This is a genomic window from Methylobacterium symbioticum, assembly GCF_902141845.1.
Lineage (GTDB): Bacteria > Pseudomonadota > Alphaproteobacteria > Rhizobiales > Beijerinckiaceae > Methylobacterium > Methylobacterium symbioticum.
On record NZ_CABFPH010000037.1, the window covers coordinates 1 to 51,249 of the forward strand.

Genomic DNA, 51,249 nt, shown 5'->3' on the forward strand with positions numbered 1-51,249 from the left:
CGCCCGGCCCGGCTGTGCACGGCGCGCGCCGCGACCGACCTCGTCGCCGCCGCCCGCACCATCGCCCGCCACCGGCGCTTCCTGCGCCGGCTCGGCGTCGCGCCGTTCTGAAGGGGCAACCGATGCACCGGGACATCGCCATCGGCGGCGTGATGATCTCGCCCTTCGTGGCCTACGCGCTGGGCGCCTTCGCGATCCTCGTGGTCCTGCGGCGGCTGTTCAGCCGGATCCGGCTCGGCCGCTACCTCGCCAACCCGCCGCTCGCGGAGGCCGGGCTCTATGTCTGCCTCCTCGCCCTCCTGATCGCGACGCTGTGATGGCCGACGCGGACGATCCCCACGCCCCGAACGAGGCGACGGAGCAGGCCTCGAACCCGGCGCCCCACCGCCTCGGCCGCCGCGCGCGGCGGGCCCTGCGCCTCGCCGCGACCGCCCTGGTCCTGCTCGTCGCGCTGGCGGCGGCGGCCACGGTCTGGCGCTTCTACGTCGCCGCGCCCTGGACCCGCGACGGGCGTGTGCGCGTGCAGGTGGCGGGCGTCGCGCCCCAGGTCTCCGGCCAGATCGTGGACCTCAAGATCGCGGACAACCAGACGGTCAAGCGGGGCGACATCCTCTACGTCATCGAGGCGTTCGACTTCGAGGTGGCGGTGACCCAGGCCGAGGCCGAGGTGAAGAACCGCGAGGCCGACCTGCAGGTGAAGCAGGCCCAGTCGGTGCGGCGGCAGGAGCTCTCCACCGTCTCGACCTCGGTGGAGGAGAAGCAGCAATTCGCCGGCACCGCCAAGATCGCCGAGGCGGCGCTGGAGACGGCCAAGGCCCAGCTCGCCCAGGCCCGGGTCAACCTGCAGCGCACCACGGTGCGCGCGCCGGTGAACGGGCGCGTCACCAACCTGCTCCTGCGCGTCGGGGACTACGCCAGCCAGGGCAGCGTCAACGTCCGGGTGATCGACACCGATTCCTTCTGGATCGACGGCTATTTCGAGGAGACCAAGATGGCCGCGATCCGGGTGGGCGACCCGGCCGAGATGGCCCTGATGGGCTACGACGCGCCCCTGCGCGGCACGGTGGAGAGCATCACCCTCGGCATCGCGACCGCGAATGCCGCGCCGAGCACGCAGGGGCTGCCCAATGTCGACCCGGTCTATACCTGGGTGCGCCTCGCCCAGCGCGTGCCCGTGCGCATCCGCATCGACCACGTGCCGGACGGCGTGCCGCTGGTGGCCGGCATGACCGCCACCGTGGTGGTGAACCGGGGCACCACGGCGGGTCCGGGCTGGTTCGCGGACCTGCGCCGCAGCGTCACCGGCGCGCCCTGAGCGGATCCAGGCGCTATTCCGCGCTGCAACCTGAGCGGGTGTAAATTTAGGAATGCAATCGTCCGCGCGGCGGCCAAGCTCTCGAATTTCGAATACTCCGCCAGGGGGCGCATTTTTCGGGTTGACGGCAAAACAATACGGACGCAGTCTCTCTGCGTGCTTCGCGAAGGGAGGCACAAACGGCCCAGAGGCAGCGTGCGGAGCGCGATAATCTGGCACGATGACTTATGGTCGAAGCTGAGGAGACAGGCATGACTCCACCCCAGCAGCACGCCGTAACGACCACTTCCGGAACAGCCCGGCCGGAAGCCTAGCGGCACTTCACGCGGACAACCCGACGGAGACGACTCCAGGGGCGCAGAAGCGGCCTGAACGGCGCGACTTCGAACACGCGAAATGCCCCACCTCAAGCCGTCTCCGGCGCGGTTCTTTGGCCGCCACGCGCGGCGCCCATACCCTCGGACGGTCCAGCCCGCCGACGGCCTCGGGAGAGGTCGCGCGCGGGATGAACCCATGTCTGCTTCCCTCACAGCGCGACGATTCATCCCGCGCCCGGATCCCGATTCCGGGGCGCGTGGCAGCGCGTGTCCGGGGGGCGGGTTTGCGCACCGCGATATGAAGTCCACTTTTATATCGTGCACGAGGTAATCACGAAAAATTTGGGAGGATCCGGCAATTTAGTGCTTGAAGCGCATCCCGGAATGGCCGATATCTGCGCGGCGCCCGAAAACAGGTGCGCCATCAACGTCTTAGGGTTCCCTTATGGTTACCCGGACGGGGATGACCCGAAGTCTAGGAGAAACACCATGAAGTGGGCTGCCCCGGTCGTGTCCGAGATCTGCGTCGGCATGGAAGTCACCTCGTACGAGTCCGCCGAGATCGACACCTTCAACTGAGGTGTTGCGCCGAGCCGGGGGTTGCAGGCTGCCAGGGGCGAACCCATGCGCGTCGTGATCCTCGGTTCGGCTGCCGGCGGCGGCCTTCCCCAGTGGAATTGCCGCTGCCCCATCTGCGAGACCGCCCGGCGCGAGCCGGGCCGCGTCCGGCCCCGCACCCAGTCGAGCATCGCCGTCTCCGCGAACGGGGCGGACTGGCTCCTGGTGAACGCCTCGCCGGATATCCGCCAGCAGCTCTTCGACACGCCCGCCCTGCACCCGCGCGAGGGCCTGCGCCACTCGCCGATCAAGGCCGTGCTGCTCACCAACGGCGACGTGGACCACGTCGCCGGCCTGCTGACCCTGCGCGAGGGCCAGCCCTTCACCCTCTACGGGACCAGCGGCATCCTCGATTCGGTCAACGCCAACCGCGTCTTCGACGTGATGGCCGCCGACGTGGTGGCGCGCGAGCCCATCGCTCTGGAGCGCCGCTTCGAGCCGCTGCCCGGCCTCGCCGTCACCCTGTTCCCCGTGCCCGGCAAGGTGCCGCTCTGGCTCGAGGACGAGACGATGCAGATCGGCGCCGAGACCGAGACCACGGTCGGCGCGATGATCGAGGCCGGCGGGCGCCGCCTCGCCTACGTGCCGGGCTGCGCGCAGGTCACCGACAAGCTGAAGGGGCAGCTCGCGGGCGCCGACGCGCTGCTCTTCGACGGCACGGTCTATTACGACGACGACATGATCCGCGCCGGCGTCGGGGTGAAGACCGGCTGGCGCATGGGCCACGTGCCGATGCGCGGCGAGAACGGCTCGGTGGACGCCCTCCGCGACGTGGCCGTCGGCCGCCGGGTCTTCGTCCACATCAACAACACCAACCCGGTCCTGATCGAGGATTCGCCCGAGCGCGCCGAGATCGAGGCGGCGGGCTGGACCGTCGGCCATGACGGGCTGGCGCTGAGCCTCTAGGGCGCGGGGCCATGCGCTGGATCAAGGATACGAGACCGGCCGCCGGCCTATCGTGATCCGGCACCGGTGCGGGAGCCGGCCTGCGGCCCTGGGCCCGGGTGGCATTCGGCCCGGGGCGAACCTATCTCAGTCGGATCCGCTGGCCGTGCCCGGCACGCGTTCCGGCCAAGACCGACCCGACACAACGCGAACCGGACAACGGACGCACGGAAACGCCATGAACGCAGCCTTCCCCACGCCCGGAACCGATGCCAGCCAGCGCCTTCTGAGCCCGGAGGAGCTGGAGGCGGCGCTCCGCGACATCGGCGCCCGCCGCTACCACAACCTGCACCCGTTCCACCGCCTCCTGCACGACGGCAAGCTGAGCAAGGACCAGGTCCGCGCCTGGGCGCTCAACCGCTACTATTACCAGGCCATGATCCCGGTGAAGGACGCGGCGCTGCTCGCCCGCCTGCCGGATGCGGCGCTCCGCCGGATCTGGCGCCAGCGCATCGTCGACCATGACGGCGATCACGAGGGCGACGGCGGCATCGAGCGCTGGCTGAAGCTCGCCGAGGGGGTCGGCTTCGCGCGCGACTACGTGCTCTCGACCAAGGGCATCCTGTCGGCGACACGCTTCTCGGTGGATGCCTACGTGCATTTCGTCTCGGAGCGCAGCCTGCTCGAGGCGATCGCCTCCTCGCTGACCGAGATGTTCTCGCCGACCATCATCTCCGAGCGCGTCGCCGGGATGCTGAAGAACTACGACTTCATCACCAAGGAGACGCTGGCCTATTTCGACAAGCGCCTGACCCAGGCCCCGCGCGACGCCGATTTCGCCCTCGACTACGTCAAGCGCCACGCCACCACGCCGGAGTTGCAGCGGGCGGCGATGGACGCCCTGACCTTCAAGTGCACCGTGCTGTGGACTCAGCTCGACGCGCTGTATTTCGCCTATGTCGCCCCCGGCATGATCCCGCCGGACGCGTGGCAGCCGGGCGAGGGCCTGGTGGCCGAGCCGGCCGCGCCGACGACCGGGCCTGCCGGCGCGCTCCAGGCGAGCGACGTGCCGCGCCTGCCCCGGGGCGTGCGCATGCGCTTCGACCAGGCCCGCGACAAGCACGTGCTGCTCGCCCCCGAGCGCACCTTCGACCTCGACGACAATGCGGTGGCGGTGCTCTCGCTGGTCGATGGCGCCCGCAGCGTCGCGCAGATCGCGCAGGCGCTCGCCGAGACCTACGCGGCCGACGCCGCGGTGATCGAGGCCGATATCCTGGTGATGCTCACCGATCTCGCACAGAAGAGGGTCCTGGAGCGATGAACGCCGTCACGCCGCAGCGGACGGCCGCCCCGGCCCCCGTCGGGCTGCTGGCGGAACTGACGCACCGCTGCCCCCTGCGCTGCCCCTACTGCTCGAACCCGCTGGAACTCGACCGGCGCTCGAAGGAACTCGACACGGCGACCTGGCAACGGGTCCTGACCGAGGCCGCCGAACTCGGCGTGCTGCACGTCCACCTCTCGGGCGGCGAGCCGACCGCGCGCCAGGACATCGTCGAGATCACGGAGACCTGCGCCAAGCTCGGGCTCTACTCGAACCTGATCACCTCCGGCGTCGGCGGCGCGCTCGACAAGCTCCAGGCGCTCTACGATGTCGGGCTCGACCACGTGCAGCTCTCGGTGCAGGGGGTCGACGCGCAGAACGCCGAGAAGATCGGCGGCCTGAAGAACGCCCAGCCGCAGAAGATGGCCTTCGCCGAGAAGGTGGTCGCGCTCGGCCTGCCCCTGACCCTGAACTCGGTGATCCACCGCGGCAACATCCACGAGGTCGAGGGCTTCATCGACCTCGCCGTGACGATGGGCGCCAAGCGGCTGGAGGTGGCCCATACGCAGTATTACGGCTGGGCCTACGTCAACCGCGCCGCCCTGATGCCGAACAAGGCCGAGGTCGACCGCTCGATCCGCATCGTGGAGGCCGCGCGCGAGCGCCTGAAGGGTCAGCTCGTCATCGACCTCGTGGTGCCCGACTACTACGCCAAGTATCCGAAGGCCTGCGCCGGCGGCTGGGGCCGCAAGCTGATGAACGTCACGCCCCAGGGCAAGGTGCTGCCCTGCCACGCGGCCGAGACGATCCCGAACCTGGAATTCTGGTACGTCACCGAGCATTCGCTGAGCGACATCTGGACGAACGCGCCGGCCTTCACCGCCTATCGCGGCACCGACTGGATGCAGGAGCCCTGCCGCTCCTGCGACCGGCGCGAGAAGGATTGGGGCGGCTGCCGCTGCCAGGCGCTGGCGCTGGCGGGCGACGCGGCGGCCACCGACCCGGCCTGTTCGCTCTCCCCGCTCCATGCCAAGGTGCGCGCGCTCGCCGCCGAGGAGGCGGCCGAGAACCCGCCCGACTACGTCTACCGGACGATCGGCAGCAACGTCCGGTCGCCGCTCAAGGAGGAAATCCCGCTGTGAAGTTTCTTGTGACGACGGCCCTCGCGCTCGGTCTCGTCGCGGTGCCGGTGCTCGGGATGGCCCAGGACGCGCCCGCCCCCACGAAGGTGAACGCCGCCGCGCCGAACGCCTCGGACCTGCTGTTCGAGGCGCCGCAGATGAAGAACGTGACGCCGGGCTCGACCATCACCTACGATTATCTGCGCCGCTCGGGGATCGCCAAGGGCCCCTACGGGCCGCCGATGACCGACACCATCGTGTTCACCGTGGACGCGGCCAAGGTGCCGGATGCGCGCAACATCCGCGTCACCATGTTCTCCGGCTTCAACCGCGTGCCCGCCGGCCCCTTCGAGGACATGCCGGGCAACCCCGTGATCTCGCTCTTCCTCGAGAACCATCTGCGCGGCCTCGCCAAGCTGCTCGAGGCGAACCCGCGCTACCTGAAGAACGCCATCCGCAAGGGCCTGCGCGACAAGGCCGTGGTGACGCCGATCAAGGTGACCTTCCAGGGCCGCGAGGTCGATGGCTGGCGCGTCGAGACCAAGCCCTTCGAGGGCGACGCCATGACCGAGCGCATGCGCGGCATGGCCAACATGACCTACACCTTCGTCACCGCGCCGGACGTGCCCGGCGAGATCGTCTCGATCGAGGCGCAGTCCAAGACGCCGGACGGCGGCGAACTCCTGGAGGAGAAGCTGAGCTATGAGCAGAAGGCGGGTTGAGGCGGCGGCGCTCGCCGCCCTGGCGCTGGCGGGGCTGACGTTCGGAGCCCGGGCCGCCGAGGAGAACGACTACCCGACCGACGCGCGCGTGGACTACGTCTTCGCCTGCATGGCGGCCAACGGCCAGACTCGCGAGAACATGCAGAAATGCGCGTGCTCGCTCGATCAGCTCGCCGCGATCCTGCCTTACGACAAATACGTCCAGGCGAGCACGATCCTGTCCATGCGCCAGGGCATCGGCCAGCGCTCGAACGAGTTCCGACAGACCAAGATCTTCGACGACAAGGTCGCGGATTTGCGCCGCGCCCAGGCCGAGGCGGAGATCCGCTGCTACCGGGGCTGACTTGGCACTTCGCTGACTTGGCACTTCGCGGCCGGCCCTCCCATTCGCTGACCTCATCCTGAGGCGGCGATGCGTCAGCATCGCCCTCGAAGGATGAGGCGGAGGATGAGATGCGCGACGCAGACAGGCTCCGGATCCGTGCCGGCTGTCTCTGCCGCTTCCGCACCCAGAACCGCCGAGCGGGGGCTGTTGCGCGGGCTAACGGATTCGGCCAAACCCGAGCCGTCGACAGCCAGAGATCTCCCGCGCGTGAGCCCGTCTCCGTCCTCCCTCGCCCGCCTGCTGCCCGATCTCGGGCGGCGCACGCTGGTGATGGGCATCCTCAACGTCACCCCCGATTCCTTCTCGGATGGCGGCCTGTTCCGGGGCGAGGCGGAGGCCCGCGCCCAGGCCGGGACGCTGGTGGCCGAGGGCGCCGCGATCCTCGACATCGGCGGGGAATCGACGCGGCCCGGGCACACGCCCGTGCCGGCCGAGGAGGAGCAGGCCCGCGTCCTGCCCGTCATCCGGGCGCTGGCGCCCCAGCTCGCGGTGCCGATCTCGATCGACACCTACAAGGCCTCGACCGCGAAGGTCGCGCTGGAGGCGGGCGCGCGCATCGTCAACGATGTCTGGGGTCTGCAGCGCGAGCCCGACATCGCCCGGGTCGCCGCGGCGCACGGGGCGCCGGTGATCGTCATGCACAACCGCGAGACGATCGACCCGGCGATCGACATCGTCGCGGACATGCTGCGCTTCTTCGAACGCTCCCTCGCCATCGCCCGCGCCGCCGGCATCCCGGATGCCGACATCGTGCTCGATCCGGGCGTCGGCTTCGGCAAGAGCTGGGAGCAGCATCTCGACGCGCTCCGCCGCATCCCCGAGATCAAGGCCCTCGGCTTCCCGCTGCTCGTCGGCGTCTCGCGCAAATCCCTGCTCGGGCGCCTGCACGACCGCGAGACCAAGCCCGCCGACCGGCTCTACGGCTCGCTTTCGGCCCACGCGCTCGCCGCGACGCTCGGCGCCGATATCGTGCGCGTCCACGACGTCGGCGCCCATGTGGACGCCATGCGCGTGGTCGATGCGGTGATGCGGCCGGAGACGCGCGCGTGAGCGACCATATCCGCGTCCACCGCATCGCGGTCTTCGCCCGGCACGGCCTGCTGGAGGAGGAGGCGCGGCTCGGCCAGCGCTTCTACATCTCGCTGGACGCCGTGCTCGACCTCGCCGCGGCCGGCCGCGCCGACGACGTCGCCGAGACGGTGAGCTATGCCGACCTCACCGAGATCGCGGTCGGCATCGCCACGGAGCGCCGCTTCAAGCTGATCGAGGCGCTGGCCGAGGCGATCGCCGCCGAGATCCTGGCGCGGTTCGCACGCATCCGCACGATCACGGTCGCGGTGGACAAGCCGAGCGCGCCGGTCCCCGCCATCCTCGACGGTGTCACCGTCGCGATCACCCGGGGACGCGCGTGACCCAGGCCTATCTCGGGCTCGGCAGCAATATCGGCGACAAGGCCGCGATGCTCGACGCGGCGGTGGCGGGGCTCGGCGCCCGGCCCGGAATCCGCATCACGGCGCGCTCGCGCAACTATCGCACGCCGCCCTGGGGCGACACCGACCAGGACTGGTTCCTGAACGGGGCGCTCGCCGTCGAGACCGACCTCGACCCGCACGGGCTCCTCGACGCCTGCCTCGCCGTCGAGACCGATCTCGGCCGGGTGCGCGAGCGCCGCTGGGGCCCGCGCGTCATCGACATCGACGTGCTGTCCTATGCGGGCGCGACGGTGGAGGACGAGCGCCTGATCCTGCCGCACCGCTTCGTGCGCCAGCGCGCCTTCGTGCTGGTGCCGCTCGCCGAGATCGCCCCGGACCTCGCGATCGGCGGCGAGACGGTGACCGCAGCGCTGGCCAAGCTCGACGCCGGCGGCATCGAGCCGGTGTAACGGGGATCCCGAAGGGACTCAGCCCCTTCGGTGGGGTGTCGGGGCGAAGCCCTGACGGGACGTGCCCGGGCTTTGCCCTGGACCCGCCGAAGGCCCGAGGCCTTTGGAAACCCGGAATCAGTTCTGGAGGAGCTTGTTCTCGGTCTCGTCGAGAAGAGGCACGTCGAAGTCGCGCAGAACCGTCTCGATATCGGCGCGGCGCTTGCGCAGGATCGTGTTGAGCTGGCGCTTCCAGTCCTCCTCGCCGAGGCGCACGCCCATGCCGATGCGGTAGGTCATGGCCGGGCGGTCGGGCTCCTTGAGGAGGGGCACCACGTCCAGCGGCTTGCCGGACTGCTTGGCGAGCCAGCCGGCGGCCGGACCCCAGAGCACGGCGGCGTCGATCGCACCCTCGGCGAGATCCGCGATCACCTCGGCCGAGACCGTCTGGTGCTTGCGGGCCGGATCGAGCTGGTACGGCGCGTAGGCCTTCATCCCCGAGATCAGGCCGAGATCGCCCATCCGGTTGACGGGCGGCGTGCCGGCGATGACGCCGATGCGCTTGCCCTTGAGGCGCTGGTCGTCGAGCCCGGTCACGTCCGTGAACTCGCCCTTCCGGGTCACCAGCGTGTAGGTCGAGCGGTAATAGGGATTTGTGCTCTGGACGAGGTCGCTGCCGAAGGCCGAGCCGATGATGATGTCGCACAGGCCGGTGCCGAGGGTGTTGCGGACGAAGCCCGGCCCCTGCGTCAGCCAGTAATAGCGGACCTTCACCTTCAGTTCGTCGGCGACGATGGCCGCGATCTTGTTCTCGAAGCCGTCCTCCTTCCGCTCGGAGAAGGGCATGTTGCCCGGATCGCCGCACACGCGGAGCGTGTCCGTGGTGACGAGATCGGGGAGGTGCTGCGCGGAGGCGTCACGCGCCCCTGCTGCAAGCAGCAGGAGCGCGCAGGCCGCGGTGACCCGCGTCTTGGTGCCGGGGGTCATCAACCGCCCAGGCACTCCTTCTCGTTCTTCTTCGCCGCCTCCGGCTTGTCTTCCTTGTCGCCCGGACGGACGCGGCCCATGGCGCCGGCGGCGCGGGCCTTCAGGTAGACGTAGAGGTCGTCGGCATAGCACATGACGTTCTTGTTATCGCCGAAGGCCGGCATGACCTTCTGCTCGGAGCTCGAGACGTCCTGCTTGCCGCCGGCCAGGATACCGATGAACTCCTCGTAGGAGAGGTGCTTCAGCGAATCCTTGAGGGCGGGCGCGTAGGTCGAGCCCATGCCGTCCGGGCCGTGGCAGACGTGGCACTCGGCGTGATAGCGGCGGTAGCCGGAATAGGCATACCAGTCGACCTTCTTGCCCTGGTCGGTGACGTGGAAGGTCGGATGGCCCTCGGCATCGAAATACTTGCCGTCCTCGACCTTCACGGCAACGTCCTTCTTGAGGAGCTTCTCGTCGGGCTCCGCAGACTTGTCGTTCGGGTTCAGAGAATTGGCGAGGGCGGGATCGGCAGGCTTGGCATCCTCAGCATGTACGGCAACCAGACCAACGGTTGCTAGGGCGAGGGCAGCCACGAGCGGCCGCGTAACGAAGGTGCTGAGGTGGTGCAACGGACGTTTCTCCCTGGAAGGCTCGTCGAGACCCCCATGGCCTGACCGGCCTTCTTGCAAGTCACTCTAATCATAAGAGTGCCGGCGCGGAAACCCGCGCCGGCACCCTCATTCACCTCTTCAGCTGCGACCGATTAGTTCGGCAGCGTGAAGACGGTCAGCTGACCGCCGAGGTTGGTGTAGTTGGACAGGGCCGCGTAGCCGCCGACCGCGCCGAGACCGGCATTCGGATCGGTGAGGCCGGCCGCGAGGCCGATGCCCGCCCAGCCGCCGACGCCCGACAGGACGCCCACGTACTGCTTGCCCTTGTGGCTGTAGGTCATCACGTTGCCGATGATGCCCGACGGGGTCTTGAACTTGTACAGCTCCTTACCCGTCTTCGAGTCGACCGCCTTCAGGTAACCCTCGAGGGTGCCGTAGAAGACGACGTCGCCAGCGGTGGCCAGAGCGCCCGACCACACCGAGAACTGCTCGGCGTTCGACCACTTGATCTTACCGTTCACGCCGTCCCAGGCGATGAAGTTACCCATGCCGCCGTGCGAGTTCGGGGCGGGGTACATCGACAGGGTCGCGCCGACATAGGGCTGGCCCGGGGTGTAGGACACCTTGAAGGGCTCGTAGTCCATGCAGACGTGGTTGGTGGGAACGTAGAACAGGCTGGTCTTGGGCGAGTAGGCCGCCGGCTGCTGGTCCTTGGTGCCCAGAGCCGCCGGGCAGATGCCCTTCGAGTTCACGTCCTCGCCGTTCTGCTCGGTCGAGTACTTCGACACGACCAGCGGACGGCCGTAGGTCTTCGAACCCTTGTCCATGTCGACCTTGGTGGCCCAGTTCACCACCGGATCGTACTTCTCGGCGACGAGAAGCTCGCCGGTCGCGCGATCGAGGGTGTAGCCGAAGCCGTTACGGTCGAAGTGGGTCAGCAGCGGACGCTCCTTACCATCGACCTTCTGGTCGGTGAGGATCATCTCGTTGATGCCGTCGTAATCCCACTCGTCGTGGGGGGTCATCTGGTAGACCCACTTGGTCATGCCGGTGTCCGGGTTACGCGCCCAGATCGTCATGGACCACTTGTTGTCGCCCGGACGCTGCTTCGGGTTCCAGGTCGAGGGGTTGCCGGAACCGTAGTACATCAGGTCGAGCTTGGGATCGTAGGAGAACCAGCCCCAGGTGCAGCCGCCGCCGGTCTTCCACTGATCGCCTTCCCAGGTCTTCAGCGAGGAGTCCTTGCCGATCGGCTTGCCGAGCGCGGTGGTCTTCTCGGGATCGACGATCAGCTGATCGTCCGGGCCCATCGAGTAGCCGCGCCACACCTTCTTGCCGGACTTCAGGTCGTAGGCGGTGACGTGGCACTGCACGCCGAACTCGCCGCCCGAGATGCCGACGATGACCTTGTCCTTGACCGGCAGAACGGTCGCGGTGTTGGTCTCGCCCTTCTTCGGGTCGCCGTTCACGACCGACCAGTTGACCTTGCCGGTCTTGGCGTCGAGCGACACGACGGTGGTGTCGGCCTGGTGCAGGATGATGGCGCCGTCGGCATAGGCCAGGCCACGGTTGACCGTGTCACAGCACATGACCGGGATCACGGACGGATCCTGCTTCGGCTCGTACTTCCAGATGATCTTCGCCTCGTTGTTCAGGTCGAGGGCGTAGACGATGTTCGGGAAGGGCGTGTGGACGTACATGACGTCGCCGACGACGAGAGGCGAGCCCTCGTGGCCACGCAGAACGCCGGTCGAGAAGGTCCAGGCGACCTGGAGGTTCTTGACGTTCGAGGCGTTGATCTGGTCGAGCTTGGAATAGCGGGTGTTGGCGTAATCGACCGTCTGGAGCACCTGCTCCGCCGGGTTGGCGATGCCCTTCATGACGCTGTCATTGGCGAAGGCCGGCGCGGCGATGGCCGCGACGCCTGCGCCGAGGGCGAGGAGATGAACCGCTCTCATGGATTCCTCCGACAAGTCTTTGAGGTCTTAGGCCACGGGTGTTCAGTCCGCGGCTGCGGGACCCGACCTGCTGTTTGCGACAGGGATTTGGTACGCCTCGGTAGCGGGTCGCTTGACGGTGCCGAACGAGCACCGAACCAGAGCCGACCATCCCTCGGGCCGGCTCCTCGAAACCGAGGCTTGAGGGAACTCTAAGAGAAATTTGAGCGCCGTCAATCCGCCCAGGAGCGGTGAAACGCGCCAGAAAGGCGCATATCCCGGATGCTCAGCAATGTTGCTTTGCACAATTCAACGCTGCGACGCACATCAACAAGGTGAAAAGCGGTATCTCGGCACCGGTCTGTCCACATGATCCATGCGGAATGCGCAGCTTCGAGCGTTTCTTAGCCGGTGCGCATGCACCTTGCGCACAACCAAGGCGGCTTTCAGCGGGAATGACTTTGTCATTCCCGCGTAGCGTTGGACGCAGTGCAAAACGGGGATGGTTCGAAGGGCGGTCCGCAGCGGCCGCGACAATTGCGCAATTATCCCGGATGTGCGCCCTCACGCCGCAGCCGGCTCTGCCGGCCTCAGGTCGAACGGGTGCTCGCAGGGGGTGGTGGGCCGCAGGCCGGCCCGGGTTTCCTGCGGACGCAACCGCACGCTCTGAGGGAATCAGAGAAGGCCGACGCTTCCGGTGCTCTCGAACTCGGCCATGTCGCCGACGAGATCCGTCACCGCGATGTCGAGGCGCCGGCCGTTCCTGAGGCGGAGCTGGGAATCCGGCTCCAGCCAGATCGGCCGCAGGCCGGCATGGCTGCCGCGCAGGGTGCCGTAGGCGATCAGTGCCTCGGCACGGCGTTCGATCACGAGGCGGTAGCGCACACGGGCGGGCTGGCAGCCCTCGGCCGTGACGATCCCGAGACCCGTCAGCGTCTTCAGGACTTCATTGGGTTCGGCCATCGGACGCGACGCGGTGCGGACAGGACAAAACGGCAAGGACATTGCCATTTAATCCCGGCCTGCCCCGCTGTCACGCCGGCTCGCCCGCGAGGGCGACGACAAATCCGGCCGGATGCAGCCCGTCCTGCCGGAGCGGCCCGCGCCTCAGACGAGGTCGCGCACCACGATGCGCCCGCCCTCCGCCGAGAGGGCGAGGCGGCCGTGCTTCAGCGCCAGCGCCTTCTCGCCGAACAGGGACCGGCGCCAGCCATGCAGCACGGCCACGTCCGCCGCGTCGTCCTCGGCCACCGCCTCCAGATCGTCCACGGTGGCGATGATCTTCGGTGCGACGCCCTCGGTCTCGCACACCGCCTTCAGCAGCACCTTGAGCAATTCGACCAGGGCGCCGTTGCCGCCGCTGCGGCCGCGGACGCGCTCGGGCATGCTGATCGCGGCGAGGTCGCGCGCGAAGCCCCGCTCCACCGCGGCGAGGATGTCGGCGCCGGTGCGCGAGCGCTCGAAACCCGCCGGGATGGTGCGCAGGCGGCCGAGGGCCTCGACGCTGCGGGGGGCGCTCGTCGCCACGTCGATCACCGCCTCGTCCTTCAGGATGCGCCCGCGCGGCACGTTCCGGCTCTGCGCCTCGCGCTCGCGCCAGGCGGCGACCTCGGCCAGCACCGCGATCTCGCGGGGCTTGCGCATCCGCCCGGAGAGCCGGCGCCAGGCGAGCTCCGGATCGGCCCGGTAGGTCTCGGGAGAGGTGAGCACAGCCATCTCCTCGTCGAGCCAGGCGCCGCGGTCGGTGCGCAGAAGCTCGCCCGCCAGCACCTCGTAGATCTTCACGAGATGCGTCACGTCGGACAGCGCATAGGCGAGCTGCGCCTCGGAGAGCGGCCGGCGCGACCAATCGGTGAAGCGCGAGGACTTGTCGATCTTGGCCTTGGCGAGGTCGTTGACGAGCTGCTCGTAGGAGACGGAATCGCCGTAGCCGCAGACCATCGCGGCGACCTGCGTATCGAAGAAGGGCTGCGGCAGGAGGCTGCCCATCAGCCAGATGATCTCCAGATCCTGCCGGGCGGAGTGGAACACCTTCACCACGCCCTCGTCGGCCATCAGGTCGAGGAAGGGCCGGAGGTCGATGTCCTTGGCCAAGGGGTCGACCAGCACCGCCGTCCCGTCCGGGCCCGCCATCTGGATGAGGCAGAGCTTCGGATAATAGGTGGTCTCGCGCATGAACTCCGTGTCGACGGTCACGAAGGGCTGCGTGGCCAGCTTTGCGCAGGCGTCGCGCAGTGCCGGGGTCGTGCTGATCAGATCCATCACTCGGCTATACCGGAGGTTTCCCGGCTTGGGGAGCGGCGGCCCGCGCCCTCCCCAGCGAAGCCGAGGGGTTTCCAGTCCTTAATCAGGCGACCTCGGCCAGCGCCGCGCGGCGGCGGGCCCGGGCGGTCCGGCGGATGCGCGCCGCATCCGCGCGGCGCTGCGCCTCGGCACGGGCCATCAGCCAGTCGAGGATGCCGCCCTCCAGCCGCTCGCCGGTCGCGGCGTCGGTGAGGCGGCGGATGCGGTCGGTCCGGAAGCCGCGATAGCCGCCGCGACCGGGATCGATGCCGCCGAGCAGGGTGCGGCCAGGGCCGAGCTTCAGCTCGCGCGCCTCGACGGTGCGGCGGCTCCAGACCCCCTGGCCGTCCTCGTAGACGAGGTCGAACCGGCCGGAGAGGGGCCTCAGGCTCCAGCCGGGGGCAGGGGCCGGGGCCGGGGCGGAGGCCTCGCCGAGGGGCTCGGACCGCACCCCGTGGAAGCGGGAAAAGGCATGCGCGTTCATGGAGATCATATGGGGATCCGACCCCGATTCCGGTAGGCGCGCGAGGGATTTGCGCGCCCCGTCTGCGCTGGGGACCGGCCGGTCCGCAACGCTGCCTGACAGGGACCGGTCGGGCCTCTTCGCCGGGGCCGAGACCGACCGCGCGCTTGAGCCGCGCGCTTGACTTGGGGGGCCTCCCGTGAATGGTGCCCGGCTCGTTCCCGAGAGCCTGCCCGAAGAGCCTGCCGTGCACCGTTACCGTTCCCACACCTGCGGCGCGCTCCGCCCGTCCGATGTCGGCGGGACCACCCGCCTCTCCGGCTGGTGCCACCGCATCCGCGACCATGGCGGCGTGCTGTTCATCGACCTGCGCGACCATTACGGCCTGACGCAGTGCGTGGTGGATTCCGATTCCAAGGCCTTCAAGGCGGCCGAGGGCGTGCGCTCCGAATGGGTGATCCGCATCGACGGGCGCGTGCGCCAGCGCCCGGCCGGGACCGAGAACCCCGAGCTGCCGACCGGCGCGATCGAGGTCTATATCGACGATCTGGAGGTGCTGGGCGCGGCAGCCGAATTGCCGATGCCGGTCTTCGGCGACGTCGAGTATCCGGAGGAGACGCGGCTGCGCTACCGCTTCCTCGACCTCCGCCGCGAGAAGCTCCACGCCAACATCATGAAGCGCGGCGCGATCATCGACGCGCTCCGCCGCCGCATGCGGGACGGCGGCTTCTTTGAGTTCCAGACGCCCATCCTGACGGCGTCCTCTCCGGAAGGCGCGCGCGACTTCCTGGTGCCGTCGCGCCTGCATCCCGGCAAGTTCTACGCGCTGCCGCAGGCGCCGCAGCAGTTCAAGCAGCTCACGATGATCGCGGGCTTCGACCGCTACTTCCAGATCGCGCCCTGCTTCCGCGACGAGGATGCGCGGGCGGACCGCTCGCCGGGCGAGTTCTACCAGCTCGACATCGAGATGAGCTTCGTCACCCAGGAGGACGTGTTCCAGTCGGTGGAGCCGGTCCTGCGTGGCGTGTTCGAGGACTTCGCCGAGGGCAAGCGCGTGACGCCGGTCTTCCCGCGCATCACCTATGCCGACGCGATGCTGAAATACGGCGTCGACAAGCCGGACCTGCGCAACCCCCTGATCATCGCCGACGTGACGGACGAGTTCGCCGAGGAGGCGGTCGAGTTCAAGGCGTTCAAGGGCGTGATCAAGTCGGGCGGCGTGGTCCGCGCCATCCCCGCCACGGGCGCCGGCGCCCAGCCCCGCTCCTTCTTCGACAAGCTGAACGACTGGGCCCGCTCGGAGGGCGCCCCCGGCCTCGGCTACATCGTGTTCGAGGAGGAGGGCGGCCAGCTCACGGGCCGCGGCCCCATCGCCAAGTTCATCCCGGCCGAGATCCAGGCGCGGATCGCGCAGAAGGCCGGCGCCAAGGCGGGCGACGCGGTGTTCTTCGCCGCCGGCCCCGAGGCCAAGGCGGCCGCGCTCGCCGGCAAGGCCCGCATCCGCATCGGCGACGACCTCGGCCTGTCGGACAAGGACCAGTACGCCTTCTGCTGGATCACCGACTTCCCGATGTTCGAGTGGAACGAGGACGAGAAGAAGATCGACTTCTCCCACAACCCGTTCTCGATGCCGAACTTCGACCACGAGGCCTTCCTGAACCTCGGCGAAGCGGATGCGGAGACGATCCTCGGCATCAAGGCCTTCCAGTACGACATCGTCTGCAACGGCATCGAGCTGTCCTCCGGTGCCATCCGGAACCACAAGCCGGAGATCATGGAGAAGGCCTTCGGGCTGGCCGGCTACGGGAAGGATGTGCTCGAGGCGAAGTTCGGCGGCATGCTCTCGGCGCTGCGCCTCGGCGCCCCGCCGCACGGCGGCATCGCGCCGGGCGTCGACCGCATCGTGATGCTGCTCTGCAACGAGCCGAACATCCGCGAGGTGGTGCTGTTCCCGATGAACCAGCGCGCCGAGGATCTGATGATGAGCGCCCCCTCCGAGGCGACGCCCAAGCAGCTGCGCGAGCTGCATATCCGCCTGAACCTGCCCGAGAAGAAGGCTTAGGGCGCAACCCTCCTCCCTCTGCGGGGGAGGGTGCTGCACGCAAGGGAGGCGGGAGAGGGGAACCCGCTTCCGGCACAGGCTCGGCGTCGATGCCGGGCGCCCTCCGGCGGCGGCGCCTCCTCTCCCGACCCTGCCTGACGGCAGGGCCACCCTCCCCCCGCAGAGGGGGGAGGGAGACGCGGGAACCCTCAGTGCCAGACCTCGTCGCGATCATCGTCGCCCATGACAGCGCCCACGCGCTGCCGGACTGCCTCGCCGCCCTGGCGCGCGAGGGCGTGCCGGCCCTCGTCGTCGACAATGCGAGCCGCGACGGCTCGGCGGAGCTGGCGGAGCGGCTCGGCGCCCGCGTCCTGCGCAACCCCCGCAACGAGGGCTATGGCCGGGCCAACAATCTCGGCGTGCGGGCGGCCGAGGATGCCGGCCATGTCCTCCTCCTCAACCCGGACCTGATCCTGCAACCGGGCGCCGCCTCGGCCCTGCGCGCGGCCGTCCGCGCCTATCCCGATGCCGGGCTCTACGCCCCGCGCATCGTCGAGCCGGACGGGCGCTTCTTCTTCCAGGCCCAGTCCTTCCTGAGCCCCTACCTCGCGAACGCCAAGGGCCGCCGCGACCGGCCGGAGGGCGATGCCTGCGCGCCCTTCCTCTCCGGCGCCTGCCTGATGGCGGAGCGGGCCTTCCTGCTCGGCCTCGGCGGCTTCGACGAGGCGATCTTCCTGTTCTACGAGGACGACGACCTCTGCCGCCGCGTCGCCGATGCGGGCCGCGCCCTGGTCCACGTGCACGGGGCGGTGGCCCTGCACGGGCGCGGGCGCTCCTCGGCCCCGGAGCGCGGCCGCGTCTTCCGGGCCCGCTGGCACCTCGCCTGGTCGAAGGCCTACGTCGCCCGCAAATACGGCCTGCCCGACCCGAGCCTCGCCACGCTGCTCACCAACGCGCCCAAGGCTGCGCTCGCCCTCCTCGCCCTCCGCCGTGCCGGCTGGGAGCGCTACGGCGGCTCGGCCGCCGGGGCGCTCGCCGCCCTGCGCGGGCAGGGGGCGCTGGAACGGGAGGGGCTGGACCACCAGCCATGAGCGCGCTGCCGCCCCCCCAGGCCCTCGCCCGCGCGGCGGCGCTGCTTGCCGGGCAGGGCTTCCGCGTGGTCGCCCGGAACGACCGCGGCGACAGCCTCTATCTGGCAGAGGGCGACGGCCCGTATCGGCTGCGCCTCTCGAACCATGCCCGCACGCCGAAGCAGCGGCGCGGTCACCCGGAGGTGCTGGCGAGCCTCGTGATCCGCGCGCCGCGGACCGAGGCGCAGCTCGCCGCCCTGGTCGAGGCGGCTCTGCGCGACTATGCGGGCGGGCTCAGGCGAGTCGCCGCTCAGGCCTCGGAGCCGGGCTCCGCATCGCGGAAATAGGGCTCGACGGGCCCCTTCAGCTTCACCGTCATCGGGTTGCCGGCGCGGTCGAGGGTCTTGCCGGCGGAGAGCCGAACCCAGCCCTCGCTGACGCAGTACTCCTCGACATTGGTCTTCTCGACGCCCTTGAAGCGCACGCCGACGCCGCGCTCCAGCAGCTGCTCGTCGTAATAGGGGCTGTTGGGATTGGCCGCGAGGCGGTCGGGGGGCGTGTCGGACATCGGCGTCGTCTCTATCTCGAAACCGCTGCGGGTAGGCGATTCAGCGTGGCGGCGCAACGGCCCGGAGCGCGGCGACGAGCTCGCCCGTCCGGTCGCTGCAGAGGAGGGGCACGAGGCGCGAGACCATCTCGTGCGGGAGATCCCACCACGCGGTCTCGAGGAGGGCGGCCACCGTCTCGGGGTCGAAGCGGGTGCGCACCACGCGGGCCGGATTGCCGGCAACCACCGCGTAGGGCGGCACGTCGCGGGCCACCACCGCGCGGGCCGCCACCACCGCCCCGTGGCCGACCGTGACCCCGGACAGGATCATGCAGCCGGATCCGAGCCAGACATCGTGCCCGATCGTCACGCCGCCGCGGGAGGCGTGGTAATCCGTCGGCGCCTCGGCGTCGGGGAAATGCGCACGCATCGCCGCGAAGGGATAGGTCGTCGCCCAGTCGAGCCGGTGCCCGCCGCCGAGCAGGATCTCGACCCGGTCGGCGATGGAACAGTAGCGCCCGATCGTCAGGGGCTGCCCGGACTCCGGAAAGCGGACCTTCGGCCGTCCGTAGGAATAGGCGCCGATGGAGAAACCGTAGCGGGAAACCAGTTTCGCGAGGTGGATGCGTGTCTCGTTCTTCGGGTTGCGCCCACTGCGCAGCCGGTGCAACAGGGCCTTCAAGGGGCGTGGCCTGCTGCCGCGCCGCAACGGCTCCAGGGAGCGGGAGAAAGGGTCATGGCCGAGAACATGTCCGAGGACCTCAAGTCCGGGGCGCTCGTCTACCACCGCCTGCCCAAGCCCGGGAAGCTGGAGATCCAGGCGACCAAGCCGCTCGGCAACCAGCGCGACCTCGCGCTCGCCTATTCGCCGGGCGTGGCCGCCGCCTGCATGGCGATCCACGAGGATCCGCAGGAGGCCGCGACCCTCACCATCCGCCAGAACCTCGTCGCCGTGCTCTCGAACGGCACCGCGGTGCTCGGCCTCGGCGATATCGGGCCGCTGGCCTCGAAGCCGGTGATGGAGGGCAAGGCCGTCCTCTTCAAGAAATTCGCCGGCATCGACGTGTTCGACATCGAGGTGAACGAGAAGCAGGTCGACAAGCTCGTCGACGTGGTCTGCGCCCTCGAGCCGACCTTCGGCGGCATCAACCTCGAGGACATCAAGGCCCCCGAGTGCTTCGAGGTCGAGGAGCGCTGCCGGGAGCGGATGAACATCCCGGTCTTCCACGACGACCAGCACGGCACCGCGATCATCGTGGCGGCGGCCGTCCTCAATGGCCTCGAGCTCGCGGGCAAGAAGCTGGAGGACGCCAAGATCGTCACCTCCGGCGCGGGTGCCGCGGCGCTCGCCTGCCTCAACATCCTGGTCTCGCTGGGCGCCCAGGTCGAGAACATCACGGTCACCGACATCAAGGGCGTGGTCTACAAGGGCCGCCCAGAGCTGATGGACCGCTGGAAGGACATCTATGCCAAGGAGACCGCGGCGCGGACGCTGGCCGAGGTGATCCCCGGGGCCGACATCTTCATCGGCCTCTCGGCAGGCGGCGTGCTGAAGCCCGAATACCTGGAAAAGATGGCCGAGAAGCCGCTGATCATGGCGCTCGCCAACCCCTATCCGGAGATCATGCCCGATCTCGCCGAGAAGGCGCGGCCGGACGCGATGATCTGCACCGGGCGCTCGGACTTCCCGAACCAGGTCAACAACGTCCTCTGCTTCCCCTACATCTTCCGCGGCGCGCTCGATGTCGGCGCGAGCAAGATCAACGAGGAGATGAAGAAGGCGGCCGTGAAGGCGATCGCCGCCCTCGCCCGCGAGACGCCCTCGGACGTGGTCGCCCGCGCCTATGGCGGCGAGGCCCGGCCCTTCGGCCCCCGCTCGCTGATCCCGAGCCCGTTCGACCCGCGCCTGATCCTGCGCATCGCCCCCGCCGTCGCCAAGGCGGCGATGGATTCCGGCGTCGCCGGGCGCCCCGTGACCGATATCGACGCCTACGCCGAGTCGCTCGACCGCTTCGTGCACCGCTCCGGCTTCATCATGAAGCCGCTCTTCTCCAAGGCGAAGGAGGCCCCGAAGCGGGTCATCTACGCCGAGGGCGAGGACGAGCGGGTGCTGCGGGCCGTGCAGGCCATCGTCGAGGACGGCGTGGCCAAGCCGATCCTGGTCGGCCGCCCGCGGGTGGTCGAGACCCGGCTCAAGCGCTTCGGCCTGTCGATCCAGGAGGGCCGCGACTTCGAGCTGATCGATCCCGAGGACGATCCGCGCTACCGCAAATACGTCCAGACCTATCTCGACGTCGCCGGCCGGCGCGGCATCACGCCGGAGGCCGCGCGCACGCTGGTGCGCACCAACACCACGGTGATCGGCGCCATCGCCGTGCGCCGGGGCGAGGCCGACGCGCTGATCTGCGGCCTGGAGGGCCGGTTCGAGACGCGCCTGCGCATCATCCGCGACGTGATCGGGCTCAAGCCCGGCCTGACGCAATGCGCCGCGATGAGCCTCATCGTGACGAAGAAGGGCGCCTATTTCCTCGCCGACACCCATGTGCGGCAGGATCCTTCGGCCGAGGAGATCGCCGAGGTGGCGGTCGCCTGCGCCAACCACGTCACCCGCTTCGGCCTGACCCCGAAGATCGCGCTCCTCAGCCATTCCGATTTCGGCCAGTCCGATTCGGCCTCGGCCACGAAGATGCGCACGGCGCTCGGCCTCCTGGAGGAGCGCGCGCCCGACCTGCAGGTCGACGGCGAGATGCAGGCCGATTCGGCCCTCTCCGAGCTGATCCGCGACCGGGTGCTGCCGGGCTCGCGGCTCAAGGGCTCGGCCAACATCCTCGTCTTCCCGAACCTCGACGCGGCCAACATCGCCTTCCAGTTCGCCAAGGTGCTGGCCGACGCGCTGCCGGTGGGCCCGCTCCTGATCGGTCCGGCCAAGCCCGCCCACATCCTCACCCCCTCGGTGACGGCGCGCGGCATCGTGAACGTCACCACCGCGGCGGTGGTGGAGGCGCAGGGCAGCGCCGAGGGCGTCAGCGCGGATGCGGCCGAGGCGGGGCTGGGGCTGATCTCGGAGTAGGGGCTTCTTCTCCCTCCCCCTCTGCGGGGGAGGGTGCCTCGCAGATGCGAGGCGGGAGAGGGGACCTCGCTTCAGACATGGGCTTTGGGCCAGTGTGACGGGCTGAGACCCTTTCGGCGCCGTCGCTCCCCTCTCCCGTCGCCCTTCGGGCGCCACCCTCCCCCGCAGAGGGGGGGAGGGAGAGAGCCGCCTCACAGATTCTTCGGCTGGCTTCCCCGCGCGGCGCAGCGCCAGCGGGCGACGTGCCATTCGGGATGGGTCTCCTGCCAGGTCGCGAGCGCGCTCTGCGAGTTGCGCAGGCAGATGAACGGGCTCGTCGCCTCGTAGGACAGCTCGATCCTGTCCTCCTTGCAGGTGGTCGGCTGCGCGACGAGGCAGATCGAGAGCAGGATGAGCATCGGCGTTCCCCCGGTTCTCATGCCGGCCGTTCCGCGGCCGTTCGCTGCCATATGATGCAGGCGCAGGGACCGCCCAGGGGGTGCACGCTTCGGCGGCCGGCTTCATCCCCTTCGCGAATCTCGTCCTGAGGTGGCCGCGCGTGGCCCTCGACGGAGATCTTCAGGGATCGCGAGCCGGCTGGAGGCCTCCGTCGAGGCCTCCGCTGCGCTCCGGCACCTCCGGGCAAGGCGAGGGCGGGACGATGCGCGTCTCCGCGCCGCTCAGCCGGCCACCCAGAGTTCGCCCTTGCCGATCGTGGCGAGATCGCCCGAATAGCGCCGGGGCGTGCCCGCGGCGAGGTCGGCGTGGCGCGGGCTGACCGCCCGCAGGCTGCGGGCGAGCAGGCGCAGATAGACGAGGTCGAGGGCGCCGGTCTCGACGAAGGTCGGCATCAGGGCGCCGTGGCCGCCGGTGAGCAGCGTGCCGCGGCGCATGCCGTAGCCCGGATGGTCGCCGACGCTGCCGGCCGCGATCGTGCCCGCGATCATGCGCGCCCCCGCGAAGGCCCCGGCCCGCTCCACCACGATCAGGCCGCGGCGCATGGAATCGCCGAGATGGTCGCCGGCGCTGCCGCGGATCACCAGGGTCGCCCCGTCGAGCCCGGCCTTGGCGGCGTGGACGGCCCCGCCGGCATGGTCGCCCGCATCGCCCTCGATCGTGATGGTGCCGCCGGTGGCGCCCGAGCCCGCGAAGGGTCCGGCATTGCCCGTCACCGTGAGGCTGCCGCCGGCCATGCCGGCGCCGAGGCGCTGGCCGACATCGCCCTCGACGCGGATCGATCCTTGCGAGAGCGCGGCGCCGACCCGGTCGAGCCGCTCGTGGCCGCCCGCGATCACCAGCGTGTCCGAGCCGTCGAGCGTGACCGTGAAGCAGTCGCCGAGGGTGAGCCCGCGCCGGCTGGTGCCGACGGGCAGCCGCTCCGCCTCGGCCTGGGAGAGGCCCGACAGGGCGAGCGGGTTGACGTGGAGGAGATCGAGGCGCTCGGGGGGCGCCTCGCGCAAGGTCAGGACGCTCACGCGCTCGCCTCCTTCGCGATCAGGTCGCGCAAGTGGTAGTGGTGGCGGCCGAGATTGCCGCCGTAATTGCCGGCCGTGACCGCGAGCAGCCCGTGCTTGGCGCCGATCTCGGTGGCCGCATGGAGCGCCGCGCGCATCGAGTCCGAGACGCCCTGCGAGGTGAGGGCGTCGATCACGATCTCCAGCACCACATTGCAGTCGGGCGGCAGCTTCGAGCCGGTCCGCCCTTTGAGCGTCGGGCAATAGGCGTCGTTGGTCGACGCCATCATGCCCTTGGTGCGGCCGCCGACCTTCGAGCCCGAGCGCACGATGCCGCCGGGGAAGGGCAGGATCGCGCCGGGCACGGCCTTGGCCGCCTCAACCGCGATCTCGGCCACCTGCAGGGTGTCGGCATGCGTGCGGCCGAGGAAGAGCAGGTTGCCGCCGCCGACCGCGCCGTCCACCGCCTGGACGAAGTCCTCGCAGAGGAACTCGCCGTCCATCACCGGGATGCGCCAGTAGCGGCGCGCCTTGCCCGCAGCGTCGGGCAGGCGCTTGGCGACGGCGAAGCCGTCGCCGAAATAGCGGATCGCGCCGCCGAGCTTGATCTTGGTCGGCCCCTCGACACCGGCGTAGCAGGCGGTGCCGGGGCAGGTGAGGATGCACTGGCCGACGCGCTTGATCAGCTGGTCCTTCAGCCCGTTCGGCTCGAAGCCGAACAGCAGGATGCGCACGCCCGGGCGCCCGTCCGGGGTCTCCTCCGGCGAGAGCTCGGCGTCGATCCCGGCCTCGGCGCCGCAGCCGATCACCGAGGTGGCGAAGCCCGTCATCACGGTGGCGGCGATCATCGCCCAGCGCGCGGTGTCGTTGGTGACGATCAGCGCGGTGCCGGCCACGTCGAAGGCCTCGGCGAAGGTATCCTCGACCGGGATGCCGTTGAGGGTGAGGTGCGTCGTCTCAGTCATGGCTCACACGCCGCATCGGCCCCTCGGATCCGCAAGGCGGCAGATCTCTCATCGCGAGGTCTCTCATCGCGTTCAGGCCCGGCATGCCACGTCCTCGAAGACGGGGCCCTTGGCCGCGAAGGCAGCGTCGGGCACCGTGAAGCTGTCGAGGCCCTGGCCGTAGCGGTCCTGCAGGTAGCTCTCGGTGCGCCGCTCCATCGCCTTGTCGGATTCGACGGTGAGCGAGAGCGACTTGCCCTGGCGCCAGCTCACGACCTCGCCGTCCCGGACGATGACGTCGCCGTCCTTGAGCACGTATTTCGCCGCCGTGAACATCGCCGTGCGGTCGGGATCGTCGCGGTAGACCGCGATGTCGGCCCGTCCCCCGGCGCGCAGGTGGCCGCGGTCGGTCAGCCCCAGGAGCTTGGCCGGACCGGAGCGGGTGAGCTGGGCGATCTCGGAGAGCGTGTACTCGCGCTCCAGCGTGGCGAGGTCGGAGCGCTCGGCCACCACGCCCGGCAGCGCGGCGATCTCGCGGTCGCGCTCCTCCTTGCTCATCAGCAGGTGGATGATGCGCGGATACTGCGTGAAGGGCCCGCCATTCGGGTGATCGGTGGTGAGGATGGTGCGCTCGGGGTCGCCCGAGAGCAGCATGATCTCCAGGCCGATCGCCCATTGCAGGGAGCTGACCGGGCCCTTCGGCCGGTAGAGGAAGGGCACCACGCCGCCGCCCTCGGCATCGCCCGCGTTCAGCACCCACTTCTTGGGCTTGGCGCCCTTGCGGCCGCCAAACTGGCGCAGGATGTCGAGCGACACCGTGACGGTCTGGCCGAACACCACCTGCCCGATATCGAGGGTGGCGTTGGGGTTCGCCATCACGGCGTCGGTGATGCGCCGCGCCGCCGAGCGGAACCCGCCGGTCATCGGATTCTCGGGGTCCACGACGCCGTAGGCGTAGAACTGGGCGTGGGCGAAGTGGATGCGCCGCCCTTCCGCCGCGTCGAGCGTCGCGACGAAGGAATCGTCGGCGCCGGGGAGCCCGAGATTGTTGCAGTGGACGTGGAGCGGATGCGGCACGCCGATCTCCTCGACCGCATCGAGGAGCGCGCCCATGATCTTTCGCGTGGAGAGCCCGTAGCAGGGGATCTCGTCGTCGAGGCTGAGCCGCAGCGCGCCGTCCTTGAAGGCCGAGGCGCCGCCCGCGTTGATGCATTTGACGCCGAGGCCCCGCGAGGTGGCGACGTTGAGCGCCACGAGGTCGCGCACCGCCGCCTTGCCCTCACCGTCCCGCAGGATCTGCAGGAGCTGGTCGTCGTTGCCCATCACGGTGAGCGCGCCGCGGTCGAGCAGGGGGATGTCGGCGAGTTCGAGCTGGGTCGCCAGCGCCTGGACCGGCGGCATCGCCGGCTCGACGGCCGTGGTGTAGCCCATCCGCGCATAGGTCGCGCCGATCCAGCCGGCCGCGCCGCCGGCATGGGCGAAGGGATGGCCCTCGGGCGCCGCCTCGCTCACGTAGAGCTCGGGCAGCAGCAGGCGCGAGGTGATGACGTTGCCGCCGGCGATGTGCGAGTGCACCTCGACGCCGCCCGCCATCACCACGCAGCCGGTGGCGTCGAGGGTCTGGTCGGGCTGGCGCTCGCTCGGGGGGACGATACGGCCGTCCTCGACCCAGACGTCGCCGACCGCGTCGCGGTTCGCGGTGGGATCGACGACCCGGCCGCCCTGGATCCGGATCAGCATCAGGAATCCTTCCTCGCGGCGTCGCGCTCGACGACGGCCGCGGCAATGCGCTCGATGATGGCGGCGGCCGAGGGCCGCTCGGCGGGCGCGGCCGGCGCCCGATAGGTCAGGGCGGCGCGCCCGGCGTTCCAGAGCACGCCGCCGACCTCGCGGCCGGGCTCGCCCACCTGGATGACCACCTCGGCGGCGCCCGGATCGGCCTCGCCGCAGACGAGGGCGACGCTCGGCAGGCCGGAGAGCCAGGCCGGTGCCGGCGCGGGCAGGCTCGCGAGCCAGAGCGCGGCGTCGGCCTCGCCGGAGGCGGCGAGGCGCCCAGCGTCGAAGCGCCAGGGATCGTGCTCGGGCACGCGCCGGCCGAAACCGGTGCGGATGGCCTGGCCCGTGGTCCAGGCCGCCACCTGCAGGGCGGCGCGGTCCTGGTCCGCCCCCGAGAGGGGCAGGGTGAAGCAGCGCGTCGCCTCGTTGAGGTCCATCACGAGGCCCTGCAGCATCTCGATGCCGGGCGCGCCGACCTCGCCCGGCTCGTAGAGCACGGCGCCGTAGAGCGCTCCGGCCAGCGCACGGGCGATCGTCAACAGGGCAGGATCGGAATCGAGATGCCCGCGGGCATGGGCGCGCAGATGGGCGATGGCGACCGGCAGGCTCGCGCCCGCGGCGAGATGGTGCACGGCGCGGGCCGCGCCCGCCGCCCGGCCGCGGCTCGGCTGCGTGGCGCGCAGGGTTTCGAGGAGGGGCGTCTTGAGCGGCGCATCGCCGACGACGAGGACCGCGTCGGCACGGCCGATCACCTCGGCCGGGGTCGTGGTCATGGCACCGACCCGGGACAAGGCGCCGAGTTCGGCATAGGTGGCGTCTCCGCCGAGACTGTCGACCGAGGCGCCGATCCGTCCGGCGAGCCGATAGGCGGCGCTGATCGCCGCCACCTCGGCGTTGAGGCCGGCGAAGACCGGCGTGCGTGCGGCCGACAGAATCGCTGCGGCCGCCGTCACGGCGCCGTCCGCGTCGGTCGCGCCACCCTTGACCCAGGCTGCCATCCACCCTCGCGTGTATTTTTGGTTTTCGCGGCGCGCATCGAACCGGATGCGCGGGGGCGGTCGCCTAAGACCGATGCCGGCGGGACTGGTCGAGTCCGCCGTGCCGGAATGGCCTGCCCGCCCGCGCCATACGCCTGGACGGGCGGCATCCGGGCCGCCTTGAGCGGCAGGGTTGCATCGGCCGGCGCCGGCAGGCAAGGCCCCCGCGCCTCGAAATCCCCTTCGCGCACCGCGGTTGCCCCGGCGCGGCCCGCATGTGAGAAGCCCGGACCCGCCGGAGGGGAACCGGCGCGCGCCCCACGCCTTGGCGTATCGGCTCCAGCCGGCCACGCCTCCGGCGTGGCCGCGGGCGCGCCACCGCCGTCCGGACGGGGCGATCCGAGACCGTTTCCAGGGCGCGAGGAGGGACCGGGTGCCTGAGCTGCCGAGCCGGAGCGATGACGCCGCGGAGCCGGCCGCCCGCGTGGCGGTCGAGGCGCCGGCCCGGCTGCATTTCGGCTTCCTCGACCTGCATGGCGGGCTCGGCCGCCGCTTCGGCAGCATCGGGCTCGCCATCGACGCGCCCTCGCTCAGCCTCACCGCCGAGCCCGCGCCGGAACCCGTGGCCGAGGGGCCGGAAGCGCGGCGGGTGCTCGGCTATATCCGCGCCGCGGCCGGCCATCTCGACGTGGCGCCCGGCATGCGGGTGCGGGTGGCGGAGGCGATTCCTCCCCATGCCGGCTTCGGCTCGGGCACGCAGCTCGCCCTCGCGGTCGCCGCGGCGCTCGCCCGGCTCAACGACCGCCCGTTCTCGCCGGAGGATTTCTCGAACGCCCTCGACCGCGGCAACCGCTCGGGCGTGGGCTTGCGCGCCTTCACCGAGGGTGGGCTGATCGTCGATGGCGGGCGCGACGCCTCCGGGGCGCCGCCGCCGGTGATCGCGCGCATCCCCTATCCGGAGGCGTGGCGGATCGTGCTGATCCTCGACGACGGCCTCGTCGGCGTGCACGGCGCCCGCGAGGTCGAAGCCTTCCGCGACCTGCCGCGCTTCCCCGAGGGACAGGCCGCCGAGATCTGCCGCATCGTGCTGATGCAGGTGATGCCGGCCGCCGTCACCGTCGAGCCGGAGGCCTTCGGTGCCGGCATCACGGCGATCCAGCGGCTCGTCGGCGACCATTTCGCCCCCCACCAGGGCGGACGCTACGCCAGCCCCGCCGTCGCCGAGGCGCTCGCCCGGGTGGCGGAACTCGGCATCGCCGGCTACGGCCAGAGCTCCTGGGGCCCGACCGGATTCGCCCTGGTGCCGGGCGAGGCCGAGGCGCATGCCCTCGTCGCAGATCTGGAGGCACGCTCCCGCGCGGAGGGGCGCCTGCGCTTCATCGTGGCACGGGGGCGCAACACGGGAGCCACCGTCGCGGCGGGATGATTGGTCCGGGCAGGGGGGTTGATCGGCACGCGCTAGGCGCGCGCCGAAGCTCGGCTTAAGGATTCGCGCGATATGTAAGGGCCCCTCACGCGACTCCGGTGGACCGGAGCCCGGGCGACGGCGGAGCCGTCGCTGCGTGAGCGGCATCTGAAGGGCACGCGACGCCCGAGGACCACGAGGAGACGACCATGGCCCGCTCGATCCTGCACATGCTCACGCCGCTCAAGCACATGAGCCCCTTCGACGTGAACATGGCGGTCGATGCCGGGTTCGAGACCATCGTCACCTATACGGACGTGACGCTGTCCGACGTGGTCTCGCTGACCCAGGATTCGATCTTCTCCCGGGCTCCCGAGGACGGGGTGCGCACCGGCCTCTTCATCGGCGGCAAGAACGCCGAGGACGCCCTCGACATGGTGGACCGGGCCAAGAAGGCTTTCGTGCCCCCCTTCGCCAACCACATCTTCGCCGACCCGGCCGGCTCCTTCACCACCGGCGCCGCGATGGTGGCGCAGGTCGCCCGGGCGCTGCGCCAGAAGCACGGCACCGATCTCAAGGGCAAGCGCATCGTGATCTTCGGCGGCGCCGGGGTCGTCGCCTACGTGGCGGCGGTGATCGGCGCGCTGGAGGGGGCGCAATCCGTGCTGGTCGGCCATGACGGCGAGGAGCGCGTCTCGAAGATCGCCTTCACCATGAAGTGGCGCTTCGGCATCGAGGTCGGCGCGGTGGACGGGACCACGCCGGAGGACCGGCGCCGGGCAATCGCCGACGCCGACGTGATCCTCTCCGCCGGTCCCGCCGGCATCCCGATCCTGTCGGCCGAGGACCTCGAATCGGCGCCGAAGCTGCTGGTGGCCTCCGACGTCAACGCCGTGCCGCCGGCCGGCATCGCCGGCATCGACGTGAACGCGGTGGACGTGCCCCTGCCGACCGGCAAGGGGCTCGGCATCGGCGCGCTCGCGGTCGGCAACGTGAAATACCAGACCCAGTGCCGCCTGTTCCGCCGCATGCTCCAGGCCGACCAGCCCCTCTGCCTCGACTTCCGCGACGCCTACACCCTCGCCGTCGAGGTGACGGGCTGAGGGGATCGGGCAGGGCCCTCCCTCCCCCCTCTGCGGGGGAGGGAAAGGCGCCATCATGACCGAAGCGGTCCTCATCGCCGCCCAATCCGGCCGGGCGCTGGCCGAGGCCGCGCGGCGCGCCGGCCTCCGCCCGTTCGTGGCCGACCTGTTCGGCGACGCCGACACCCTGGAGATCGCCGAGGCCCATCACCCGCTGCCGGGCACCTTCGGCTCGGGCCGGCTCGGCGGCGAAGTCCTGCTCGCGGCCCTCGACGACCTCGCCGGGCGGGCCGGGACGCGCCCGGTCGGCGTGGTGCTCGGCAGCGGCTTCGAGGGCGCGCCGGACCTGATGGCCGCGCTCGCCGCGCGTCATCGCCTGCTCGGGGCCGCACCGGAGGCGGTCGCCCGGCTGAAGGACCCGCAGAGCCTCGCCGCCCTCTGCGCCGAGCTCGACATCCCGCATCCGCCGGCTCGCCTGGAGGCGGTGGCGGATCCGGAAGGCTGGCTGTGCAAGCGCGTCGGCGGCTCGGGCGGCAGCCATATCCGCCGGGCCGGGCGGGGGTCGGCACCGCCCGGCGCCTATTTCCAGGCGCGGGTGCCGGGCCGGCCCCATGCCCTGAACGTCCTCTCGGACGGGCGGGAGATCCGCGTCCTGGCGCTCACCGAGCAATGGTGCGCGCCCTCCCGCCTGCGCCCCTTCCGCTACGGCGGCGCGCTGGCGCGGGGGGCTGGCGAGCCCGGTCCCGTGCCGCCCGCCATCCGGGCCGAGATCGCGGCGGCGATGGCCCGGCTCGTCGCGCGCACCGGGCTCAGAGGGCTCGCCAGCGCCGATTGCCTCGTCACCGAGGACGGGTGGTGGCTCACCGAGATCAACCCCCGCCCCGGTGCCACCCTCGACGTCCTCGACCGGCGCGCCGGCCCGCTCCTCGCCGCCCATATCGCGGCAAGCCTCGGAAAAATGCCGGCACCCGACCCCGATCCCGGTGATGCGGCAGCCGCGGAGATCTGTTACGCGGGCCGGGACTTCGCGGCCGTGCCGGCCTTCGCCTGGCCTGACCACGTGCGCGATCGTCCCCGTCCCGGCACGGCCGTGCGGCGGGACGCGCCGCTCTGCACCGTGCTCGCCACGGGGCCGGAGGCCGGCGCCACCAAGGACAGGCTGCGGACGCGCATCGCCGCGTTGCGCGCCGCACTCGCGCAGGAGGACGCCTCAGGATGAGCACCCCACACTACCCGAGCATCAACGCCCTCGCCGCGCCCCTCGTGGAGCGCCTCGTCGCCGATGCCGGGTGGCTGCGCCTCGACGTGCGCCAGGAGGCGGGCGGCGCCCGCATGGTCGATGCCGGCGCCCAGGCCCGCGGCTCGATCGAGGCGGGACGCCGCATCGCCGAGATCTGCCTGGGCGGCCTCGGCACCGTGAGCATCAGCCCGACCGGGCCGATCGCGGCCTGGCCGAACTCGGTGGTGGTGCACGCGGCCGATCCCGTCCTCGCCTGCCTCGGCAGCCAGTATGCCGGCTGGAGCCTGGCCGACGAGACCGGCGAGTCCGGCTTCTTTGCCCTGGGCTCGGGCCCCGGCCGTGCGGTCGCCGTGGTCGAGGACCTCTACAAGGAGCTCGGCTACAAGGATTCGGCGCAGAGCACCGCCCTGGTGCTCGAGGCGGCGAGCGGCCCGCCCGCGAGCGTCGTCGCGAAGGTCGCCGAGGCCGCGGGCGTCGCGCCGGAGAACCTGACCTTCATCTTCGCGCCGACCCAGTCGCTCGCCGGCGCGACCCAGGTGGTCGCCCGCGTGCTGGAGGTGGCGCTGCACAAGGCGCACACGGTGGGCTTCGACCTGCACGCCATCGTCGACGGCATCGGCTCGGCCCCGCTCTCGCCGCAGCATCCCGACTTCATCAAGGCGATGGGCCGCACCAACGACGCCATCATCTACGGTGGCCGGGTACAGCTCTTCGTGGATGCGGACGACGCCGACGCCAAGCAGCTCGCCGAGCAGCTGCCCTCGACCACGTCGAGCGATCACGGCGCGCCCTTCGCCGACATCTTCGCCAAGGTGAACGGCGATTTCTACAAGATCGATGGTGCCCTGTTCTCGCCGGCCGAGGCGATCGTCACCTCGGTGCGCACCGGCGCGACCTTCCGCGGCGGCCGACTCGAGCCGACGCTGGTCGAGGCGTCCTTCGCCTGAGACGCGGACGGCGAGGCGCCAACGGCAGGACCCGGACCGTGCCCCCTCTTCCGTTCAGACGAGGGGGCACGTCCGACACGCGCCGCGCCTGAACCATTCTGTCATCCGAGCCCTCGGCACCGCCGAGGTCCGCTGATCCTTCGAGAACCCCATGCGCATCGGGCTCGCGGCCGATAACGGCACCTGGCACAAGAGCCACCTCCTGGCGGGATTGCGGGCGCTCGGCGTCGAGCCGGTGCTGTTCTCGCTCGCCGACGTCGCCGTGGTGACGGGGGGCGGCGAGCCCCTGCGGGTGCCGGGCTTTTCCGAGGCGCTGCCGGACGGCGTCCTGCTCCGGACCATCGCGGGCGGCACCTTCGAGGCCACCACCATGCGGCTCGGCGTGCTGCACGCCCTCGTGGCCTCGGGCGTCACCGTCTGGAACCACCCGCTCGCGATCGAGCGCTCGGTGGACAAGGCGGCGACCTCGCTGCTGATCGCCCGGGCCGGCCTGCCCACCCCGCAGACCTGGGTCTTCTCGAAGCGCGAGGCGGCGGCCGACTGCGTCGCCCGCGAGGCCGGCCCCGGCCGCCCGCTGGTGCTGAAGCCCCTGTTCGGCTCGCAAGGGGAAGGGCTGATGCTGATCGAGCAGCCGGAGGCGCTGCCCGACGAGGCCGCCGTCTCCCGCGTCTACTATCTGCAGCGCTACGTGCCGCGGGCCGACGGCCTCTGGCGCGACTACCGCGTCTTCGTCTGCGAGGGCCGGGCCATCGCGGGCATGATCCGCGAGGGCGACGGCTGGATCACCAACGTGCACCGGGGCGGGCGCCCGCTCGCCTGGGCGATGCCGCCCCGCGCGGTCGAGCTCGCCGAGGCCGCGGCCGCGGCCGTCGGGGTCGATTACACGGGCGTCGACCTGGTCGAGGACGGGGAGGGCGGCTTCCTCGTGCTGGAGGTCAACTCGATGCCGGCCTGGTCCGGCCTGCAGAAGGTCTGCGAGACCGACATCGCCGGCGCGATCTGCCGCGGCTTCCTCGCGGCGGTGCGCAGTGCCCACCGGCCGCGTCTGGTCGTGGCCTGATGCCGGGGCTCGCGCCCGAGCTGATCGCGACGCTCTACCGGGCGGCCTGCCTTGCCGAGCTCGACGCGCTGAAGCCCGGCAACGTCCACGCCTACGCCTCCGGCCACCGTATGGAGGTGGCCGATTTCGTGACGAGCGCCGATGTCTCGGCGCCGGCCCTCGCCCGAGCGGAGGCTCGAATCGGGGCCCGCGTGCGCGGCGGGGTCGAGGCCACGGTCGCGGCGGTCGGCCAGAACACCAATCTCGGCATCCTGCTGCTCTGCGCGCCGCTGGCCCGCGCGGCCGAGCGCGGGGAGGGGATCGCCGCGGCGCTCGCCGCACTCGACGCGGCCGACGCCCGGGACGTGTTCGCCGCGATCCGGCGGGCCAATCCCGGCGGGCTCGGCCGGGCCGGGCGCCATGACGTTGCGGGCGAGGCGCCTTCATCCTTGCGCGACGCCATGGCGGAGGCCGCGCCCCGCGACGCGATCGCCCGCGCCTACGTCACCGACTTCGCCGACATCCTGCGGATCGGCCGCCCGGCCCTCGCCGCCGCCCGCGCGGCGGGCCTCGAGGCGACGTGGTGCACCACCGCCGTCCACCTCGCCTACCTGTCGGACCTCGCCGACAGCCACGTCCTGCGCAAGCACGGCGCGGCGGTCGCCGAAGCGGTCCGCCGGGAGGCACAGGCGCTGTGCCTCCGGATCACGCCGGGTCCCGCGGCGGTGGAACCGCTCCTCGCCTTCGACCAGAGCCTGAAGGCGCGCGGCATCAATCCGGGCACCAGCGCGGATCTCACCGTCGCCACCCTGTTCGCGGACGCCCTCGACGCGGCGAAAGGGGCTTGACGCGCCCGTCGCCCGACCCCGTGAAAAGTTCCGTGCCAATCGGCGCCGGCCGCCGCAATAATTTATCGATTTCAGCGCCTTGCGCAGGGTTGTGAGGGACAGGGCCCCGCTGTAGGGTCCGCGCCGCTATCCGGGCTAACCAGTGCGGACCGACACGGATCCGCGCGTCGCAAACAAGGATGGCTTCCCGGCTGCGGCTCGCCCCAGGCCGCAGCCCCTCTACGTTGGAATCCAGGGAGAGACCCCGAATGGCAAAGATCACCAAGGTTCAGGTTGGCGAAGCCCTCGTCGGCGACGGCAACGAGGTCGCCCACATCGACCTCATCATCGGACCGCGCGGTTCGCCGGCCGAGTCGGCCTTCTGCAACGGCCTCGTGAACAACAAGCACGGCTTCACCAGCCTGCTCGCGGTCATCGCGCCGAACCTGCCGTGCAAGCCGAACACCCTGATGTTCAACAAGGTCACCATCAACGACGCCCGCCAGGCCGTCCAGATGTTCGGCCCCGCCCAGCACGGTGTCGCCAAGGCCGTGCAGGATGCCGTCGCCGAGGGCATCATCCCGGCTGACGAGGCCGACGACCTGTACATCCTGGTCGGCGTGTTCATCCACTGGGAAGCGGCTGACGACGCCAAGATCCAGAAGTACAACTACGAGGCCACCAAGCTCTCGATCCAGCGCGCCGTGAACGGCGAGCCGAAGGCCGCCACGGTCACCGAGCAGCGCAACTCGGCCCAGCACCCCTTCGCCGCGAACGCTTAGATCGGGGACAGTCCTGGGCAGAGCGCGCCTCCGCCCGCACCGCGGGGCCTGCTCCAGCGACTGGCATCCATCTTCCTCGGCCGCTAGGGCGAGGCTCCGGACGGGACGGCGAAAGCCGTCCCGTTTCCTGTTCCGGGAATGCCGATGGCAATGCGAGGCGGGATCCGAACCGTTACCATTTATTGTCGATACGAAAATTCTTGACGCGATCGGGCCTTCCGGCACATCCTGAATGGCGATCACCCTCGATCCGGCAAAGCGGGGGAAGACGCTGGCCGAACGCGGCCTCGACTTCCTCGATGCGCAGATCGTCTTCGGCAATCCGAGCTACAGTGTCGAGGATCGTCGCCGCGAATACGGAGAGCTTCGCATCATGACGATCGGCCGAATCGCCGGCCGGATGGTTGTCGTGATCTGGACACCCCGCGGGAACGACCGCCACGTGATCTCTATGAGGAAGGCGAATGAGCGCGAACAGATCCGCTACGCCCCCTATCTCCGCTGATCTCATCGGCGCGACCGATCTGGCGCGCGTCGATGCGCATGTCATCCAGCCGGAGGAATACGAGGAGATCCCCGAACTGACCGATGAGATGCTGGCAGGCGGCGAACCGGGAAACGGGGCGGGCATCGCGCGCCGCCGCGGCCGCCCACGGTCCGACCAGCGCAAGGTTCTGACCGCCCTTCGGCTCGATCCGGACGTGATCGCAGCCTTCAAGGCAACAGGGCCAGGCTGGCAGACCCGGATCAACGATATCCTGAAGCGCGAGAGCGAGCGCCTTCGCCGCGCAGGCTGAGACATTCTCGCGCCCGTCGCGTGGCGGCGCTATGCTCCTCGCGGCATCAAGAGGGATCAGCCGTGGCCGAGAGCGACAACACCTTCAAGAAGGCGCCGAAGCGCAAGCCCATGAAGGGCAAGTCGGTGGCGGTGTCGCCCGAGATGCGGCAAGCCTATGCCGACCTGATCAAGGAACGCGAGGCGAAGCAGGAAACCTACGCCCGCCACCTGCCGCAGGACGAGACGCGCCGGCGCTGAGCCCGCCAACGCAGGTGACGCGGCGCACGTCGCAGCCTTTCGGGCACTCCCATCTCGGATCCATCGCGGGTGCCGGACCGCGGGTTCGGGCGCCCGAACCCGAAGGATCCGCGCCATGCCGCACCTGCCCCTTCGCGCCGCCGCGCTCGCCGTCGTCCTGACGCTGCCGGCGGCCCCTGTCCTCGCTCAGGGTCATGCCCCGTCGACCGGCCTCTCGGCCGCGGCGGCCTCCCTCGGCTACACCGCCGCCCCCGCGACCCTCAATGTGTCCCTGCCCGAACTGAGCGTTCGGGCCGATGCGGCCGATCCCAGCACGACCGGGTCGGTCCGCTCCCACCCGGGCTCCGGCCAGACCAAGCACTGATCCAGACCGCCTCGTTCCGGGCCATCGCCCCGATGGGTCCGGGGCGGGGCACGGCCGGCATGAGCCGGCCGTCTCGTTCAGCCTCCGCGCGCCTCAGCGCTTGAGCGGTCCCGCTTCGATCACGTCCTCGACCGTGCGCAGACCGGCGCGCGGCGAGTTGACGAGGCAGGCCATGTTGCCCGGCGGGTGCTGGTTCTTCCACATCTTGGTGTGGGCCTGGGGGATCTTGTCCCAGGGGAAGACCTCGCTCATGCAGGGATCGATGCGCCGGTCGAGCACGAACTGGTTCGCGGCCGAGGCCTGCTTCAGGTGGGCGAAGTGCGAGCCCTGGATGCGCTTCTGGCGCATCCAGACGTAGCGGGCGTCGAAGGTGATGTTGAAGCCGGTGGTGCCGGCGCAGAACACCACCATGCCGCCGCGCTTCACCACCAGCGCCGAGACCGGGAAGGTCGCCTCGCCCGGATGCTCGAACACGATGTCGACGTCGTTGCCCTTGCCGGTGATGTCCCAAATCGCCTTGCCGAACTTGCGCGCTTCCTTGGTCCAGGCGTGGAACTCGGGGGAGTTCACCTTCGGCAGCTGGCCCCAGCAATCGAAGTCCTTGCGGTTGATCACGCCCTTGGCACCGAGGCTCATCACGTAGTCGCGCTTCGACTCGTCGGAGATCACCGCGATGGCGTTGGCTCCGCTCGCCGCGCAGAGCTGCACGCCGAACACGCCGAGGCCGCCGGAGGCGCCCCAGATCAGCACGTTCTGGCCCGGGCGCACCGTATGGGGGGCGTGGCCGAACAGCATGCGGTAGGCGGTGGCGAGCGTCAGCGTGTAGCAGGCCGCCTCCTCCCAGGTGAGGTGCTTCGGCCGGTGCATGAGCTGGCGGGACTGCACCCGGCAGAACTGCGCGAAGGAGCCGTCGCCGGTCTCGTAGCCCCAGATGCGCTGGGTCGGCGAGAACATCGGATCGCCGCCGTTGCACTCCTCGTCGTCGCCGTCGTCCTGGTTGCAGTGGACGATGACCTCGTCGCCGACCTTCCAGCGCTTCACCTTGGCGCCGACCTTCCAGACGATGCCGGACGCGTCCGAGCCGGCGATGTGGTACTCGCCCTTGTGCACGTCGAAGGGCGAGATCGGCTCGCCGAGCCCCGCCCAGACGCCATTGTAGTTGACGCCCGCGGCCATGACGTAGACCAGCACCTCGTCGTCGCCGATCTCCCAGACCGGCAGCACCTCGAGCTGGTGGGACTGCTCCGGCGGCCCATGGCGCTCACGGCGGATCGCCCAGGCGTACATCTTGGCCGGCACGTGACCCAGCGGCGGGATCTCGCCCATCTCATAGAGGTCCTTGACCTCCGCCCCCGTCTGCACCGCCGCGCTGGCTGCCATGGTCGCTCTCCTCGCAGGTCGTCCGGCGCGGTTCTCGTGCAAGCCGCGCTCTCGATGCCTTGGCCTATAGCTGCGATGCGAAACGCCTCCAAGTGGGCCTTAAGGCGAAGACGGCAGGATAAAACACGATTCAGGGCCCGCACCGCAGCGCAGGCCCCGCAGATTCAAATCGACTTTGGCGCGAAGTGAAGAATTATTCGATGCGCCCGGCTATTCGGCCGCAGCCTTCGCAGGTTCGATACCCAATCCAGCCGCGACGCCACGGCCGAAATCCTGGTGTACCTTATACCAATGGGCGATCATGCGCTCCTGGATGTGGCGCGGGCTGTCCCCCATCGAGGTGACGACATTCTCCACGAGCCGCTTGCGGCCGCCGTCGTCCAGAACCTTGGTCCAGAACTCGCGCGGCTGCCCGTAGAGATCCGCGTCGTCGCCCGGCCATCCGTAGCGGGCCGCATCGCCCTTGAGGCGCAGCGGCGGCTCCTGGAACGACGGATCCTGCACCGGGCCGCCGAAGGAGTTCGGCTCATAGTCGACCTGCGCGCCATGGTTGCCGTCGGTGCGCATGGCCCCATCACGGTGATAGGTCTGCACCTGGGCGTTCCTGGCTTGGTTGACCGGGATCTGGTGGTAATTCACGCCGAGCCGGTAGCGATGCGCATCCGCGTAAGAGAGGATGCGGTTCTGCAGCATCTTGTCCGGCGAGAAGCCGATGCCCGGCACCACGTTCGAGGGCTCGAAGGCAGATTGCTCGATCTCGGCGAAGTAGTTCTCCGGATTCCGGTTGAGCTCCATCTCGCCGATCTCGATCAGCGGATAGTCGGCATGCGGCCAGACCTTGGTGAGGTCAAAGGGGTTGATGGGATAGGTGTCGGCATCGAGCTCCGGCATCAGCTGCACCGAGACCCGCCATTTGGGGAACTCGCCACGCTCGATGGCGCCATGCAGGTCGGCGGAGGAATAGTCCGGGTCCTTGCCGGCGATCTCGTCGGCGTCCGCGGCGGAGAAGTTCTCGATGCCCTGCTTGGTGTGGAAGTGGAACTTCACCCAGTGCCGCTCCCCCCGCTCGTTCCAGAACGAGAAGGTGTGCGAGCCGTAGCCGTTCATGAAGCGCGCCGATTTCGGCGTGCCGCGGTCGGAATAGAGGAACATCACCTGGTGGATGGCCTCGGGCGAGAGGCTCCAGAAGTCCCAGCGGCGCCAATGCGGCTTGAGATGGGTGCGCGGGTCGCGCTTCTGGGTGCGGATGAAGTCGGAGAACTTGATCGCGTCACGCACGAAGAAGATCGGCGTGTTGTTGCCCACGAGGTCCCAGTTGCCCTCGTCGGTGTAGAACTTGAGGGCGAAGCCGCGCGGGTCGCGCGCGGTATCGGCCGAGCCCGATTCGCCGCCCACCGTCGAGAAGCGGGCGACCATCGGAACCGCCTTGCCCACCTCGGTGAGCACCTTGGCGCGGGTGTAGTCGGCCAGGGACTTCGTCAGCCGGAAGGTGCCGTAGGCGCCGTAGCCCTTGGCATGCACGACGCGCTCCGGGATCCGCTCCCGGTTGAAATGGGCCATCTTCTCGATGAGGTGGTAGTCCTGCATCAGAACCGGCCCGCGCGAGCCGGCGGTGAGCGAGTTCTGGTTGTCGGAAACCGGGTTCCCGAACGCAGTGGTCAGACGGGGGGCGGAGTCGGCCATCGTGGCAGGGATCCTGTCTCAGCTGGGCTTAACCTGGCTCAGGAACGTATGAGGGCCTGCAAGGCTGCATCGCCTCACACCCTCGTGCACAGCCTGGGGTCCGGCCCCGTTGCCGCAGCCCGGGTGCGGGGCCCGTCTTCGACCAATGTTGAAGAAAACGCGCGGGGTTCGCTAAGGAAAGTCGATTCCGTCCCGGCGCTTTCGGCTCTAGGCTAGGACCCAAAGGCGCGCCGGACCGCGCCCGGGCCGGATCAGGTCCGGGCCGGGGATTCGGCGCGCGGCTGTGACGGGAGCGGACGAGAATGAGCGGGCAGCCGGCCATCGCCGAGAGCAAGCAGCAGACGGACGCCAACCGGGCAGATATCAGGCGGGACAAGCCGTGGATCATCCGCACCTATGCGGGCCACTCGACGGCGGCGGAATCGAACGCGCTCTACCGGGGCAACCTCGCCAAGGGCCAGACCGGCCTCTCGGTGGCCTTCGACCTGCCGACTCAGACCGGCTACGACCCGGACCACGAGCTCTCGCGCGGCGAGGTCGGCAAGGTCGGCGTCTCGATCGCGCATCTCGGCGACATGCGGACGCTGTTCGACCAGATCCCGCTCGCCCAGATGAACACCTCGATGACGATCAACGCCACGGCGCCGTGGCTCTTGTCGCTCTACCTCGCGGTGGCGGAGGAGCAGGGCGCGCCGATCGCGGCGCTGCAGGGCACCACGCAGAACGACATCATCAAGGAGTACCTGTCGCGCGGCACCTACGTGTTCCCGCCCGCGCCCTCGCTGCGGCTCACCAAGGACGTGATCCTGTTCACGACCAAGAACGTGCCGAAGTGGAACCCGATGAACGTCTGCTCCTACCACCTGCAGGAGGCCGGGGCGACGCCGGTCCAGGAGCTGTCCTACGCGCTGGCCATCGCCATCGCGGTGCTCGACACGGTGCGGGCCGACCCGGATTTCGACGAGGCGAGCTTCTCCGACGTGTTCAGCCGGATCTCGTTCTTCGTGAACGCGGGCATGCGCTTCGTCACCGAGATCTGCAAGATGCGGGCGTTCGCCGAGCTCTGGGACGAGATCGCCCAGGAGCGCTACGGCATCACGGACGCCAAGAAGCGGATCTTCCGCTACGGCGTGCAGGTGAACAGCCTCGGACTGACGGAGCAGCAGCCCGAGAACAACGTCCACCGCATCCTGATCGAGATGCTGGCCGTGACCCTCTCGAAGCGCGCCCGGGCGCGGGCCGTGCAGCTGCCGGCCTGGAACGAGGCGCTCGGCCTGCCGCGGCCCTGGGACCAGCAATGGTCCATGCGCATGCAGCAGATCCTCGCCTTCGAGACGGACCTGCTCGAATACGACGACATCTTCGACGGCTCGACGGTGATCGAGGCCAAGGTCGAGGCCCTGAAGGAGCAGACCCGGGCCGAGCTGAAGCGCATCGCCGAGATCGGCGGCGCGGTGACCGCGGTCGAGGCGGGCGAGCTGAAGCGGGCGCTGGTGGAATCGAACGCCCGCCGCATCGCGGCGATCGAGAAGGGCGACCAGATCGTCGTCGGCGTGAACAAGTGGCAGCAGGGCGAGCCCTCGCCGCTCACCGCCGGGGAGGGGGCGATCTTCACCGTCTCCGAGACCGTCGAGATGGAGGCCGAGGCCCGCATCCGGGCCTGGCGCGCGGGCCGTGACGAGCGGGCGGTGGGCAAGGCGCTCGAGGATCTGGAGCAGGCTGCGCGCTCCGGCGCCAACATCATGCCGCCCTCTATCGCCGCGGCGAAGGCGGGCGTCACCACCGGCGAGTGGGGCCAGCGGCTTCGCGCGGTGTTCGGCGAATACCGCGCGCCCACCGGCGTGACCCTGGAGACCGTCTCCTCCGGGGCGGCCGAGGAGGCCAAGCTCCTGATCGCCGATCTCGGCGAGCGCCTCGGCGAGACGCCGAAGCTCGTGGTCGGCAAGCCCGGCCTCGACGGCCACTCGAACGGGGCCGAGCAGATCGCGCTGCGCGCCCGCGATGTCGGCTTCGACGTGACCTATGACGGGATCCGCCAGACGCCCTCCGAGATCGTCGCCAAGGCGAAGGAGACCGGCGCCCACGTGGTCGGCCTCTCGATCCTGTCGGGCAGCCACGTGCCGCTGGTGCGGGAGGTCCGCGCCAAGATGCGGGAGGCGGGGCTCGACCACGTTCCCGTCGTCGTCGGCGGCATCATCTCGCCCGAGGACGAACTGGTCCTGAAGAACATGGGCGTGCGCGCCGTCTACACCCCGAAGGACTACGCCATCGACCAGATCATGGTCGGCCTCGCCAAGGTGGTGGAGAAGGCGCTCGACGGCCGGACCGGGAGCCATGCCGAGCCGGAAGCGGCCGGGCAGCAGGTATACTGAGGCGGGAAGGCCCTCCCCGGCGACGGGAAGGGCAAGCATCCTCAATTCGTCCGGCGCGAGACCGAGACGGCGTAGGCGGGCGAGCGGATCGCGAACATCGGGTCGTCCGCCGGCCCGGCGACACCCTCCGGCAGTTCCGCGACCGGGTCGAAGGTGCGGGCGTCGCAGGTGGCGTCCGGCTCGATCCCCGTGATGGCGAGAGTGCCGAGCGTCTCGGTCTTGCGGCTCTCCTCGGGCCAGGTCGCGGTCGGGTCCGCAGTCGGGTCGCCGGGCTCGGCCAGGATCGCCACGAGGTCGAAGCGGGCCGGCCCCTTGGCGAGGCGTTCCTTCAGCTCGTCGGCGTAGAAGGAATCGGGCTTGGCCTTCAGCTCGTCGTCGGAGAGGCCGGCCTTCTCGGCGGAGACGAATTTGAGCTTGGCCACCGTCGCCTCGCCCTTGGCGTTCGTCAGCGTGTAGGCGTGCACCGCCCAGTAATCGACGCCCGCATAGCTCGCCGGCACCGGCCGCGCATTGAGCCAGGCCGCCTGCCGCGTGGTCTCCGGATACTGTGTCGTGAAGGCCTTGATCTTGTCCGCGTCCGGCTTGCCGTCCGGGCCCGGAGCGCGCACCCGGAGGGCTTCGAGAAGCTGGCCGGGCGTGCGGGTGCCGAAGACCGGCGCCGAGATCACCACGAAGACCATGTCGCCGGACGGGTCGTTCATCCGCATGGCGAAGCCGCGGGTGACCGGCTTGGTCTTGTCCGAGATCTTCGCGTTGCTGCCGCCCATCGAGAAGCGGGCGGTCACCGGCACCGTCTTCTGGAAGTGGGGCGCCTTCGAGAGGGCGGTGGCGCCGGAGGCGGGAGAGAACGTGCCCGTGAGGCAGATGCCCTTGGCGCCGCTCGCCCGAACGCCGGGCTGATTGCCGCCGGCCGCGAGCTGCGCGGCCACGATGGAGGCGGGATCGACCTCCTCGGCAGACGCGGCGGTGAGAAGACAGGCGGTCGCGGCCGTGCAGCCGAGAAGCGTACGGAGCCAGGTCATGGGGCGTCTCCCGTCGTGGTTGGAGCCGCCGGCGCGACTCCGCAAGCACTCTAATTGCGCACAATTCGATTGCAAGCTCGGACAGCTGCGCCGCTCTCGCCGCGGCCTCGTTTCCGCGCTATCGCGCGGCATGCTCAGCCCCCTCGTCGCCGTCCCGCTCGCCGCCGCCCTCTCGGCCGGCCTGATCGTGCGGCTCCGTCCGCTCCTCGTGCGCTACGCGCTGGCCCGGCCCAACGCCCGCTCCAGCCATACCGAGCCGACCCCGCAGGGCGGGGGTATCGCCGTGGTGACGGCAGCGCTCTTCGCGGCCGGCGTGCTGCGCACCTCCGAGATCGGCGATGTCGGCGAGTGGCTGGCGCTCGCCCTCGGGACCGTGGCGCTGGCCGTGCTCGGCGCCATCGACGACATCCGCCCGCTCCCCGCCGCGCTCCGGCTCGCTGTGCAGGCCCTGGTGGCCGCAGCCCTCGTTACCTTCGTGCGCGGACGGCTCCTCCCGGATCTGCCGCTGCCGGTGGAGCGGATGCTCGCGGTGCTCGCGGGCGTGTGGTTCGTGAACCTCGTCAACTTCATGGACGGGCTCGACTGGATGACGGTGGCCGAGATCGTGCCCGTGACGGGCGCGCTCCTGATCCTCGGCGGCCTCGGATACCTGCCGCCCCTCGCGGTGCTGGTGGCGGCGGGTCTGTTCGGGGCGATGCTCGGCTTCGCGCCCTTCAACCGGCCGGTGGCGCGGCTCTTCCTCGGCGATGTCGGCTCCCTGCCGATCGGGCTGATCACGGCCTGGCTGCTCTACCGGCTCGCCCTCCAGGGGGGTCTCGCCGCGGCGATCCTGCTGCCGCTCTACTACCTCGCCGACGCGACCCTCACGCTCGTCCGCCGGGCGGCGCGGGGCGAGCGCGTCTGGGAGGCGCATCGCAGCCATTTCTACCAGCAGGCCACCGTGAACGGACTCACGGTGCCGGGCGTGGTCGGCCGCGTCTTCGCCCTCAACCTCGCGCTGGCCGGGCTCGCGGCGGCGACCTTGCTTTGGCCCGGATGGCTCGTCAGCCTGGGCGCGCTCGCCGTCGGCGCGGCCCTGGTGGCGGCGCTGCTCGCACGCTTCGCCCGCCCGCAGGAGGCACAGTGACCGGACATGTGGCGCTCACCGGCGCGACCGGCTTCATCGGCCGCCACCTGCTGCGCAGCCTGACCGACCGCGGCTACCGGGTGCGGGTGCTGCTGCGCCGGCCCGTAGAGGTGCCGGAGGGGGCGGCGAGCGCCGTCGTCGGCGATCTGACGCGGCCGATGAACATGGCTGCAGCCCTTTCGGACGTCGACGCGGTCGTGCATTCGGCCGGGCTCGCGCATGCGATGTCGGGAGCGCCCGAGGACGATTACCGCACCCTCAACACCGAGGCGACGCGGCGCCTCGCCGAGGCCGCCGCGCGCGCCAAGGTGCGCCGCTTCGTCTTCCTCTCCTCGATCCGGGCGCAGTGCGGCGCGACGAGCCCGCATCCGGTCGGCGAGGACGAGGCGGAGGCGCCCACCGACGCCTATGGCCGCTCGAAGCTCGAGGCGGAGCACGCCCTCGCCGAGACCGGGCTCGATTGGGTCGCCCTGCGCCCCGTCCTCGTCCACGGGGCCGGCGTGAAGGGCAACATGGCCGCGCTCCTCAGACTTGCCCGCTCGCCCTATCCGCTGCCGCTCGGCGGGCTCTCCGGCCGGCGCTCGCTGATCTCGACGGACAGCCTCGCCGCGGCGGTCGATGCGGTCTTGAGGGCGCCGGGCCCCCTGAACCGCGCCCTCGTCGCCGCCGATCCCGACCCGCAGACCCTGCCCGAGATGGTGGCGGCCCTGCGCCGGGGCCTCGGCCGGGGGCCCGGCCTGCTCCCCGTGCCGGGCGCGCTCCTCGGCCTCGCCTGCCGGCTCACGGGCCGCGAGGCGATCTACGACCGGCTCGCCGGCGGCCTCGTCGCGCGGCCGGACGGCCTGATGGCCCTGGGCTGGCGGCCGGCCATGCCGACGCCGCAGGCGCTCGCCCGGCTCGCCCGGGAGGGGGGCTAGAGCATTGTCCGCGGAAGCGGTCGCCGGCTCCGCGAAAGAAAATTCAGCACAATCAAATAGATAGAGCATTTTCCGCGATCCACGGATCATGGACGATGCTCTAGCCCACTCTCCGCCGATGTGGCTGCCGGCACGGCGAAGGAGAGCGCGTCAAAACAGCGATTGAGAGCCGTTCCGGATGGCGACGCGCTCGGGAACGGCTCTAGCCCGCCTCCGGCAGCGCCGGCTCCGCGGCCGCGCCCTCGACCTGCCCGGCCTTGCGCTCGCGGAAATGCGGGATGGCGGCCTCGAACACCGCCTCCGCCGCCGCCCGGTCGCCCGCGGCGACGGCCTCGCGCAGGCGCACCACCCAGGCATCGAGCCGGGCGCGGTCGGCGAAGACGGGGCGGGCCGCCATCACCCCCTCGATCCCGTCGAGGCTGACGCGGGGCTCCTCGCGGGCGAACAGGATCTCGTTCAGGCGCTCGCCCGGCCGCGCGCCGGAATAGTTGATCTCGATCTCCTCGCCCGGCTCGAAGCCGGCCAGCCGGATCATGCGCTCGGCCAGGTCCCGGATGCGCACCGGCTGGCCCATCTTCAGCACGTAGACCGCCGCGCGCTGGTCCTCCGCAGCCCCCGTCCCGGCCTGGCGCGCCTCGCCATCCGCGTGCGAGGCCGCCGTGAGGACGAGGTCGGCCGCCTCGCGCACGGTCATGAAGTAGCGCACCATGTCGGGATGCGTGACCGTGACCGGGCCGCCGCGGGCGATCTGCGCCTTGAACACCGGCACCACGGAGCCGACCGAGCCGAGCACGTTGCCGAAGCGCACGGCGATCAGCCGGGTCGGATGGCCGGGCGAGGCCGCCTGTTCGGCGTCGCGGGCCTGGGCCACCATCTCGGCGAAGCGCTTGGTCACGCCGAGCTGGGAGACAGGCTCGATCGCCTTGTCGGTGGAGATCATCACGAGGGCGCGCGCCCCCGCCGCCAGGGTCGCATCGGCCACGTTGATCGAGCCGAAGACGTTGGTCTTGATGCCCTCGCTCCAATCCTGCTCCAGATAGGGCACCTGCTTGAGCGCGGCGGCGTGAAAGACGTAGTCGGGCCGGAACGCCCGGAACGCGTCGTGGACGCGCTCGGCATCGCGGATATCGGCGATGAGGCCGGAGACCCGGCCGCCCGCGGCCAGCACCAGGGGATTGCTCAGGATGCCGTGGAGCGCCGGCTCCGAGTTCTCCAGGACCAGGACCCGGGCCGCGCCGAAGGCCAGGGCCCGCAGGCAGATCTCCGAGCCGATCGAGCCGCCGCCGCCGGTGACGACGACGCGCCGCCCCTGGAGGAAGCGCTCCAGGCGGGGCCGGTCGATGGCCACCGTCGGGCGCAGCAGCAGGTCCTCGATCTCCAGCGGCGCCAGCTCGGCCTCGCGCGCGCCCTCGCCGAGGCTCGCCACCCGCACCAGCGGCAGGCCGAGCCGGCGGGCCTGGGCGACGAGGGCATCGGGCTCGGCCTCCAGCGCGCTCGGCGCCGCCACCAGGCGCCGCACCGGCTGGCCCTGCTCGGCGAGCCGGGCGATCACCCGCTCCAGATCCGCGAAGCCGCCGAGCACGGGCACGCCGCGCATCATCTGCCCGGCCTCGTCGGCGCGGGGCGACAGGATGCCCTTGGGCGCGAGCTTCTTCACCGAGCCCGATTCGATGGCCCTGAGCAGGACCTCGATGTCGCCGCCGCGGCCGAGCAGCAGGGTCGGCACCGTCGCGCCGCGCGCGCTCGATTGCCGCGAGCGGGTATATTTCAGGTAGCGGAAGGCCAGCCGGGTTCCGCCGAGCAGAAAGATCTGCAGCACCCAGTAGAGGACGATGGCGATCTTGCCGAAGAAGTAGAACCCGTAGAGGTCGGACGAGACCAGCACGTAGTCGATCAGAAGGAGCGCGAGCGCCAGCACGCTCGCGGCGCGCACGATGCCGGCGAGGTCCGGCAGCGAGGCGAAGCGCCACTTGGTCCGGTAGAGCCGGAACCGCGCGTAGACGAGCCCGGCGAGCAGCAGGAAGGGCGGCAGCAGCAGCGGCAGCGCGTGCAGGCGCTCCGTCAGCTGCGAGCCGGTGAAGCGGAACGCGAAGGTGAGGACCACGGCCAGAGCGGTCGCCACGAGATCGTGGACGACCATCGCGGCGGTCTTGGCATGGCGCGGCTGCATGGGTGGCGCGGTATCCGCCGCGGGCCCGGCGCTGTCAACGCGTGGCGCCGTCATCCCGGGCTCCCCCCGGACCCGCGAGAGGGAGGATCCCTCTCGACACCCGGATCTCAGGTGAGGTCGCGGATGGCCCGCGCCGCCGCCTCGTCCGCCTCGTCGATGTCGGGTGCGTCGATGTGGCGGTAGCGGGCCTGGATCAGGCCGAAGGCGCCGAAGGCGACGTGGCCGGCCGCGACGAGGCCCAGCAGCCAGGCGCCGTATTCCTGCCGCCGCAGCAGGGCGAAGGCCTCGGCCAGCCCCTTCACCTCGGAGGAGCGCTGGTACCACGCGGCGACGATGAGGAAGCCGCCGATGATCAGGAAGGCGATGCCGCGGGCCGCGTAGCCGAAGCGCCCGATCGGATTCGCCCAGCGCGCCTGGGTGTCCCCGAGCAGCAGGCGCTCCGTCACGTCGCCGCGCGCGGCCTTCCACAGGAAGCCGAAGCCGCCGCCGACGATCGCGGCACCGATGAGCGCCAGAAGCCAGCGCCCGAAGGGCCGGGCCATCACCCAGGCGCTCCAGTCGCGCATGCCGTCGCCGCCGCTCATGCCGAGCCCCAGGCTGAGGCTCGCCGCGGTGAGGGCGAGGCCGCCATAGATCCCGGCGCTGACCAGATGCGCGGCCCGGACCGCGAGGCCCTTGGGCGCCGTGCCGCGCCGGTCGGCATCGGTGACCGCCTCGACGGCGCGCCAGACGGCGAAGCCGGCGAGCCCGAGGGCGATGGCACCGACGAGGACCGGCCCGAACGGCCCGCCGAAGACGGTCCGCAGAGCCCCGCGACTGTCGCCGGCCCGGCCGCCGGCCCCGAGGGCGGCGAGCACGGCGAGCCCGCCGACCACGCAATAGACGAAGCCGCGCGCGCCGTAGCCGAACCGGGCGAGCCGCTCCAGGGTGTTGCGCCCCCCGAGCCGCCTCACGGGGCCGGACGCTGGGGCTTGCCGGAGAGCGAGACGTAGAAGCCGAGGCCGTCCTGGGCGGGCAGGGTCTGCAGGCGCTCGATCAGGCCGCGGCGCTTGGCGTCGAGGAGGAGGCGGCCGGTAGGCTGGAACAGCGTCTCGCCCCCGCCCTCGGGCGGGGGCGCGAGGCGGATCGCCACCGTCTTGCCCTTCCCGAAGCGGCTGCGCTCCAGCATGTCCTTGAGCGAGGCTTCCGCGGTGGCGCGGTTGGCCCCGCGCAGGTCGAGCACCGCCTCGGCATCGGTGACGCCGAGCGAGCCGCGCAGCTTGTCGGCGTAGAATTCTTCGAAATGGGGCAAGGGCAGGGGACCTGACGGGGCTTAGAAGACAACGCGGTTGTAGATATCGGCGACCGCCACGCCGCCGCCAAGTTCGGGCAGCTCGATCCGGTCGTTGAGGCCGAAGACCTGCATCTCCCAGTCCCGGGCGCGCTGCCAAGCCTCGACCCGGCCCTCGTTTTGGTAGACGATCAGGAAGGTCTGGAGGCTCGGCACCGACAGATAGAACTCGACCTTGCGTCCGCGGTCGTTCGCCATGGTCGAGGGCGACAGAACCTCGGCGATCAGCACGGGGTCGCGCGCATAGCCGTCCGGAAGAGGCGGTCCGCAGCGCACCACGACGTCCGGGATCGGCGCGAAATCGTCCAACGCCTCGCTGAGGATGGCGAGGCCGGGCAAGGCGCTGCACCCACGTGCATCGGCGAGATCGCCGACCCGGCGCAGCAGGTTGTAGACGATCCGCTGGTGCCGCTCCTTCGGCGGCGGCATCAGCACGGCCTCGCCGTCGAGCAATTCCCAGCGCTCGTCATCCGGGCGGCTCTCGACCCAGACCTGATACTCGGCGACGCTCATGCGCGCGTCGCGTCTCGCGGCCAGCGCCATCGGGGCCTCATCCTGCGAACGCTCGCGCGGGATGGTAGCACCGCCGATCGGCTCCACACCAGCGACATCCCGCGGCTGTGACGGTGCCCTCAGCCTGTTCGGTGCCGGCTTCGCCTCCGGGGCTCGGGGCCGCCCGCGTGAGGCGGCTCGACCGCCGGGGCCAAAGTCCCGGCGGTCGCTCTCGAAGGGATCAGCCGTGCACGAGCACGTTACGGAACTGCCAGGGATCGCTCGTGTCGATGTCCTCCGGGAACAGGCCCGGACGGTCGGTGAGGGGGGTCCAGTCGGTGTAGACGCCCACCACCGGGCCGAGATACGGGGTCTGGACCTCCAGGCAGCGGCGGAAATCCATCTCGTCGGCCTCGACGATGCCGGCGTTCGGGTTCTCCAGGGCCCAGACCATGCCGGCGAGCACGGCCGAGGTCACCTGCAGGCCCGTCGCGTTCTGGTAGGGGGCGATGGCCCGCGTCTCCTCGATGGAGAGCTGCGAGCCGTACCAGTAGGCGTTCTTCTTGTGCCCGTAGACGAGCACGCCGAGCTCGTCGATGCCGTCCACGATCTCGTTCTCGTCGAGGATGTGCTGGCTCTCCTGCACCTTGCCGGCATTGCCGAACATCTCGTGCAGCGAGAGCACCGCGTCGTTGGCCGGGTGATAGGCATAGTGGCAGGTCGGGCGGAAGACCGGCCGATCGCCCTCGCGCACCGTGTAGTAGTCGGCGATCGAGATCGCCTCGTTGTGGGTCACCAGGAAGCCGAACTGCGCGCCGACCGTCGGCACCCAGGTGCGCACGCGGGTGTCGGCGCCGGGCTGCAGCAGGTAGATGGCGCAGCGCGAGCGGCCCTTCTCCTGCTCGCGGGCGTTCTCGGGCTTCCAGGTCTCGTGCGTGCCCCAGCCGAGCTCGGCCGGCTGGTTGCCCTCGGAGACGAAGCCCTCGACAGACCAGGTGTTGACGAAGACGCCGCGCGGCTTCGGGGTCTTGGCGCGCTGGGTGTCGCGCTCGGCGATGTGCACGCCCTTGACGCCGAGATCCTTCATCAGCGCCGCCCACTCGGCCTTGCTCTTCGGCTCGGGCCGCTCGAGGCCGGTATCGGCGGCGATGTTCAGCAGCGCCTGCTTGACGAACCAGGACACCATGCCGGGATTGGCGCCGCAGCAGGAGACGGCCGTGGTGCCGCCGGGATTCTGGGCGCGGGCGTCGAGGATGTCCTCGCGCAGGGCGTAGTTGGTGCGGTCGCCCTGGCTCTTGGTCTTGTCGAAATAGAAGCCCGGCCAGGGCTCGGCCACGGTGTCGATGTAGAGGGCGCCGAGCTCGCGGCAGAGCTCGAGAATCGCGCGCGACGAGGTGTCGACCGAGAGGTTGACGCAGAAGCCCTGGCCGCCGCCCTCGGTGAGGAGGGGGGTGAGCACGTCGCGGTAGTTCTCGGGCGTCAGCGCGACGGTCTCGAAGCGCAGGCCGTGCTTCTCGGCGAGATCCTTGTGGGTGTCGACCGGGTCGATCACCGTGAAGCGGGCGCGGTCGTACTCGAAATGGCGCTCGATGAGGGGCAGCGTGCCGCGGCCGATCGAGCCGAAGCCGATCATCACGATGGGACCGCTGATGCGGCCGTAGACCGGGTGATGGGTCGGCGTGTCTGTCATGATGCGGCAGGTCCTCGATGATGCTCGGGCACCCCGGCACAGGGGCGCCTCGTGGTTAAGCGGGCTGTGTGACGAAGCGGCGACAATCCGACGCCGGGCCGGGCAGCGAACGCGCGGCCGCGATCGGCCCTGGGGCCGCGGCCCGCGCAGGGGATCTTACTGGCGCCGCGTGCCCGCGCGGTCAACCGCCGGGGGAGGGAGCTGGAATGCATGGATCCCGTGCAGGATATGCAGGCCCCGCCGGCGCGCGGGGCGATGTTCGGATCTCCTGTGCAGATCTCGGCTGGGCCACCGCCTCCGGGCCCGGCCGCGAACCAAGCATCTCCGCAGGATCGCAGGTGGAACCATTGTACATATGCTAGCGCTGCATGCATCCCGTGCGGCCGACCACGTTGCATGCGTTTCGCGAGATCCACACAGTATCGGCAACAGAAGGTCCGGAAGACCTCGCGACACCTCGTTTCGGGAAGCGCCGCCTCATCTGGAGTTCTCGCGATGCTCGCCGTGCTCGTCGCCCAGTGCCCCGCTCCCGCCGAGGAGCCGCTCGACCGCGATCCCGGCCTGATCACCCTGGCCTTCGCCCTGGCCCGCCGCCTGCGCCGCGGCGCCCGCCTCTGATCCGAGCCGCCTCCCGGCCGCGCCCCGCGGCCGGATTGCGTCCGTCCCCCATGAGAGCTAGAGCCGTCCGGCGGTGCAGGCCGCTTTCGAGAACGACTCTAAGCTGTTGATTGCGCGCCCCTTCCCGCCCGAGGCGAGGGACGCGCCGGCCGCCATGCCGGCCGAGGGGGATGGACTGAACGCATGCCGACACGCGCGCCCTTCACCGCCCGGCCGCGGCCCGCAGCCGCGCTGCTGCTCGCGGGCCTCGCGCTCGCCGCGCCCCTGCCGATCCTCCTGCCGGTCCTGACGGCCGCATCCCCGGCCGCCGCGCAGGAGGCCGAGCCGGAGGCGGCCCCCGCCGCCGAGGAGAAGCCCAAGCCCAAGCCCAAGCCGGCCCCGCGGCCGAAGCCGGCGCCGGCCAAGGCGGTGGACAAGCCCGCCGAGAAGGCGGCCTGGCCGGCGGGCGCCGACACCGTCACCGAGACCTACGGCGAGTGGACCACGAGCTGCGCCCGGGCCGAGGCGCAGGTCGCCTGCATGGTCATGCAGACCCAGGGCGACCGCAACACCGGGCGGCGCCAGTTCGCCTTCGAGCTGCGCACCCCCAAGGACGGGCGCGCCGAGGGCGTGATCCTGATGCCCTTCGGCCTCGCCATCGAGCCGGGCGTGTCGTTCAAGCTCGACGAGGCGACCCTCGGCAAGGGCGCCTTCTACATCTCCTGCACGGCCGAGGGCTGCCTCGTGCCGGTGAGCTTCCCGACGCTCGCCACCGATTCGATGAAGACCGCCAAGGCCCTCGTGGTCACCGGCAAGAAGGCGTCCAACGACGAGGCCGTGACGATCACCCTGCCGCTCGCCGGCTTCGCCACCGCCTTCGAGCGCGCGGCGGCGCTGGGGAGCTGACCCAGCACCAGGACCGAATCGCGGAGGCCGGCCAACGGCCCCGCATCGATGGGAGGAACGCATGAGAGGATTGTCTGCCGCGCTCGTCGGCGCCTGCCTGGCCGCGCCCGCGGCGCTGGCCCAGGCGCCCGCGGCCCCCAACCAAGCGCCCGCGGCGCCCCCCGCCGAAGGCGCGG

52 protein-coding genes are annotated in these 51,249 nt (G+C 70.6%); 31 read left to right on the top strand and 21 right to left on the bottom strand.

What is annotated here, in order from left to right:
• Positions 1 to 122 precede the first annotated feature (122 nt).
• The 11 genes from MET9862_RS14040 to folK all read left to right on the top strand — a co-directional run bounded on the left by MET9862_RS14040 (position 123) and on the right by folK (position 8,566).
• Positions 123 to 317 carry a DUF1656 domain-containing protein gene (locus MET9862_RS14040; protein ID WP_142583563.1) on the top strand — a complete coding sequence of 65 codons (195 nt, stop codon included), beginning with the start codon at positions 123 to 125 and terminating at the stop codon, positions 315 to 317.
• Positions 317 to 1,315 (top strand): efflux RND transporter periplasmic adaptor subunit, encoded by a 999-nt coding sequence (locus tag MET9862_RS14045; RefSeq protein ID WP_142583564.1) that lies wholly within the window; start codon positions 317 to 319, stop codon positions 1,313 to 1,315. The genes MET9862_RS14040 and MET9862_RS14045 overlap by 1 nt, the downstream gene beginning before the upstream one ends.
• Positions 1,316 to 2,121: 806 nt before the next feature.
• Positions 2,122 to 2,211, top strand: coding sequence for a pyrroloquinoline quinone precursor peptide PqqA (pqqA, locus tag MET9862_RS14050; RefSeq protein ID WP_007564431.1), 90 nt, complete (start codon positions 2,122 to 2,124; stop codon positions 2,209 to 2,211).
• Between the two features lie 45 nt (positions 2,212 to 2,256).
• Positions 2,257 to 3,156: a pyrroloquinoline quinone biosynthesis protein PqqB gene (pqqB, locus tag MET9862_RS14055; RefSeq protein WP_142583565.1), complete on the top strand. Its 900-nt coding sequence runs from the start codon at positions 2,257 to 2,259 to the stop codon at positions 3,154 to 3,156.
• Between the two features lie 217 nt (positions 3,157 to 3,373).
• On the top strand, positions 3,374 to 4,456 hold the full coding sequence (gene pqqC, locus MET9862_RS14060; protein ID WP_142583566.1) for a pyrroloquinoline-quinone synthase PqqC: 1,083 nt from the start codon (positions 3,374 to 3,376) through the stop codon (positions 4,454 to 4,456).
• Positions 4,453 to 5,598 carry a pyrroloquinoline quinone biosynthesis protein PqqE gene (pqqE, locus tag MET9862_RS14065; protein ID WP_142583567.1) on the top strand — a complete coding sequence of 382 codons (1,146 nt, stop codon included), beginning with the start codon at positions 4,453 to 4,455 and terminating at the stop codon, positions 5,596 to 5,598. Before pqqC ends, pqqE begins: the two co-directional genes overlap by 4 nt.
• 56 nt (positions 5,599 to 5,654) lie before the next feature.
• Positions 5,655 to 6,299, top strand: coding sequence for a hypothetical protein (locus MET9862_RS14070; RefSeq protein WP_244612717.1), 645 nt, complete (start codon positions 5,655 to 5,657; stop codon positions 6,297 to 6,299).
• The gene (locus tag MET9862_RS14075) at positions 6,280 to 6,642 is read left to right on the top strand and encodes a hypothetical protein (protein WP_142583569.1); all 363 of its coding nucleotides are present in this window, start codon (positions 6,280 to 6,282) and stop codon (positions 6,640 to 6,642) included. Before MET9862_RS14070 ends, MET9862_RS14075 begins: the two co-directional genes overlap by 20 nt.
• A gap of 249 nt (positions 6,643 to 6,891) precedes the next feature.
• Complete coding sequence (folP, locus tag MET9862_RS14080) at positions 6,892 to 7,734, top strand: dihydropteroate synthase (RefSeq protein ID WP_142583570.1); 843 nt, start codon at positions 6,892 to 6,894, stop codon at positions 7,732 to 7,734.
• Entirely contained in the window at positions 7,731 to 8,096 is a 366-nt protein-coding gene (gene folB / locus MET9862_RS14085) for a dihydroneopterin aldolase (RefSeq protein WP_142583571.1), read from the top strand. Before folP ends, folB begins: the two co-directional genes overlap by 4 nt.
• Positions 8,093 to 8,566 carry a 2-amino-4-hydroxy-6-hydroxymethyldihydropteridine diphosphokinase gene (gene folK / locus MET9862_RS14090; protein ID WP_142583572.1) on the top strand — a complete coding sequence of 158 codons (474 nt, stop codon included), beginning with the start codon at positions 8,093 to 8,095 and terminating at the stop codon, positions 8,564 to 8,566. Before folB ends, folK begins: the two co-directional genes overlap by 4 nt.
• 117 nt (positions 8,567 to 8,683) lie before the next feature.
• On the opposite strand, the gene xoxJ is transcribed toward folK, so the two are convergent.
• From xoxJ to MET9862_RS14120, 6 genes are all read right to left on the bottom strand, one after another.
• On the bottom strand, positions 8,684 to 9,532 hold the full coding sequence (xoxJ, locus tag MET9862_RS14095; protein WP_142583573.1) for a rare earth element methanol dehydrogenase accessory protein XoxJ: 849 nt from the start codon (positions 9,530 to 9,532) through the stop codon (positions 8,684 to 8,686).
• On the bottom strand, positions 9,532 to 10,143 hold the full coding sequence (locus MET9862_RS14100) for a c-type cytochrome, methanol metabolism-related (protein ID WP_142583574.1): 612 nt from the start codon (positions 10,141 to 10,143) through the stop codon (positions 9,532 to 9,534). Before MET9862_RS14100 ends, xoxJ begins: the two co-directional genes overlap by 1 nt.
• A 134-nt stretch (positions 10,144 to 10,277) precedes the next feature.
• A complete protein-coding gene (xoxF1, locus tag MET9862_RS14105) occupies positions 10,278 to 12,083 on the bottom strand; it encodes a lanthanide-dependent methanol dehydrogenase XoxF1 (RefSeq protein ID WP_142583575.1) in 1,806 nt (601 codons plus the stop codon).
• A gap of 654 nt (positions 12,084 to 12,737) precedes the next feature.
• A complete protein-coding gene (locus MET9862_RS14110; RefSeq protein ID WP_142583576.1) occupies positions 12,738 to 13,025 on the bottom strand; it encodes a hypothetical protein in 288 nt (95 codons plus the stop codon).
• A 144-nt stretch (positions 13,026 to 13,169) separates the two neighbouring features.
• Positions 13,170 to 14,324 carry a ribonuclease D gene (gene rnd / locus MET9862_RS14115; RefSeq protein ID WP_142583577.1) on the bottom strand — a complete coding sequence of 385 codons (1,155 nt, stop codon included), beginning with the start codon at positions 14,322 to 14,324 and terminating at the stop codon, positions 13,170 to 13,172.
• A gap of 85 nt (positions 14,325 to 14,409) precedes the next feature.
• Positions 14,410 to 14,829 (bottom strand): hypothetical protein, encoded by a 420-nt coding sequence (locus MET9862_RS14120; protein WP_244612719.1) that lies wholly within the window; start codon positions 14,827 to 14,829, stop codon positions 14,410 to 14,412.
• 226 nt (positions 14,830 to 15,055) lie between these two features.
• On the opposite strand from MET9862_RS14120, the gene aspS reads away from it, so the two are divergent.
• The 3 genes from aspS (at position 15,056) to MET9862_RS14135 (ending at position 18,266) form a co-directional block, all read left to right on the top strand.
• The gene (gene aspS / locus MET9862_RS14125) at positions 15,056 to 16,870 is read left to right on the top strand and encodes an aspartate--tRNA ligase (RefSeq protein WP_142583578.1); all 1,815 of its coding nucleotides are present in this window, start codon (positions 15,056 to 15,058) and stop codon (positions 16,868 to 16,870) included.
• 191 nt (positions 16,871 to 17,061) lie between these two features.
• On the top strand, positions 17,062 to 17,940 hold the full coding sequence (locus tag MET9862_RS14130; protein WP_244612715.1) for a glycosyltransferase family 2 protein: 879 nt from the start codon (positions 17,062 to 17,064) through the stop codon (positions 17,938 to 17,940).
• Positions 17,937 to 18,266: a hypothetical protein gene (locus MET9862_RS14135; protein ID WP_142583580.1), complete on the top strand. Its 330-nt coding sequence runs from the start codon at positions 17,937 to 17,939 to the stop codon at positions 18,264 to 18,266. Before MET9862_RS14130 ends, MET9862_RS14135 begins: the two co-directional genes overlap by 4 nt.
• Here the strand turns inward: MET9862_RS14135 and MET9862_RS14140 are convergent.
• Positions 18,230 to 18,487, bottom strand: coding sequence for a DUF3297 family protein (locus MET9862_RS14140; protein ID WP_142583581.1), 258 nt, complete (start codon positions 18,485 to 18,487; stop codon positions 18,230 to 18,232). The genes MET9862_RS14135 and MET9862_RS14140 overlap by 37 nt on opposite strands.
• 40 nt (positions 18,488 to 18,527) lie before the next feature.
• Positions 18,528 to 19,136, bottom strand: a complete 609-nt coding sequence (locus MET9862_RS14145) for a CatB-related O-acetyltransferase (RefSeq protein ID WP_142583610.1) — start codon at positions 19,134 to 19,136, stop codon at positions 18,528 to 18,530.
• A gap of 66 nt (positions 19,137 to 19,202) precedes the next feature.
• Here MET9862_RS14145 and MET9862_RS14150 point away from each other — a divergent pair, with 66 nt between their 5' ends.
• On the top strand, positions 19,203 to 21,536 hold the full coding sequence (locus MET9862_RS14150) for an NADP-dependent malic enzyme (protein WP_142583582.1): 2,334 nt from the start codon (positions 19,203 to 19,205) through the stop codon (positions 21,534 to 21,536).
• A 191-nt stretch (positions 21,537 to 21,727) separates the two neighbouring features.
• On the opposite strand, the gene MET9862_RS14155 is transcribed toward MET9862_RS14150, so the two are convergent.
• The 5 genes from MET9862_RS14155 to MET9862_RS14175 form a co-directional block, all read right to left on the bottom strand.
• A complete protein-coding gene (locus MET9862_RS14155) occupies positions 21,728 to 21,934 on the bottom strand; it encodes a hypothetical protein (RefSeq protein ID WP_142583611.1) in 207 nt (68 codons plus the stop codon).
• A gap of 261 nt (positions 21,935 to 22,195) precedes the next feature.
• On the bottom strand, positions 22,196 to 22,990 hold the full coding sequence (locus MET9862_RS14160) for a formylmethanofuran dehydrogenase subunit C (RefSeq protein ID WP_142583583.1): 795 nt from the start codon (positions 22,988 to 22,990) through the stop codon (positions 22,196 to 22,198).
• Positions 22,987 to 23,934 (bottom strand): formylmethanofuran--tetrahydromethanopterin N-formyltransferase, encoded by a 948-nt coding sequence (gene fhcD, locus MET9862_RS14165; RefSeq protein ID WP_142583584.1) that lies wholly within the window; start codon positions 23,932 to 23,934, stop codon positions 22,987 to 22,989. Before fhcD ends, MET9862_RS14160 begins: the two co-directional genes overlap by 4 nt.
• A gap of 72 nt (positions 23,935 to 24,006) precedes the next feature.
• A complete protein-coding gene (locus tag MET9862_RS14170; RefSeq protein WP_142583585.1) occupies positions 24,007 to 25,653 on the bottom strand; it encodes a formylmethanofuran dehydrogenase subunit A in 1,647 nt (548 codons plus the stop codon).
• Entirely contained in the window at positions 25,653 to 26,687 is a 1,035-nt protein-coding gene (locus MET9862_RS14175) for a molybdopterin-binding domain-containing protein (protein WP_142583586.1), read from the bottom strand. Before MET9862_RS14175 ends, MET9862_RS14170 begins: the two co-directional genes overlap by 1 nt.
• A 412-nt stretch (positions 26,688 to 27,099) precedes the next feature.
• Here MET9862_RS14175 and MET9862_RS14180 point away from each other — a divergent pair, with 412 nt between their 5' ends.
• From MET9862_RS14180 to MET9862_RS14225, 11 genes are all read left to right on the top strand, one after another.
• Entirely contained in the window at positions 27,100 to 28,092 is a 993-nt protein-coding gene (locus MET9862_RS14180; RefSeq protein WP_142583587.1) for a beta-ribofuranosylaminobenzene 5'-phosphate synthase family protein, read from the top strand.
• A gap of 188 nt (positions 28,093 to 28,280) precedes the next feature.
• Complete coding sequence (locus MET9862_RS14185) at positions 28,281 to 29,174, top strand: NADP-dependent methylenetetrahydromethanopterin/methylenetetrahydrofolate dehydrogenase (protein ID WP_142583588.1); 894 nt, start codon at positions 28,281 to 28,283, stop codon at positions 29,172 to 29,174.
• A gap of 55 nt (positions 29,175 to 29,229) precedes the next feature.
• Positions 29,230 to 30,372: an ATP-grasp domain-containing protein gene (locus MET9862_RS14190; protein WP_142583589.1), complete on the top strand. Its 1,143-nt coding sequence runs from the start codon at positions 29,230 to 29,232 to the stop codon at positions 30,370 to 30,372.
• Complete coding sequence (gene mch, locus MET9862_RS14195) at positions 30,369 to 31,340, top strand: methenyltetrahydromethanopterin cyclohydrolase (protein WP_142583590.1); 972 nt, start codon at positions 30,369 to 30,371, stop codon at positions 31,338 to 31,340. Before MET9862_RS14190 ends, mch begins: the two co-directional genes overlap by 4 nt.
• Positions 31,341 to 31,491: 151 nt before the next feature.
• Entirely contained in the window at positions 31,492 to 32,400 is a 909-nt protein-coding gene (locus MET9862_RS14200) for an ATP-grasp domain-containing protein (protein WP_142583591.1), read from the top strand.
• On the top strand, positions 32,400 to 33,227 hold the full coding sequence (locus MET9862_RS14205) for a triphosphoribosyl-dephospho-CoA synthase (protein WP_142583592.1): 828 nt from the start codon (positions 32,400 to 32,402) through the stop codon (positions 33,225 to 33,227). Before MET9862_RS14200 ends, MET9862_RS14205 begins: the two co-directional genes overlap by 1 nt.
• A gap of 248 nt (positions 33,228 to 33,475) precedes the next feature.
• Positions 33,476 to 33,988, top strand: coding sequence for a 5,6,7,8-tetrahydromethanopterin hydro-lyase (fae, locus tag MET9862_RS14210; RefSeq protein ID WP_142583593.1), 513 nt, complete (start codon positions 33,476 to 33,478; stop codon positions 33,986 to 33,988).
• Positions 33,989 to 34,220: 232 nt separating this feature from the next.
• On the top strand, positions 34,221 to 34,493 hold the full coding sequence (locus tag MET9862_RS14215; protein WP_142583594.1) for a BrnT family toxin: 273 nt from the start codon (positions 34,221 to 34,223) through the stop codon (positions 34,491 to 34,493).
• The gene (locus tag MET9862_RS14220) at positions 34,453 to 34,785 is read left to right on the top strand and encodes a BrnA antitoxin family protein (protein ID WP_142583595.1); all 333 of its coding nucleotides are present in this window, start codon (positions 34,453 to 34,455) and stop codon (positions 34,783 to 34,785) included. Before MET9862_RS14215 ends, MET9862_RS14220 begins: the two co-directional genes overlap by 41 nt.
• 62 nt (positions 34,786 to 34,847) lie before the next feature.
• Positions 34,848 to 35,024, top strand: coding sequence for a hypothetical protein (locus MET9862_RS29390; RefSeq protein WP_185156867.1), 177 nt, complete (start codon positions 34,848 to 34,850; stop codon positions 35,022 to 35,024).
• A gap of 115 nt (positions 35,025 to 35,139) precedes the next feature.
• Positions 35,140 to 35,388 carry a hypothetical protein gene (locus MET9862_RS14225; RefSeq protein WP_142583596.1) on the top strand — a complete coding sequence of 83 codons (249 nt, stop codon included), beginning with the start codon at positions 35,140 to 35,142 and terminating at the stop codon, positions 35,386 to 35,388.
• A 93-nt stretch (positions 35,389 to 35,481) separates the two neighbouring features.
• Here the strand turns inward: MET9862_RS14225 and ccrA are convergent, their stop codons facing one another.
• Together ccrA and MET9862_RS14235 are read right to left on the bottom strand one after the other, a co-directional pair.
• Positions 35,482 to 36,768, bottom strand: coding sequence for a crotonyl-CoA carboxylase/reductase (gene ccrA, locus MET9862_RS14230; protein ID WP_142583597.1), 1,287 nt, complete (start codon positions 36,766 to 36,768; stop codon positions 35,482 to 35,484).
• Between the two features lie 210 nt (positions 36,769 to 36,978).
• Positions 36,979 to 38,451 carry a catalase gene (locus MET9862_RS14235; protein ID WP_142583598.1) on the bottom strand — a complete coding sequence of 491 codons (1,473 nt, stop codon included), beginning with the start codon at positions 38,449 to 38,451 and terminating at the stop codon, positions 36,979 to 36,981.
• Between the two features lie 302 nt (positions 38,452 to 38,753).
• Between MET9862_RS14235 and MET9862_RS14240 the strand changes: the two genes are divergently transcribed.
• Positions 38,754 to 40,823 carry a protein meaA gene (locus MET9862_RS14240; protein WP_142583599.1) on the top strand — a complete coding sequence of 690 codons (2,070 nt, stop codon included), beginning with the start codon at positions 38,754 to 38,756 and terminating at the stop codon, positions 40,821 to 40,823.
• A gap of 41 nt (positions 40,824 to 40,864) precedes the next feature.
• Here MET9862_RS14240 and MET9862_RS14245 read toward each other — a convergent pair whose 3' ends face one another.
• Complete coding sequence (locus MET9862_RS14245; protein ID WP_142583600.1) at positions 40,865 to 41,845, bottom strand: catalase family peroxidase; 981 nt, start codon at positions 41,843 to 41,845, stop codon at positions 40,865 to 40,867.
• 130 nt (positions 41,846 to 41,975) lie between these two features.
• On the opposite strand from MET9862_RS14245, the gene MET9862_RS14250 reads away from it, so the two are divergent.
• Positions 41,976 to 42,971 carry an MraY family glycosyltransferase gene (locus MET9862_RS14250; RefSeq protein ID WP_142583601.1) on the top strand — a complete coding sequence of 332 codons (996 nt, stop codon included), beginning with the start codon at positions 41,976 to 41,978 and terminating at the stop codon, positions 42,969 to 42,971.
• Entirely contained in the window at positions 42,968 to 43,888 is a 921-nt protein-coding gene (locus MET9862_RS14255; RefSeq protein WP_142583602.1) for an NAD-dependent epimerase/dehydratase family protein, read from the top strand. Before MET9862_RS14250 ends, MET9862_RS14255 begins: the two co-directional genes overlap by 4 nt.
• Before the next feature lie 202 nt (positions 43,889 to 44,090).
• On the opposite strand, the gene MET9862_RS14260 is transcribed toward MET9862_RS14255, so the two are convergent.
• The 5 genes from MET9862_RS14260 to MET9862_RS14280 form a co-directional block, all read right to left on the bottom strand.
• Positions 44,091 to 46,058 carry an SDR family NAD(P)-dependent oxidoreductase gene (locus tag MET9862_RS14260; RefSeq protein ID WP_142583603.1) on the bottom strand — a complete coding sequence of 656 codons (1,968 nt, stop codon included), beginning with the start codon at positions 46,056 to 46,058 and terminating at the stop codon, positions 44,091 to 44,093.
• Positions 46,059 to 46,165: 107 nt separating this feature from the next.
• Positions 46,166 to 47,011 (bottom strand): DUF1206 domain-containing protein, encoded by an 846-nt coding sequence (locus MET9862_RS14265; protein ID WP_142583604.1) that lies wholly within the window; start codon positions 47,009 to 47,011, stop codon positions 46,166 to 46,168.
• Positions 47,008 to 47,349, bottom strand: a complete 342-nt coding sequence (locus MET9862_RS14270) for a hypothetical protein (RefSeq protein ID WP_142583605.1) — start codon at positions 47,347 to 47,349, stop codon at positions 47,008 to 47,010. Before MET9862_RS14270 ends, MET9862_RS14265 begins: the two co-directional genes overlap by 4 nt.
• 21 nt (positions 47,350 to 47,370) lie before the next feature.
• Complete coding sequence (locus tag MET9862_RS14275) at positions 47,371 to 47,931, bottom strand: Uma2 family endonuclease (RefSeq protein WP_142583606.1); 561 nt, start codon at positions 47,929 to 47,931, stop codon at positions 47,371 to 47,373.
• Between the two features lie 190 nt (positions 47,932 to 48,121).
• On the bottom strand, positions 48,122 to 49,570 hold the full coding sequence (locus MET9862_RS14280; protein ID WP_142583607.1) for a homospermidine synthase: 1,449 nt from the start codon (positions 49,568 to 49,570) through the stop codon (positions 48,122 to 48,124).
• A 495-nt stretch (positions 49,571 to 50,065) separates the two neighbouring features.
• Between MET9862_RS14280 and MET9862_RS30455 the strand changes: the two genes are divergently transcribed.
• Both MET9862_RS30455 and MET9862_RS14285 read left to right on the top strand, forming a co-directional pair.
• Positions 50,066 to 50,188 carry a hypothetical protein gene (locus tag MET9862_RS30455; protein ID WP_280178969.1) on the top strand — a complete coding sequence of 41 codons (123 nt, stop codon included), beginning with the start codon at positions 50,066 to 50,068 and terminating at the stop codon, positions 50,186 to 50,188.
• Between the two features lie 183 nt (positions 50,189 to 50,371).
• The gene (locus MET9862_RS14285; RefSeq protein WP_142583608.1) at positions 50,372 to 51,073 is read left to right on the top strand and encodes an invasion associated locus B family protein; all 702 of its coding nucleotides are present in this window, start codon (positions 50,372 to 50,374) and stop codon (positions 51,071 to 51,073) included.
• Positions 51,074 to 51,249 lie beyond the last annotated feature (176 nt).

Excerpts from the sequence above, each read along its gene's own strand:
- MET9862_RS14040 (WP_142583563.1), top strand. The coding sequence starts at position 123 with ATGCACCGGGACATCGCCATCGGCGGCGTGATGATCTCGCCCTTCGTG.
- MET9862_RS14045 (WP_142583564.1), top strand. The coding sequence starts at position 317 with ATGGCCGACGCGGACGATCCCCACGCCCCGAACGAGGCGACGGAGCAG.
- pqqA (WP_007564431.1), top strand. The coding sequence starts at position 2,122 with ATGAAGTGGGCTGCCCCGGTCGTGTCCGAGATCTGCGTCGGCATGGAA.
- pqqB (WP_142583565.1), top strand. The coding sequence starts at position 2,257 with ATGCGCGTCGTGATCCTCGGTTCGGCTGCCGGCGGCGGCCTTCCCCAG.
- pqqC (WP_142583566.1), top strand. The coding sequence starts at position 3,374 with ATGAACGCAGCCTTCCCCACGCCCGGAACCGATGCCAGCCAGCGCCTT.
- pqqE (WP_142583567.1), top strand. The coding sequence starts at position 4,453 with ATGAACGCCGTCACGCCGCAGCGGACGGCCGCCCCGGCCCCCGTCGGG.
- MET9862_RS14070 (WP_244612717.1), top strand. The coding sequence starts at position 5,655 with ATGGCCCAGGACGCGCCCGCCCCCACGAAGGTGAACGCCGCCGCGCCG.
- MET9862_RS14075 (WP_142583569.1), top strand. The coding sequence starts at position 6,280 with ATGAGCAGAAGGCGGGTTGAGGCGGCGGCGCTCGCCGCCCTGGCGCTG.
- xoxJ (WP_142583573.1), bottom strand. The coding sequence starts at position 9,532 with ATGACCCCCGGCACCAAGACGCGGGTCACCGCGGCCTGCGCGCTCCTG.
- xoxF1 (WP_142583575.1), bottom strand. The coding sequence starts at position 12,083 with ATGAGAGCGGTTCATCTCCTCGCCCTCGGCGCAGGCGTCGCGGCCATC.
- MET9862_RS14110 (WP_142583576.1), bottom strand. The coding sequence starts at position 13,025 with ATGGCCGAACCCAATGAAGTCCTGAAGACGCTGACGGGTCTCGGGATC.
- rnd (WP_142583577.1), bottom strand. The coding sequence starts at position 14,324 with ATGGATCTGATCAGCACGACCCCGGCACTGCGCGACGCCTGCGCAAAG.
- MET9862_RS14120 (WP_244612719.1), bottom strand. The coding sequence starts at position 14,829 with ATGAACGCGCATGCCTTTTCCCGCTTCCACGGGGTGCGGTCCGAGCCC.
- MET9862_RS14135 (WP_142583580.1), top strand. The coding sequence starts at position 17,937 with ATGAGCGCGCTGCCGCCCCCCCAGGCCCTCGCCCGCGCGGCGGCGCTG.
- MET9862_RS14140 (WP_142583581.1), bottom strand. The coding sequence starts at position 18,487 with ATGTCCGACACGCCCCCCGACCGCCTCGCGGCCAATCCCAACAGCCCC.
- MET9862_RS14150 (WP_142583582.1), top strand. The coding sequence starts at position 19,203 with ATGGCCGAGAACATGTCCGAGGACCTCAAGTCCGGGGCGCTCGTCTAC.
- MET9862_RS14155 (WP_142583611.1), bottom strand. The coding sequence starts at position 21,934 with ATGCTCATCCTGCTCTCGATCTGCCTCGTCGCGCAGCCGACCACCTGC.
- fhcD (WP_142583584.1), bottom strand. The coding sequence starts at position 23,934 with ATGACTGAGACGACGCACCTCACCCTCAACGGCATCCCGGTCGAGGAT.
- MET9862_RS14170 (WP_142583585.1), bottom strand. The coding sequence starts at position 25,653 with ATGCTGATCCGGATCCAGGGCGGCCGGGTCGTCGATCCCACCGCGAAC.
- MET9862_RS14175 (WP_142583586.1), bottom strand. The coding sequence starts at position 26,687 with ATGGCAGCCTGGGTCAAGGGTGGCGCGACCGACGCGGACGGCGCCGTG.
- MET9862_RS14185 (WP_142583588.1), top strand. The coding sequence starts at position 28,281 with ATGGCCCGCTCGATCCTGCACATGCTCACGCCGCTCAAGCACATGAGC.
- MET9862_RS14190 (WP_142583589.1), top strand. The coding sequence starts at position 29,230 with ATGACCGAAGCGGTCCTCATCGCCGCCCAATCCGGCCGGGCGCTGGCC.
- mch (WP_142583590.1), top strand. The coding sequence starts at position 30,369 with ATGAGCACCCCACACTACCCGAGCATCAACGCCCTCGCCGCGCCCCTC.
- MET9862_RS14200 (WP_142583591.1), top strand. The coding sequence starts at position 31,492 with ATGCGCATCGGGCTCGCGGCCGATAACGGCACCTGGCACAAGAGCCAC.
- MET9862_RS14205 (WP_142583592.1), top strand. The coding sequence starts at position 32,400 with ATGCCGGGGCTCGCGCCCGAGCTGATCGCGACGCTCTACCGGGCGGCC.
- fae (WP_142583593.1), top strand. The coding sequence starts at position 33,476 with ATGGCAAAGATCACCAAGGTTCAGGTTGGCGAAGCCCTCGTCGGCGAC.
- MET9862_RS14215 (WP_142583594.1), top strand. The coding sequence starts at position 34,221 with ATGGCGATCACCCTCGATCCGGCAAAGCGGGGGAAGACGCTGGCCGAA.
- MET9862_RS14220 (WP_142583595.1), top strand. The coding sequence starts at position 34,453 with ATGAGCGCGAACAGATCCGCTACGCCCCCTATCTCCGCTGATCTCATC.
- MET9862_RS14225 (WP_142583596.1), top strand. The coding sequence starts at position 35,140 with ATGCCGCACCTGCCCCTTCGCGCCGCCGCGCTCGCCGTCGTCCTGACG.
- ccrA (WP_142583597.1), bottom strand. The coding sequence starts at position 36,768 with ATGGCAGCCAGCGCGGCGGTGCAGACGGGGGCGGAGGTCAAGGACCTC.
- MET9862_RS14235 (WP_142583598.1), bottom strand. The coding sequence starts at position 38,451 with ATGGCCGACTCCGCCCCCCGTCTGACCACTGCGTTCGGGAACCCGGTT.
- MET9862_RS14240 (WP_142583599.1), top strand. The coding sequence starts at position 38,754 with ATGAGCGGGCAGCCGGCCATCGCCGAGAGCAAGCAGCAGACGGACGCC.
- MET9862_RS14245 (WP_142583600.1), bottom strand. The coding sequence starts at position 41,845 with ATGACCTGGCTCCGTACGCTTCTCGGCTGCACGGCCGCGACCGCCTGT.
- MET9862_RS14250 (WP_142583601.1), top strand. The coding sequence starts at position 41,976 with ATGCTCAGCCCCCTCGTCGCCGTCCCGCTCGCCGCCGCCCTCTCGGCC.
- MET9862_RS14260 (WP_142583603.1), bottom strand. The coding sequence starts at position 46,058 with ATGCAGCCGCGCCATGCCAAGACCGCCGCGATGGTCGTCCACGATCTC.
- MET9862_RS14275 (WP_142583606.1), bottom strand. The coding sequence starts at position 47,931 with ATGGCGCTGGCCGCGAGACGCGACGCGCGCATGAGCGTCGCCGAGTAT.
- MET9862_RS14280 (WP_142583607.1), bottom strand. The coding sequence starts at position 49,570 with ATGACAGACACGCCGACCCATCACCCGGTCTACGGCCGCATCAGCGGT.
- MET9862_RS30455 (WP_280178969.1), top strand. The coding sequence starts at position 50,066 with ATGCTCGCCGTGCTCGTCGCCCAGTGCCCCGCTCCCGCCGAGGAGCCG.
- MET9862_RS14285 (WP_142583608.1), top strand. The coding sequence starts at position 50,372 with ATGCCGACACGCGCGCCCTTCACCGCCCGGCCGCGGCCCGCAGCCGCG.